22 protein-coding genes and 1 pseudogene (1 of these 23 only partly in view) are annotated in these 43651 nt (G+C 71.9%); 13 read left to right on the top strand and 10 right to left on the bottom strand.

The window, feature by feature from the left end:
• From KWI83_RS24200 to KWI83_RS24170, 7 genes and pseudogenes are all read right to left on the bottom strand, one after another.
• Window positions 1-1656 (bottom strand): type I polyketide synthase (locus KWI83_RS24200; RefSeq protein WP_374106364.1); only part of this gene is annotated, 1656 nt, incomplete at its 3' end.
• Between the two features lie 51 nt (window positions 1657-1707).
• Window positions 1708-8301, bottom strand: a pseudogene (locus KWI83_RS24195) (SDR family NAD(P)-dependent oxidoreductase); the annotation flags it as partial.
• Between the two features lie 7 nt (window positions 8302-8308).
• Entirely contained in the window at window positions 8309-19030 is a 10722-nt protein-coding gene (locus KWI83_RS24190; RefSeq protein ID WP_218516485.1) for a non-ribosomal peptide synthetase, read from the bottom strand.
• Between the two features lie 98 nt (window positions 19031-19128).
• A complete protein-coding gene (locus KWI83_RS24185) occupies window positions 19129-19824 on the bottom strand; it encodes an FMN-binding negative transcriptional regulator (RefSeq protein WP_308122151.1) in 696 nt (231 codons plus the stop codon).
• A 1-nt stretch (window position 19825) separates the two neighbouring features.
• A complete protein-coding gene (locus tag KWI83_RS24180; RefSeq protein WP_218516484.1) occupies window positions 19826-21172 on the bottom strand; it encodes a lysine N(6)-hydroxylase/L-ornithine N(5)-oxygenase family protein in 1347 nt (448 codons plus the stop codon).
• On the bottom strand, window positions 21169-21999 hold the full coding sequence (locus KWI83_RS24175) for a phenylalanine 4-monooxygenase (protein WP_218516483.1): 831 nt from the start codon (window positions 21997-21999) through the stop codon (window positions 21169-21171). Before KWI83_RS24175 ends, KWI83_RS24180 begins: the two co-directional genes overlap by 4 nt.
• A gap of 267 nt (window positions 22000-22266) precedes the next feature.
• The gene (locus tag KWI83_RS24170; RefSeq protein WP_218516482.1) at window positions 22267-22737 is read right to left on the bottom strand and encodes a hypothetical protein; all 471 of its coding nucleotides are present in this window, start codon (window positions 22735-22737) and stop codon (window positions 22267-22269) included.
• A 97-nt stretch (window positions 22738-22834) separates the two neighbouring features.
• Here KWI83_RS24170 and KWI83_RS24165 point away from each other — a divergent pair, with 97 nt between their 5' ends.
• Both KWI83_RS24165 and KWI83_RS24160 read left to right on the top strand, forming a co-directional pair.
• Window positions 22835-23080, top strand: a complete 246-nt coding sequence (locus KWI83_RS24165) for a hypothetical protein (protein ID WP_218516481.1) — start codon at window positions 22835-22837, stop codon at window positions 23078-23080.
• A gap of 322 nt (window positions 23081-23402) precedes the next feature.
• Window positions 23403-23897: a DUF6417 family protein gene (locus KWI83_RS24160; protein ID WP_218516480.1), complete on the top strand. Its 495-nt coding sequence runs from the start codon at window positions 23403-23405 to the stop codon at window positions 23895-23897.
• A 404-nt stretch (window positions 23898-24301) separates the two neighbouring features.
• Here the strand turns inward: KWI83_RS24160 and KWI83_RS40380 are convergent, their stop codons facing one another.
• Window positions 24302-24520 carry a hypothetical protein gene (locus KWI83_RS40380; protein ID WP_374106361.1) on the bottom strand — a complete coding sequence of 73 codons (219 nt, stop codon included), beginning with the start codon at window positions 24518-24520 and terminating at the stop codon, window positions 24302-24304.
• Window positions 24521-24915: 395 nt separating this feature from the next.
• Between KWI83_RS40380 and KWI83_RS24150 the strand changes: the two genes are divergently transcribed.
• From KWI83_RS24150 to KWI83_RS24115, 8 genes are all read left to right on the top strand, one after another.
• Window positions 24916-27570 (top strand): glycosyl hydrolase, encoded by a 2655-nt coding sequence (locus tag KWI83_RS24150; protein WP_218516479.1) that lies wholly within the window; start codon window positions 24916-24918, stop codon window positions 27568-27570.
• 1367 nt (window positions 27571-28937) lie between these two features.
• Window positions 28938-29363: a HEAT repeat domain-containing protein gene (locus KWI83_RS24145; protein ID WP_218516478.1), complete on the top strand. Its 426-nt coding sequence runs from the start codon at window positions 28938-28940 to the stop codon at window positions 29361-29363.
• The gene (locus KWI83_RS24140; protein WP_218516477.1) at window positions 29318-29779 is read left to right on the top strand and encodes a hypothetical protein; all 462 of its coding nucleotides are present in this window, start codon (window positions 29318-29320) and stop codon (window positions 29777-29779) included. Before KWI83_RS24145 ends, KWI83_RS24140 begins: the two co-directional genes overlap by 46 nt.
• A 392-nt stretch (window positions 29780-30171) precedes the next feature.
• Window positions 30172-30639: an exo-beta-N-acetylmuramidase NamZ domain-containing protein gene (locus tag KWI83_RS24135; protein WP_308122150.1), complete on the top strand. Its 468-nt coding sequence runs from the start codon at window positions 30172-30174 to the stop codon at window positions 30637-30639.
• Window positions 30640-30752: 113 nt separating this feature from the next.
• Window positions 30753-31733: a GNAT family N-acetyltransferase gene (locus KWI83_RS24130; protein ID WP_218516496.1), complete on the top strand. Its 981-nt coding sequence runs from the start codon at window positions 30753-30755 to the stop codon at window positions 31731-31733.
• Window positions 31730-33070, top strand: a complete 1341-nt coding sequence (locus tag KWI83_RS24125; RefSeq protein WP_218516476.1) for an ABC transporter substrate-binding protein — start codon at window positions 31730-31732, stop codon at window positions 33068-33070. Before KWI83_RS24130 ends, KWI83_RS24125 begins: the two co-directional genes overlap by 4 nt.
• Window positions 33064-34026, top strand: coding sequence for a carbohydrate ABC transporter permease (locus KWI83_RS24120; protein WP_218516475.1), 963 nt, complete (start codon window positions 33064-33066; stop codon window positions 34024-34026). The genes KWI83_RS24125 and KWI83_RS24120 overlap by 7 nt, the downstream gene beginning before the upstream one ends.
• Window positions 34023-34892 carry a carbohydrate ABC transporter permease gene (locus KWI83_RS24115; protein WP_218516474.1) on the top strand — a complete coding sequence of 290 codons (870 nt, stop codon included), beginning with the start codon at window positions 34023-34025 and terminating at the stop codon, window positions 34890-34892. The genes KWI83_RS24120 and KWI83_RS24115 overlap by 4 nt, the downstream gene beginning before the upstream one ends.
• A gap of 813 nt (window positions 34893-35705) precedes the next feature.
• On the opposite strand, the gene KWI83_RS24110 is transcribed toward KWI83_RS24115, so the two are convergent.
• Together KWI83_RS24110 and KWI83_RS24105 are read right to left on the bottom strand one after the other, a co-directional pair.
• The gene (locus KWI83_RS24110; protein ID WP_218516473.1) at window positions 35706-38507 is read right to left on the bottom strand and encodes a sugar-binding domain-containing protein; all 2802 of its coding nucleotides are present in this window, start codon (window positions 38505-38507) and stop codon (window positions 35706-35708) included.
• Window positions 38508-38830: 323 nt separating this feature from the next.
• Window positions 38831-38971 (bottom strand): hypothetical protein, encoded by a 141-nt coding sequence (locus KWI83_RS24105; protein WP_218516472.1) that lies wholly within the window; start codon window positions 38969-38971, stop codon window positions 38831-38833.
• A 435-nt stretch (window positions 38972-39406) separates the two neighbouring features.
• Between KWI83_RS24105 and KWI83_RS24100 the strand changes: the two genes are divergently transcribed.
• The 3 genes from KWI83_RS24100 to KWI83_RS24090 form a co-directional block, all read left to right on the top strand.
• A complete protein-coding gene (locus KWI83_RS24100) occupies window positions 39407-39943 on the top strand; it encodes a hypothetical protein (RefSeq protein WP_218516471.1) in 537 nt (178 codons plus the stop codon).
• Between the two features lie 854 nt (window positions 39944-40797).
• Entirely contained in the window at window positions 40798-42192 is a 1395-nt protein-coding gene (locus tag KWI83_RS24095; protein WP_308122149.1) for a cytochrome P450, read from the top strand.
• Window positions 42193-43561: 1369 nt separating this feature from the next.
• Window positions 43562-43651: the start of a hypothetical protein gene (locus tag KWI83_RS24090; protein ID WP_218516470.1), read on the top strand. The gene runs 132 nt beyond the window's last position; only the first 90 of its 222 coding nucleotides appear in the window; it begins with the start codon at window positions 43562-43564; its stop codon lies beyond the right edge, outside the window.

Below are 43651 nucleotides of genomic sequence, written 5' to 3'. Positions count from 1 at the left end.
GTCGCCCACGGCTCGCCCGCGGATCACGTCGGCCGCCTCGGCGCCCTCCGCGACGGCGGCCAGGCCGGCCAGCAGCGCGTCGCGGTCGCCGCCCAGGACGACGGCGCGGTGCTCGAAGGCCGTGCGGGTGCTGGTGAGCGCGAGGGCCACGTCGTAAGGGCCGGCATCGAGCGCGGGCGGGTGCGCGAGGAGGCGTGCAGCCTGGGCACTCAGGCCGGCCGCCGTGCGGGACGACAGCGTCCACGGGACGAGCGGCAGGGTGCGGTCCGTGGATTCCGCGGCGGGTTCGGGCCGCGGGGTTGCCTGTTCGAGGATGACGTGAGCGTTGGTGCCGGACACGCCGAAGGACGACACGCCCGCGCGGCGGGGCTGTTCGGTCCGCGGCCACGGGCGCTGCTCGGTGAGCAGTTCCACGGCGCCAGCGGTCCAGTCGACGTGCGGGGACGGCCCGTCCACGTGCAGCGTGCGCGGGAGCACGCCGTGCCGCATGGCCTGCACCATCTTGATGACACCGGCCACACCGGCGGCGGCCTGGGTGTGCCCGATGTTGGACTTCACCGAGCCCAGCCACAGCGGCTGTTCGCGCTCCTGGCCGTAGGTGGCGAGCAGCGCCCGCGCCTCGATCGGGTCGCCCAGCCGGGTGCCCGTACCGTGCGCCTCGACGGCGTCGACCTGGCCTGCGGCCAGCAGGGCGTCGGCCAGCGCCTGGCGGATCACGCGTTGCTGGGCGAGTCCGTTGGGTGCGGTGAGCCCGCTGCTGGCCCCGTCCTGGTTGATGGCGGTGCCGCGTACGACGGCCAGCACGGGGTGGCCGTTGCGGCGGGCGTCCGAGAGCCGTTCCAGGACGAGCATGCCCGCGCCCTCGGCGAAGCCGAACCCGTCCGCGGCCGCGGCGAACGCCTTGCAGCGGCCGTCGGCCGCGAGGGCCCGCTGCCGGCTGTACTCGGTGAACACGGCGGGCGTGGACAGGACGGTGGCTCCGCCGGTGAGCGCCAGCGTGCACTCGCCGGCGCGCAGGGAGCGGACGGCGAGGTGCAGGGCGACCAGGGAGGAGGAGCAGGCGGTGTCGACGGAGAGGGCGGGGCCCTCCAGGCCGAGGGTGTAGGAGACCCGGCCGGAGAGCACGCTGGGCGAGGTGCCGGTGACGACGTACCCCTCCAGTTCGGTGGCCACCGGGCCGGTGATGTCGGAGTAGTCCTCGCTGCTGAAGCCGACGAACACGCCGGTGGCGCTGCCGCGCAGGCCGGCCGGGTCGATGCCGGCCCGCTCCAGGGCCTCCCAGGAGGTCTCCAGGACCAGCCGCTGCTGCGGATCCATGGCGAGGGCCTCGCGCGGGCTGATGCCGAAGAAACCGGCGTCGAAGTCCCCGGCCGTCTCGAGGAATCCGCCCTCACGGGCGTAGGAGGTGCCGGGCCGGTCGGGGTCCGGGTCGTAGACCGAGGCCATGTCCCAGCCGCGGTCGGTGGGGAACGCCGAGACCGCGTCGGTCCCGGCGGTCACCAGCCGCCACAGGTCCTCGGGGGAGGCCACGCCGCCGGGGTAGCGGCAGGCCATGCCCACGACGGCGATCGGCTCGCGGTCGCGGGCCTCGGCCTCGCGCAGCCGGCGCCGGGCGACCTGCAGATCGCCCGTGACCTGCTTGAGGTAGTCGAGCAGTTTGGTCTCGTCAGCCATCGGTGCACCCCCGTGCGGTTCGTTCGGCGCGGGTCACGAGATGCCCCGGTCGATCAGGTCGAAGAGTTCGTCGGCGGTGACGCCGTCCAGTGCGGCCCGCTCGGGTGCGTCGCCGGTCTCCTGCGTGCCCCAGCGGGCCGCCAGCTCCCGCAGGTGCGCGGCGACGCGGGCCCGGTCGGTGCCGTCGGCCGGCAGTCCGCCGAGGGCGGTCTCCACCCGGGCGAGTTCGGCGATGATCCGGTCGGCGGCCGCCTCGTCGGACTCGGTCGGCAGCAGCGCGGCGAGCAGGTGGTCGGCGAGCGCGGCCGGGTTGGGGTGGTCGAACACGAGGGTGGTGGGCAGCCGCAGGCCGGTGGCAACGCCCAGGCGGTTGCGCAGTTCGACGGCGGTCAGCGAGTCGAACCCCAGCTCTTTGAAGCCGCGGTCGGGCGTGACCGCGTCGGTTCCGCGGTGTCCGAGGACGTCGGCTGCCTGGCCGCGGACGACGTCGAGCAGGGCGGGGGCGCGCTCCGGCACGGGCAGCGCGGTGATCCGCGCCACCAGGGCCGCCGCGTCGGACGCCGGGCGGGCGGCGGCCGGGGCGGCGAGCAGGCCGTGCAGCAGCGGCGGGGTGTGCGCGGCGGCCGGGGTGGCGAGGTTCAGGCGGGCGGTGACGGTCACCGCGTCGCCGGTGCGGGTGGCCGCGTCGAACAGGGCCAGTCCCTCGGCGGCGGCCATGGGCACGATGCGGTTCCGGCCGGCGCGGGCGACGTCGGTGGCGTCCAGGTGCCGGGTGAGGCCGGTGGCGTCGGCCCACAGGCCCCAGGCCGCGGCGGTGCCGGGCAGGCCGGCGGCGCGGCGCCGTTCGGCGAGCGCGTCGAGGAAAGCGTTGGCGGCGGCGTAGTTGGCCTGCGCGGGGGTGCCGAGGGTGGCCGCCGCGGAGGAGAACAGCACGAACGCGGACAGGCCCTGGCCCGCGGTGCGTTCGTGCAGGTGCCAGGCGGCGTCGGCCTTGGGGCGCAGCACGTCGGGCAGCCGGTCGGCGGTGAGTTCGCTCAGCACGCCGTCGTCCAGGGCGCCGGCGGTGTGCACGACCGCGGTCAGCGGGGCCTTCGCGAGCTGGTCGAGCAGGGCGTCGAGCGCGGCCGGGTCGGTGACGTCGCAGGTCTCGAAGCGGACGGTGGCGCCGGCCGCGCCGAGTTCGGCGACCAGGTCGGCGCTGCCGGGGGCGTCGGCGCCGCGGCGGCTGGCGAGGACCAGGTCGCGGGCGCCGTGTTCGGCCACCAGGTGCCGGGCGAGCATGCCGCCCAGCACGCCCGCGCCGGTGATCAGGACGGTGCCGTCGGCGTAGGGGGCGACGGTGAGCACGATCTTTCCGGTGTGCCGGGCCTGGGCCATGAACCGGAACGCGGAGCGCGCGTCGGTGAGCGGCCAGGTGCGGGTGGGCAGGCCGGTGATCTCGCCGGCCTCGGCGTGGGCGACGACCTCGGTCAGCAGGCTCTGGATCCGGTCGGGTCCGGCGTCCAGCAACAGGTCGAACGGGAGGTACTCGACGCCGGCCAGATCGGCCGGGTCTCGGCGGTCGGTCTTGCCGAGTTCCACGAACCGGCCGCCGCGCCGCAGCAGTCGGAGGGATGCGTCGACGAACTCACCGGCGAGCGAGTTCAGTACGACGTCCACCTCCGGGAAGCGGCGGGCGAAGTCGGTGTCCCGCGAGGAGGCCGTGTGCGCCTCGTCCAGGCCCAGTTCGCGCAGCACCGCGTGCTTGCCGGGGCTCGCCGTGGCGAACACCTCGGCACCGAGCAGCCGGGCCAGCTGCACGGCGGCCATGCCGACACCGCCGGCCGCCGCGTGCACCAGCACCCGCTCCCCCGGCCGGACCCGGGCGAGGTCGGCGAGGGCGTAGCGCGCGGTGGCGAAGGCGGACGGCAGGGCCGCGGCGCGGACCCAGGACCAGCCGGCGGGGACGGGCACCACGAGCCGCCGATCCACCACCGCGAGCGGGCCGAAACCGCCCGGCACCATGCCGAGGACGCGGTCGCCGACGGCGAGGCCGGTGACGTCCGGGGCGACCTCGACCACGGTGCCCGCGGCCTCGGAGCCGATCGCGTCGACGTCGTCGGGGTACATGTCGAGCGCGCACAGCACGTCACGGAAGTTCAGGCCCGCCGCGCGGACGGCGATGCGGACCTCGCCGGGGGCCAGGGGGGCGGTGGCGTCGAGGGCGGCGACGGCGTCGATGCCGTCCATGCTGCCGGGCCGTACCGCGTCGACGCGCCAGGCGTCGGCGCCGGCGGGCGGGCACAGCGCGGTCTCGGTGGCCCGGGTGAGCCGGGCGACGAGGCGTTCGCCGTCGCGGAGCGCGGTCTGCGGCTCGTCGCCGACGGACGGCACGGCGTCCAGCGAGGCGGGGGTGCCGTCGGTGTCGACCAGCAGGAACCGGTCGGGGTGCTCGGTCTGCGCGGAGCGCACCAGGCCCCACACCGCGGCGGCGGCCGGGTCGGGTACCTCGCCGGGGCGGGCGGCGACGGCGTGGCGGGTGACGACGGCGAGCCGGGCGTGGGCGAACCGCTCGTCGGCGAGCCACTCCCGCAGCAGCTCCAGCACCTGGGCAGTGGCCCGGTGGGTCGCGGCGACCACGTCGGCTTCGGTGCTGACGGGCGCGAGGACGAGGTCCACGGCGCCGGCGTCGATGCCGGTGAGGGTGCTGCTCAGGGGCGCGGTGAGGCCTGCCGGTCCGGTGCCGAGGACGGCGCAGCGGGCGGCGGCCGGTGTCTCGGTCCCGGGGGTCTGCCAGGCCACGCGGAACAGCGCGTCGCGGGTGCCGGCGGCGGCGACGGCGCGCAGCTGTCCCGTCGACGCCGGGCGCAGCCGCAGCGCGGCCAGCTCCAGGGCGGGGCGGCCCTCGCGGTCGGTCGCGGTCAGGCGCAGCGTGCCGGCGCTCTCCCGGACGGCGCGCACCCGCAGGAGACGGGCCGGGGCGGGGTGCACGGTGACGCCGGTCCAGGAGAACGGCAGCAGCAGGGGGGCGTCCGCGGGCTCGGCGGCGGGCACGGCCTGGGTGACGGCGTCGAGCAGCGCCGGGTGCACGAGGTGACCGGTGGTGTCGACGGTGTCGGGGAGTTCGACCTCGGCGTAGATCTCGGTGTCCCGGCGCCACAGGGCGCGCAGGCCGCGGAAGGCGGGCCCGTAGCCGTATCCGCGGGCGGCGAACCGGTCGTACACGTCCTCCAGCGGGACGGGCTCCGCGCCGGCCGGCGGCCATGCGCCGGCGACGGACTCGGAAGGCGCGGGCCGCGGTGCCAGGACGCCGGTGGCATGCCGGGTCCAGCCGTCGCCGGAGTGCGTGTGGACGGCGACCGTACGGCGTCCGGTCTCGTCGGCCCCGCGCACGGTGACGCGCAGGGTCAGGCCGTCGGCGGGCAAGCCGATCGGCGCGGCGAGGGTGAGTTCCTCGACCTGGGCGCAGCCGAGCCGGTGGCCGGCATGGGCCACGAGCTCCAGGACGGCGGTGCCGGGCAGCAGGGCGGCGCCCAGCACGGTGTGCTCGGTCACCCAGGGCAGCGTTTCGGGGCTGATTCGGCCGGTGAGGAGCAGGCCGCCGTTGTGGGGGAGTTCGGCCTCGGCGCCGAGCAGCGGATGCCCGCCGGAGCTGAGGCCGACGGCGGTGAGGTCGCCCGCGCCGGCGGCACCCGGGGCGAGCCAGTAGCGCTCGCGCTGGAAGGGGTAGGTGGGCAGTTCGACGGGGCGGGCGCCGACGGTGTCGAACAGGGGCCGCCAGTCGACGGGCACGCCGTGGGCGGCGGCCTCGGCCAGCGCGGTGGTGAAGCGCAGCAGGTCGCTCTCGTCGCGGCGCAGGGTGGCGGCCACGCGCAGCTCGGTGCCCTCGGCCTCGGCAGTCTGCTGCATGGCGACCGTCAGCACGGGGTGCGGGCTGATCTCCACGAAGCCGTGGTGGCCGGCGGCGAGCAGACCGCTGATCGCGTCCTGGAAGCGCACCGGCTCGCGCAGGTTGCGGTACCAGTAGCGGGCGTTCAGTTCGTGGCCGTCGATCCAGTCCGCGGTGACGGTGGAGTACAGGGGCACTTCGCCGTCCCGGGGCCTGACGCCCTTGAGGTCGGCGAGCAGCCGCCGGCGTACGGCCTCCACCTGCGGGGAGTGGGAAGCGTAGTCGGCGGCGACGCGGCCGGCCCGCAGTCCCTCGTCGTCGCAGAGGTCGAGGAGTTCCTCCAGGGCCTCGCGGTCGCCGGCGACGACCAGCGAGCGGGGGCTGTTGGCGGCGGCGATGCCGAGCCGGCCGGGCCAGCGCTCCAGCATCTTCTCGACGTCGGCGGCGGGGGCGGCGACGAAGCCCATGCCGCAGCGGCCGGGGAGGTCGGCGACGGCCTTGGCGCGCAGCGCGACGATCTTCGCCGCGTCGCCCAGGGTGAGGGCGCCGGCCACGCAGGCCGCGGCGATCTCGCCCTGGGAGTGGCCGACCACGGCCGACGGCACGACGCCGTGCGCGCGCCACAGCGCGGCCAGCGACACCATCAGCGCGAACAGCACCGGCTGTATGACGTCGACGCGGCCGAGCGGCGGGGCGCCCTCGGCGCCGCGCAGCACGTCCACGACCGACCAGTCCAGGTAGGGGGCGAGGGCGCGTTCGCACTCGGCCATGCGCGCCGCGAACACCGGGCTCTTGTCGAGGAGTTCGACGCCCATGCCGGTCCACTGGCCGCCTTGGCCGGCGAAGACGAAGACGACGCTGCCGTCGGCTCCGGCGGTGCCGCGGACCACGGCCGGGTCGGCGCCGCCGGCGGCGAGCACGTCCAGGCCGGCCAGGAGTCCGGCGCGGTCGTGGCCGACGACGGCGGCGCGGTGCTCGAATGCGGTGCGGCGGGTCGCCAGGGTGAACCCGACGTCGGCGGGGTGCAGTTCCGGGTCGGCGGTGACGAACTCGCGCAGCCGGACGGCTTGTTCGCGCAGGGCGGCCTCGTTGCGGGCGGACAGCTGCCAGGGCACGGGGACCGGGTCGGCCGGCCGGACCGTCGCATCCTCCTCGGCGACGGGTGCCTCCGCCACGATGACGTGGGCGTTGGTGCCGCTGACGCCGAACGAGGACACGCCGGCCCGGCGCGGGCGCTCGCCGCGGGGCCAGGGGCGGCGCTCGGTCAGCAGCCGTATGTCTCCGGAGACCCAGTCGACGTGCGGGGTGGGCTCGTCGACGTGCAGGGTCTTCGGGAGCAGTCCGTGCTGGAGCGCGAGCACCGTCTTGATCACTCCGCCGACGCCGGCGGCTGACTGGGTGTGGCCGAGGTTGGACTTCAAAGAGCCGAGCCACAGCGGCTGTTCGCGGTCCTGGCCGTAGGAGGCGAGCAGGGCCTGGGCCTCGATGGGGTCGCCGAGGGTGGTGCCGGTGCCGTGGCCCTCGACGGCGTCCACGTCGGCGGGGGCGAGGCCGGCGTCGGCCAGGGCCTGCCGTACGACGCGCTGCTGGGCGGCGCCGCTGGGCGCGGTGAGGCCGTTGGAGGCGCCGTCCTGGTTGATGGCGGTGCCGGGCAGCAGGGCGAGCACCGGGTGGCCGTTGCGGCGGGCGTCGGAGAGCCGCTCCAGCAGGAGCATGCCGGCGCCCTCGGACCAGCCGAGCCCGTCGGCGGCCTTGGCGTAGGAGCGGCAGCGGCCGTCCTCGGACAGGCCGCCCTGCTTGGTGAAGTCGGTGAACAGCTCGGGGGTCGGCATGACGGTCACGCCGCCGGCGAGCGCGAGGGTGCTCTCGCCGGAGCGCAGCGCGCGCGCCGCGAGGTGCAGGGCGACCAGGGAGGAGGAGCAGGCGGTGTCCACCGTGAAGGCGGGGCCCTCCAGGCCCAGGACGTAGGAGATGCGGCCGGCGACGACGCTGGCCAGGCGGCCGGTGAGGGCGTGTCCGTCGCCGCCCTCGGGGATGCCCGCGAGCAGCGAGGAGTAGGACTGCGCGTTGGCGCCGACGAAGACGCCGACGCGGCCGCCCCGCCAGGATCCGGGGGCGACGCCGGCGCGCTCCAGCGCCTCCCAGCTGGTCTCCAGCAGCAGCCGCTGCTGCGGGTCCATCAGCTGGGCCTCGCGCGGGCTGATGCCGAAGAAGGCGGCGTCGAACCCGGCGACGTCGTCGAGGAATCCGCCGTGCCGGGCGCGGCTGGCCGAGGGGCTGTCCGGGTCGGCGAGGGCGGCGAGGTCCCAGCCGCGGTCGGTGGGGAACGGGGTGATGACGTCGCGTTCCTCCAGCAGCAGCCGCCACAGGTCGTCGGGGCTGGTGACGCCGCCCGGGTAGCGGCAGGCCATGCCGACGACCGCGACCGGGTCGTCGTCGGCGCGCCGTACCGGCTCGTCGTCGTCGGCGACGAGGACGTGCCGGCCGGAGGCCGCGTCGACCAGGACGTCCGCGAGGGCGCGGGCGGTGGGGTGGTCGTAGACGGCCGTTGTGGGCAGCTTCACGCCGGTGATCCGGCTGAGCCGGAGCAGCAGTTGGACGGCGGTCAGCGAGCGCAGGCCCAGTTCGCGGATCGCCCGGTCCGGCGGTACGTCGGCGGCGGTGCCGAGGTCGAGGACCTCCGCGACCTGCGTGAGCACCAGGTCCAGGACGACGCGCCGGCGCTCGGGCTCGGGCAGACCGGCGAGCCGGTGCGTCAGAGCGGGCTCAGTCATGGGTGGTCCCCTCCAGCGGGTCCGGTGCGTGCAGTGCGGAGACGGGCAGGCCGGGGTCGGCGAGTGCGGCCTGCAGGGTCGCGGTGGTGTCGGCCAGCAGGCGGCCCACGGTGCCGCTGTCGAGTGCGGCGGCGCGGTGGACGACGTGGCCGGTGAGGCCGCCGTCGGGGTCCTCGACCAGGTGGACCTCGAGGTGCCAGCGCGCGTAGGTGTGTTCGCCGGTGTACTGCTCGACGCGGGCGCCGGGCAGGCCGAGTTCGCCCAGTTCGACGTTGACGAGCTGGAACACGACGTCGACCAACGGCTGTTCGGGGTCCAGGCCGAGGCCTTCGACGACGCGTTCCCAGGGCAGTGCCTGGTGGGCGTAGGCGTCGACGGCGGTGTCCCGGACGCGGGCCATCAGGCCGGCGAAGGACGGGTCCCCGGAGAGGTCGACGCGCAGGGGCACGAAGTTGGCGAAGAAGCCGATCAGTCCCTCGACCTCGGCACGGGTGCGGCCCGCCACCGGGGAGCCCACGGCGAGGTCGTCCGTGCCGGCCCAGCGGGCGAGCGTGACCGTGAAGGCGGCCAGCAGGGTCATGTAGAGGGTGGCGTCGTGCTCGGCGCCGACCCGTCGGGCGGCGTCGACGAGGTCGGCGGGCAGCCGCCATTCGGTCAGCACGCCGGTGTCGTCCCGGGCCGCGTCGGCCGGGACGCCGGGCAGGGCGAGGGGCCGCAAACCCTCAAGCCGGCGGCGCCAGTGGTCGAGCTGGTCCTCCAGCGCGGCGCCGGTGAGCCAGGAGCGCTGCCAGACGGCGAAGTCGCCGTACTGGACGGGCAGTTCGGGCAGGTCCACCCGACGGCCGTCACGCAAGGCGGCGTAGGCGCTGGACAGTTCCGACCAGAGCACGCCCTGGGACCAGCCATCGGTGGCGATGTGATGCACCGTCAGCAGCAGGACGTGGTCGTCCGGGGCGATCCGCAGCAGGGCGGGCCGCAGCACGGGTCCGCCGACGAGGTCGAACGGCCGGGCCGCGGCCTCGTCGGCCAGGGCGCGGGCGGCGCTCTCGTCGGGTACGTCGACCGGCTCCAGCACGATGTCCGCGGCGGGCAGGACCACCGACGCGGGCTCCTCGCCCGGCACGAACACCGTGCGCAGCGCCTCGTGCCGGCGGACGACCTCGGTCAGGGCGCGGCCGAGCAGCCCCGCGTCGAGGTCGCCGGTGATCCGTACGGCCAGCGGGATCGTCCAGACGGGGTTGTCGGGGTCGGCCTCGTGCAGCCGCCACAGCCGCAACTGGCCCAGCGACAGTGACAGGGGCTCCTGCCGGGACACCCGCACCAGGGGCGGTACGGCGGCGCGGGGCGAAGCGGCGACGACCTCGGCGAGGGCGCGCGGGGTGCGGTGCTGGAACAGCTCGCGCAGGGACACCTCGGCGTCCAGCACCTCACGGATCCGGGCGACCGTGCGGGCCGCGACCAGCGAGTGTCCGCCCAGTGCGAAGAAGTCGTCGTCGATGCCGACCCGCCCGGTCTCCAGCACCTCGGCGAACACCTCGCACAGCGACTTCTCCTCGGCGGTGCGGGGCGCGGCGAAGCCGGTGTCGAGCGTGGTGCGCAGATCGGGGGCGGGCAGCGCGGCCCGGTCGATCTTGCCGGTGGTGGTCAGCGGGAACGCGTCCAGCGGGACGAGCGTCGAGGGCACCATGTAGTCCGGTACGTGGTCGGCGAGGTGGGCGCGCAGCCGGGCGGGCAGCGCGCCGTCGGTGCCGGGGACGGGCACGAGGTAGCCGACGAGCCGCTTGACGCCGGGGGTGTCCTCGCGGGCGACGACGACGGCGCGGGTCACCTCGGGGTGGCGCAGCAGGACGGCTTCGACCTCGCCGAGTTCGATGCGGAAGCCGCGGATCTTGACCTGGTGGTCGAGCCGGCCCAGGTACTCCAGGCTGCCGTCGGGCCGCCAGCGGCCCAGGTCGCCGGTGCGGTAGAGACGCGAGCCCGGCGGGCCGAACGGGTCGGGCACGAACTTCTGCGCGGTCAGTTCCGGCTTGCCGACGTAGCCGCGGGCGAGTCCGGGGCCGGCGAAGCACAGTTCGCCCGCGACGCCCACGGGAACGGGCCGCAGCCGGTCGTCCAGGACGTAGGCGCGGGAGTTGTCGACGGGTGTGCCCAGGTGGGCGGTCGGCGGCCAGTCGGTGACGTCACCGGGCAGGGTGCAGGCGGTGACGACCTGGATCTCGGTGGAGCCGTAGTGGTTGTGCAGCCGCAGGCCGGGCCGGGCGGCGCAGAACTCGCGCAGCACGCCGTCGAGCGTGAGCGGCTCGCCCGCCTGCGAGATGTGCCGCAGCGAGGTGAGCCGGGCCCGGCCGGCGTTGGCCTCCTCGGCGAGGGCCCGGATCATCAGGTTGGGCACGAAGATCTGCTCGACGGCCCGCTCGTCCAGCCAGCGGGCGAAGCGGGCCGGGTCCCGGCGGGTCTCCTCGGTGGGGATGACCAGCGTCTCGCCGTACAGGAGCGCGGAGAGCACCTCCTGCACATGCACGTCGAAGGTGAGGGCAGTGAACTGGGCGGTGCGCGTGCCGGGCCCGCCGGGTACCGCCTTCTTCTGCCAGGCCAGCATGTTCACCACGCACCGGGCGGGCATGGCGATGCCCTTGGGTACGCCGGTGGAGCCGGAGGTGTAGACGACGTACGCGAGCGAGTCCGGACCCGGCCGCTCACTCGCCTGTGCCGGGAGTGTCTCCTGGGGCGGGGCGTCCACGAGGACGAGGGCGGTGCCCTCGGTGAAGACGCCGACGCCGGCGCGGTCGGTGACGGCGACGGTCATCCGGGCGTCGTCCATGATGAGCCGGATCCGGTCCCGGGGGTGGCTGGGGTCGATCGGCACATAGGCCGCGCCGGCCTTGAGGATGCCGATCAGACCGGCCATCTGTGCGGTGCCGCGTTCCAGGCACAGCCCGACGACGTCGTCCGGCCGTACGCCCAGGCCCCGCAGTCCGGCGGCGATCCGCTCGGCCTCCTGGTCCAGTTCGGCGTAGGTGAGGGCGTCGTCCTCGCACTCCACGGCGCGGGCGTCGGGGGTGCGGGCGACCTGCTCGGCGAACAGCTCGGCGAGCGAGGCGTCCCGGTACGGCAGGGCCGTGTCGTTCCACTGCTCCAGCAGCCGGTGCCGGTCGGTGTCGTCCAGGAGGGACAGCGCGGACAGCGGGGCGTCCGGGTCGGCGAGGGCGGCGCGCAGCAGGACGGTGAGGTGGTGCAGCATCCGGCGGACCGTCTCCGCCTCGAACAGCGCGGTGGCGTGCAGCACGGTGCCGCGCACCCGGTCACCGTCCTCGGTGAGGTGCACCTCGAGGTCGACGCGGGTGAAGGCGTGCTCCTCCAGCAGCGGTTCCAGCCGGGCGGTGCCCAGCCGGTCGCCCTTGTCCCCGGGCGCCCGCATGAGCTGGAAGACGACCTGGACCAGTGGGTTGCGGGACAGGTCCCGCTCGGGGGCCAGCGTCTCCACCAGGTGCTCGAAGGGCAGGTCCTGGTGGTCCATGGCGCCCACCACGGTCTCCCGCACCCTGCCCAGCAGTTCGCGGAAGCTCGGGTCGCCGGAGGTGTCGGTGCGCAGCACCAGCATGTTGACGAAGAAGCCGATCAGCCGCTCCACCTCGGGGCGGGTACGGCCCGCCACCGGGGTGCCGACGGCGACGTCCTCGGTGCCGGCGAACCGCGCCAGGACGACGGTGAACGCGGTCAGCAGCGTCATGTAGAGGGTGGCGCTCTCGGTGTCGCCGAACGCGCGAGCGGCCCGGACCAGGTCCTCGGGCAGCTCCCACGGCTGGGAGGCGCCCGCCGCCCCGGCGACCGCGGGCCGGGGCCGGTCCAGCGGCAGCTCCAGGGGGCGCAGGCCGGCGAGCCGGGCCCGCCAGTAGGCAAGGTCCCGCTCCAGCTCGGCGCCGGTGAGCCGACCTTGCTGCCAGACGGCGAAGTCACCGTACTGGACGGGCAGTTCGGGCAGGTCGGCGTCCTGTCCGGCCAGCTCGGCGCGGTAGGCCTCGGCCAGCTCGCCCCAGAAGACGGCGTGCGACCAGCCGTCGGTGACCGCGTGGTGGGCGGTGATCAGCAGCGCGTGGTCCTCGGGCGCGAGCCGCAGCACGCGGGCGCGCAGCAGCGGCCCTTCGGCCAGGTCGAAGGGGAGCGCTGCGTCCGCCTCGGCCAGGGCGCGCACCTCGGTCTCGTCGGCGACGTCCGTGACCGGGAGCCGGAGCGGGGCCGCGGGCCGGACGCGGGCCACCGGCTCGCCGCCGTCGGCGGCGAAGACCGTGCGCAGCACCTCGTGGCGGGCGACCACCAGGGACAGGGCGCGGCCGAGGGCGTGGACGTCGAGCGGGCCGCGGGCGCGTACGCCCATCGCCACGTTCCAGAAGCCGCTGTCCGGGGTGAGCCGGTCCAGGAACCACAGGCGCCGCTGGGAGGACGACAGCGGCAGCGCGCCGTCGCGGCGGGCCGGCCGGATCACGTCCGTGACGGCGACGGGCGCGCCGAGGGTCTCGGCGAGCCGGCGCGGGGTGCGCCGTTCGAAGACCGCCTGGAGCGGCACGTCGGGCCCGAAGCGGGCGCGGATCCGGGCGATGGCCCGGGTGGCCAGCAGCGAGTGTCCGCCGAGGGCGAAGAAGTCGTCGTCGGCGCCCACCGGGTGGACGTCCAGCACCTCGGCGAAGATGCCGCACAGCACCCGCTCCGCCTCGGTGGCGGGCGGGACGTATCCGCTCTCGGCGACCGAGCGGGTGTCGGGGGCGGGCAGGGCCCGGCGGTCGATCTTGCCGGTGGTGGACAGCGGGAACGCGTCGAGCGCCACGAACGCCGACGGCACCATGTAGTCGGGTACGGCGCCCGCGGCGTGGGCGCGCAGCGCGGGCAGCACGCCCTCGTCCACGTCCGGCTCCAGCACCACGTAGGCGACCAGGCGCTTGTCGCCCGGGGCGTCCTCGCGGACGGCGACGGTGACCTGGGAGACCGCCGGGTGGCGCAGCAGCGCGGCCTCGACCTCGCCGGGCTCCACCCGGAAGCCGCGGATCTTGACCTGGACGTCGGCGCGGCCGAGGAACTCCAGCGCGCCGCCGGGAAGCCACCGTACGACGTCGCCGGTGCGGTACATCCGCTCGCCGGGCCCGCCCCACGGGTCGGGCACGAACTTCTCGGCGGTCAGGTCGGGCCGGCCCAGGTAGCCGCGGGCCACGCGAGGCCCGGCGACGACGAGTTCGCCGCTCACGCCGAGCGGCGCGGGGCGCAGGGCGTCGTCGAGGACGTACACCCGGGTGTTGTCGATCGGCGCGCCGATGGGGACCCGGGAGCCGGCGAGCCGGAAGCCGGGTTCCATCGGAAACAGGGTGGTGAACGCGGTCGCCTCGGTCGGGCCGTAGGCGTCGACCACGGTGAGGTGCGGGTGGGCGGCCATCACCTGGGCGACGGTCTCGCCGGACACGGCCTCGCCGCCGGTGAGGACCTCGCGCAGCCCGCCGAAGCAGTCCATGCACTCCTCGGCGAGCAGGCTGAACAGGGGCGCGGGCAGGCACATGGCGGTGACGCCGTGCTCGCGGATGAGCCGGTCGAAGGTGTGCGGTTCGACATGCTCGTCGGCGGCGACGACGATCTGCTTGCCGGCCAGCAGGAACGGCCACAGTTCGTAGGTCGAGATGTCGGTGGCCAGCGGGTAGTGCAGCAGCACCCGTTCGTGGTTGCCGTTGCTCCAGCGGCGGTCGGCGGCCAGCACGACGACGTTGCGGTGGGTGACGGCCACACCCTTGGGTTCGCCGCTGGAGCCGGAGGTGTAGATGACGTACGCCGTGGTGTCGGGGTGCGGGTCGAGGCCGGGGTCGGTGTCGGGGCCGGGCCCCGGGTCGGTCACGTCGAGCACGGTCAGCCCGTCGGTGCCGGGCACCGGGCGGTCGGCGATCACGACACGCAGCCCGGAGGTGGCGATGATGCGCTCGGTGCGGCCCGGAGGGTTGCGCGGGTCGAGCGGCACATAGGCGGCGCCCGCCTTGAGCACGCCCAGGACGGCGGCGACCATGCCGGTGGAGCGTCCGGTGGCCACGCCGACCGGCTCGTCGGCACCGACGCCGTGGGCGAGCAGCAGGTGGGCGAAGCGGTTGGCGCGCCGGTCCAGTTCCGCGTAGGTGACCCGTTCGTCGCCGCAGACGAGCGCGACGGCGCCGGGGGTGCGGGCGGCCTGCTCGGCGTAGAGCCGGGGCACGGAGCCGTCGGGCAGCGCGACGGCCGTGTCGTTCCAGGCGATCAAGGTGCGGTGCCGGTCGGTGGCGTCGAGCATGGTCACCGCGGACACCTGCCGGTCGGGGTCGGCGAGGACCTCGCCGAGCACGACCGACACATGGTGCATCAGCTGGCGGACGGTGTCGGCGTCGAACAGGTCGGCCGCGTACAGGACGGTCGCGCGGACCTCGTCGCCGGACTCGATGGCGTGCACCTCGAGGTCCATCCGGGTGTACGCGTGGTCGATGTCGAACGGCTCGGCCTGGGCGCCCTGCCACCAGGGCCGCCGCGGCGCGTCGGTCAGCAGCTGGAACGCCACCTGCACCAGCGGGTTGCGGGATAGGTCGCGCTCGGGGCGCAGCCGTTCCACCAGGTGCTCGAACGGCACGTCCTGGTGCTCGACGGCGCCGACGACGGACTTTCGTACCCGGCCGAGGAGTTCGTGGAAGGTCGGGTCGCCGGACAGGTCGGTGCGGACGGCGACGACGTTGACGAAGAAGCCGATGAGCGCCTCGGTCTCGGCGCGGGTCCGGCCGGCCATCGGCGAGCCCACGGCGACGTCCTCGGTGCGGGCGTACCGGGACAGGACGAGGGTGAACGCGGCGAGGAGCACCATGTAGAGCGTGGCGCCCTCGCGGGCGGCGACGGCCCTGGCGTCCCGGATCACCTCGGCGGGCAGCTCCCAGAACAGGGTTCCGGCGCGGCCGGTGGCGACGGCGGGGCGGGCCTTGTCCAGCGGCAGTTCCAGCGGAGCGAGGCCCGCCAGCCGGTCGGTCCAGTAGCCGGCCCGGCGCTCCAGTACGTCGCCGGACAGCCAGGACCGCTGCCAGACGGCGAAGTCGCCGTACTGCACGGGCAGTTCGGGCAGGGTGGTGCCGTCGTAGGCGGCGGCGACCTCGGCCCACAGCAGGGCCTGGGACCAGCCGTCGGTCGCGATGTGGTGGACGGCGACGACGAGCACGTGGTCGTCGGGGGCGAGCCGGAGCAGCGTGGCGCGCAGCAGCGGACCGGCGGCCAGATCGAACCCGATGGACAGCTCGGCGGAGGCCGCGGCGCGTGCCGCGTCGGCGTCCGGTACGTCGATCACCCGCAGGGCGACGGGCGCGGCGGCGCCGACGACCGCGGCCGGCATGCCGTCCGCGACGGTGAAGGTGGTGCGCAGGGTCTCGTGGCGGGCGACGACCGCGGTCAGGGCGCCGGCGAGCCGCTCCTCCTCCAGCGGGCCGCGCACCCGGAGGGCGCCGCCGGAGGTGTATGAGGCGCTGCCGGGGGTGAGCTGGTCCAGGAACCACATGCGCTGCTGGGCGTAGGACAGCGGCAGCGGCCGGCCGCGGTCGGCCGGCTCCAGAGGCGGCGCCGGGTCGGCGGGGCTCGCGGTGCCGGTGACGACGGCGGCCAGGGTCCGCGGGGTGCGGTGCTCGAACACCTCGCGCAGCGGTATCTCGGTGCCGAGGACGCGGGTGGCACGGGCGACGAGACGGGTGGCGAGCAGTGAGTGTCCGCCGCGGGCGAAGAAGTCGTCCTCGGCGCCGACGGCGTCGACGTCGAGCAGTTCGGCGAAGATGCGGCACAGGGCGCGCTCGGCGTCGGTGCGGGGCGTGGCCGTGCCGGCGTCCGCGGTCTGTGCCGGGGCGGGCAGCGCGGCGCGGTCGACCTTGCCGGTGGTGGTCAGCGGCAGCGCGTCGGCGAGGACGAACGCCGAGGGCACCAGGTAGTCGGGCAGGGCGGCCGCCGCGTGGGCGCGCAGGGCCGCGGTGTCGGTGGTGTGGCCGGCGCGCGGGACGACGTGGGCGACGAGCCGCTTGCCGGCCGGGCCGTCGCCGCGCACCACGACGGCGGCGCGGGCGACGGCGGGGTGGGCGGCCAGCACGGCCTCGACCTCGCCGGGCTCCACCCGCAGGCCGCGCAGCTTGGCCTGGTCGTCGGCCCGGCCGAGGAACTCCAGGACGCCGTCGGGGTGACGGCGCACCACGTCGCCGGTGCGGTACATGCGGCTGCCCGCCGGTCCGAACGGGTCGGGCAGGAAGCGTTCGGCGGTGGCCGCCGGCCGGCCCGCGTAGCCGCGGGCGAGGCGCGGGCCGCCGACGTACAGCTCGCCGGGCACGCCGAACGGGACGGGCCGCAGCCGGTCGTCGAGGACGTAGGCGCGGGTGTTGTCCAGGGGGCTGCCGATGGGCACCCGGCCGCCGGGGGCCGGGTCGGCCGGCGCGATGGGGTGCAGGGTGGCGAAGGTGGTGGTCTCGGTGGGGCCGTAGCCGTTGACGACCGTCAGCTCCGGGTGGGCCGCGCGGACGCGGGCCACGGTCGCGGGGGACACGGTGTCGCCGCCGACGACGAGTTCGCGGACGCCGGCCAGGCAGGTGACGTCCTCCTCGGCCACGAGGTCGAACAGGCCGGAGGTCAGCCACAGCGCGGTGACGCCCTGTTCGGCGACGACGCCGGCGAGGGCGCGCGGGCCGAGGGCGCCGGGCGGGGCGACGACGACGCGGCGGCCGGACAGCAGCGGGGACCACAGTTCGTAGGTGGAGGCGTCGAACGCCTGCGGGGAGTGCAGCAGGACCCGGTCGTGGGCGCCGCCCGACCAGCGCCGGTGGAGGGCGAGGCCGGCCACGGCGCGATGGGTGGTGGCGACGGCCTTGGGGGTGCCGGTGGAACCGGAGGTGGACATCACGTACGCCAGGCCGTCGGGGCGGACGGTGACCGGCGGGGCGGTGTCGGGGACGGTGTCCGGGACGTCGCGCAGGTCCACGGCGGGCAGGTGCTCGGTGCCGGCGGGGGCGGGGCCGCCGTCGGTGAGCAGGAGCGCGGCGCCGGTGTCGGCGAGGACGGCGCGGGTCCGGGCGGCTGGGTTGCGGACGTCGAGCGGCAGGTAGGCACCGCCCGCCTTGAGCACCGCGAGCACGGCGACGACCAGGTGCGCGGAGCGTTCGGCCGCCAGCGCGACGACGCGCTCGGGGCCGACGCCGTGACCGGCCAGGACGTGGGCGAGCCGGTTGGCCGCGCGGTCCAGCCGGGCGTAGGTGAGGTGCTCGGCGCCGTCGGCCACGGCGACGGCGTCCGGGGTGCGGGCGGCCTGTGCGGCGAAGAGTTCGGGCAGCGAGGCCTCGGGGAGCGGCACGTCGGTGCCCCGCGCGGCCTTCTGAAGCGCGGCGTCCTCGCCGGTGTCGGTCATCGGCAGCCGGGACAGCGGCGTGTCCGGCTCGGCGCACGCGGCGCGCAGCAGCGCGGTCAGGTGGCGGGCCAGCCGCTCGACGGTCTCCCGGTCGAACAGGGCGCGGCTGTAGTTGATCAGTCCGCCGACGCTGCCGTCGGTGTCCTCGCCGAGGTAGACCTCGAGGTCCATACGGGTGAACGCGCGGTCGCCTGCGAAGGGTTCGGCGGTGGTCCCGGGGAAGGGGGCCGGGCGGGCGGCGGGCCGGGGCACGTACTGGAAGACGACCTGGGCCAGCGGGTTGCGGGACAGATCGCGCTCCGGGACCAGCCGCTCCACCAGGTACTCGAACGGCACGTCCTGGTGCGCCAGCTCGTCCACCGAGGCGGCGCGGACACGCTCGACCAGCTCCGCGAAGGTGGGATCGCCGCCGAGGTCGGTGCGGGTGACGACGGTGTTGACGAAGAACCCGATCAGCGGCTCGACCTCGGCCACGGGCCGGCCGGCGACCGGCTGGGCGACGGCGACGTCCTCGGTGCGCGCGTGCCGGCCGAGGACCGCGCTGAACGCGGCCAGCAGGGTCATGTGCAGGGTCGCGCCCTGCCGTGCGGCCACGGTCCGGGCGGCGGCGACGGCGTCGGCCGGCAGCCTCCATGTGACGACGCCGCCCTCGGCGGAGGCCACCGCGGGGCGGGGCCGGTCGAGCGGCAGTTCCAGTGGGGGCAGCCCGGCCAGGCGGTCACGCCAGAAGGCCAGCCGCTGTTCCAGTACGGCGGGCGAGAGCGTACGGCGCTGCCAGGTGGCGAAGTCGGCGTACTGCACGGGCAGTTCGGGCAGGGCGGGCCGGCGGCCCTCGGCCAGGGCCGCGTAGGCCGTGGTCAGTTCGGTCCACAGCAGGCCGTGCGACCAGCCGTCGGTGGCGATGTGGTGGACCGTCAGCAGCAGGACGTGGTCGTCGGCGGCGAGCCGGAGCAGGCGGGCGCGCAGCAGGGGGCCCTTGGTGAGGTCGAAGGGGCGCGCGGCCTCCTCGCCGGCCAGCCGCTCGGCGTCGGCCTCGTCGGCGGCGTCGGTCACGGGTACGGGCACCGGCCGCGGCGGCAGGACGACGGCACCGGGGACGCCCTCCTGGTCGGCGAAGACGGTGCGCAGGGTCTCGTGGCGGGCCACGACGGCGCTCAGCGCCCGGGCCAGCAGGCCGGCGTCCAGCGGGCCGCGGACGCGCACCGCCGTGCCGAAGTTGTAGAAGGCGCTGTCCGGCATGAGCCGGTCGAGGAACCACAGCCGCTGCTGGGCGAACGACAGTTCCAGCGGCTGGTCGCGGGGCACACGGGTGATGCCCGCCGGTGTCGTACCCTTTCTCGCCGTGCGCTCCCGGAGCCGATTCAGTGCCGAGTCCAGTCCCGGCCGTCGCGAACTCCCCTGCGTCATCCGGCTGTCTCCCGCTCCTCGTCGGCGTCGGTGAGTCCGTGGGCGCGCATCATGATCGCCAGTGCGCGGTGGGTGCCGGACTCGCTGGTCTCGAACTGCTTGGCCACGCGCCGCCGCATCGGCACGGGCTTCTCCTGGCTGAGCTTGAACATCGTCTGCACGGTCTCGACCCGCAGGGTGAACGCGCCGACTCCGGGCGCGATCTGCCGGAAGTAGTCGAGGGAGGACTCCTGCTCCCAGCCGCGCCCGAAACGGGCCTCCAGCCGGCGGGCAGTGTCGGAGACGATGTCCAGCACGTCGGCGGGTTCGGCGGTGGGTTCCACCGTGCCGGTCACGTGTACGGCGGTGAAGTTCCAGGTGGGGGCCGCGGGCGTGACGTCGTAGACCGTCGGCGAGACATAGCCGTGCGGGCCCTGGAAGACGATGAGCGCCCGGTCGCCGGAGCGCATCCGGCGCCACTGCGGGTTCTCGATGTTCATGTGCCCGATCAGGGTGGAGCCGGCCAGGGGTACGGTGCCCGCAGCGACGGCCTCGGCGTCGGCACCGTCGGTTCCGTGCCGGAACAGCACCGGCGCATGGGTGGCCACGGGGACGCCCTCGTGCGAAGTGACGACCACCGCCAGTGGATTGTGTTGCAGAAACGCCAGGACGACGCCGTCGCGGTCCTCGCGGTACAGCGGACCCTCGTACACGTCAGCCCCTGTTCCCCGCTGTTGCCTTGCTCCCAGCGGCACGGTCCGGGTCGCACCGCCTGCCGATGACCGACTGGGCGATCTCGCCCGCGCGCACCGCCACCATGGACAGCAGCGTGGAGGCGATGCCGTGGGTCGCCTCGGTGGCGCCCTGGACGTAGATGCCGCACCGGAAGTCCGCGTTGGTACTCAGCCGGTAGTCACGGCCGATGAGCAACTGCCCTGCCGCGTCGCGGCGGAGGGCGTCCGCGACGCCGCCGAGTAGTTCCGCCGGGTCGGCGGACTGGTATCCGGTGGCGAGCACGACCAGGTCGGCGTCGAGGTCGGTGATCTCGCCCGTGGGGAGGAACTCCACGTGTACCGCGGCGGTGTCTGCGCGCTGTTCGACGGACACCAGGCGTGAGGCGTTCATCAGCCGCAGACGCGGTGTGCCGGTCACCTTCTGCTCGTACTGGCGGCGGTAGAGGCCGTGCAGGACGTCCGCGTCGACGACGGCGTAGTTGGTGCCGCCGTGATAGCGGAGGATGGCCTGCTTGACCTCGGGCGGGGCGAAGTAGAAGTCGTCCACGGCGGCCGGGTCGAAGACGCGGTTGGCGAAGGGGCTGGAATCGGCGACGCTGTAGCCGTAGCGGGCGAATACCGCGCACACCTCGGCCTGCGGGTAGCGCTCCATGAGGTGTCCGGCGACCTCGGCCGCGCTCTGGCCGGCGCCGACCACGACGACTCGCCGGGGCGGCCGTTCGTCGAAGGCGGGCACCCTGTGCAGCAACTGGGAGCTGTGCCAAACGCGTTCGCCGGTTTCGACGCCCTCGGGCAGCCGTGGGCGCAGGCCCGAGGCGATGACGAGGTTTCTGGTCCGCGCGACCACCCGGTCGCCGGCCAGCACATCGAGGGCGACGACCTCGCCGGCCTCCGCCACCGGTCGCACTCCGGTGGCCTCCACTCCATACTCGACCAGGTGCCGCAGCCGGTCGGCGGCCCACTGCAGATAGTCGTGATACTCGACCCGCGAGGGCAGCAGTGTGTGCTGGTTGATGAAGTCGACCAGGCGGCCCTTCTCCTGCAGATAGGAAAGGAAGCCGAAATCGCTGGTCGGGTTCCGCATGGTGGCGATGTCCTTGAGAAAGGACACCTGGAGCGAGGAGCCCTCGATGAGCATCCCGCGATGCCAGCCGAATTCCTCTTGCTTTTCCAGGAACAGGGCCTGCCCAGCGGCTCTTGATTCGTGGAGCGCCACCGCCAACGCGAGATTCGCTGCACCGAATCCGATTCCAGTTACGTCGAGCACTCGCGCTTTCGAACTCTGACCGTTCTCTCCGGTATGTGTTCGCCCCGCGAGCCGGCTCATATATCAACCGCCAGGATCTTTTCAATGGATGCGTCGTCGCAAGACGCCCAGAATTCCCCCGCCACATCCTCGAGATGAGCAAGGGAACGTGCGCTGTAAAGAGTGGTTTGGTACTGGGTGATGTCGTAGTCGACCTGGACCATGTCGGCCATGTCCAGCGGGCGCACCTCGGCGGAGCGGAAGTGTTCGAGCTCGCCGTAGGAGGAGACGATGCTCGCGCCGTAGGCCCGCGGCCCGTCGGAGCTGTCGAGCAGGCCGCACTCAAGCGTGAACCAGAAGGTCTTGGCAACGAACTGGACAGCGACCTCGGACTCCACCCTGCGCACGGCCTCGCCGGCAACGCGGTACAAGTCGGCGAACCGGTCGTCGGCCAGAGCACTGCCGTGCCCGATGACCTCGTGCAGGATGTCCGGTTCAGTCGAGTAGAAGGGCGTCACGCCGTCGCGGAGGTACTGGGTGGAGTGAAAGTACCCGTCGGCCAGAGAGCCGCAGAACAGCGCGAAGGGGACCACGCCGGACGCGGGCCGGAGGCGGAATCCGGTCAGCCGGTCGAGCCGGTCGGACACCTCCTGCAACTGCGGGACGCCGTCGCCGCCCACCCCGAGCCGCTCCACCGCCTCAAGGAACTCCGGCGCCGCCAGGTACCGGTGCCGATCCGCGAGTCGCCCGGAAACGAGGCGCCACAGGGCGTGCTCGGCGTCCGTGTAGTCGACCTCTGGAATGGGCTCGCCGAGTACATAGGCGGCAGCGCGCGCGGCGATTTCGTCACGCCGTTGCCGATACGCAGACGATGCGGCTAAGTCCGGCGCATCCGAGCCGAAATTCACGATATTCCCCCTGCTCCATCGGCGGAAGGCAGCAGGTGCAGTCCAAAAATTAGTCTGGTCAGGACTCCCCGTATCAGCCTTCCCCCGTCCAGCCGATCTATTGGGACCCTACACGCCACCCACGGCACTCGCAAGAATTTTCTACCCGCCCACTATGGTCCTTTTGAGTAGACTCACCCGAAAATGATCAACTTTGTAGCCCTACCGCTCAAGAAAAAGGGCACACCCCTCACGAGAAGGCCGCAGGACCGATTGATTACGCTGCCTTTATATCGGCCGATATTGCGCCGGAACTTTTGAGTTGCCTACCTGATCGTGCAGCGAACGTGCTGGCATGGAATTAGCTGCGGACGATGTGGGGGGGGACGCGTCGGCGCGCATGACCAGGCAGTCCACCAGCCCGGTCATCAGCACCGCCGCTGTCTCTGAGACGTGCGGCGGCAACGCCTCGGCTCCGGTCAGGTGCCGCAGCTGGGCCGCGTACCGGTAGCGAATCCTCTGCCCCGCCTGTCCCCCGGGATCGGCCTGCACGCGTCCCGAGCTGGCCGCGCCGCGCACTTCAAGCTGCGGGAAACGTCCGTGGTGGCCGCCGGCAACCCGCGCCAACCGCACCGCCGGGCCGGCATCGCCTTCCAGGACGTAGCCCGTCCCGGCACGAATCCCCACCAGGACCGCGCCCTCGATGAACGTCTCCAGGAGCAGACCCGGCGCCCTCAGCCCGAGCTCCTCAAGGATCAACAGGGCCGACCACGAACTCGACCGCGGCCCATCCGTCACCGACCCAACCCGGATCCGAACGCGGCTGAGCACTACGCTCCACGACCGCGACATTGCCATGGACGCCATCCTCGACGCGCTGCGATCCGACGACCCCGACCTGCCCGACGTCGACGAGAAGATACGCCGCTTCATCGCCCTGGCGCGGGAGGTCCCACCGCGCTGCGGAAGTCGTGATCCTCGAAGGACCGGCTGCCAGAGAACGCTGACAAGGGAGATTGCTGATGAACGAGAACGCATCCTGTACCAAGCGGTCAAGGACTTCCGCCTCGCGGCCCGCAACGTCATCGGCAACAGGAACTGACTCAGCAAACCCTGACCGGCATGACCACCGGAAAGCCTGAGGCACTGGATGGCCTGGGACGTTCGACAGGCGGAAGGCATGTCCAACAACTTCGGCTGTTGGCTGGAGCCGGCCGCAGTAGCGGGTGGGCTGCACTACCGTGGCCGTCACAGCCGGTACGGCCGCGACCTGGTGGAACGGTGTCGAGAGGCAGGGGCGGATGGGGCGCAGCAAGGGCCAGTACGCACTCTTGGAGGCGCTCCGCACAGCGCACCGAGCCTCCTCTCATGGGTGGGTCACCGAATCGCCTGGGCTGAGCCGCGACAGCGTCGAGCGTCTCGTCATGGCCGGTCTGGCCGAGTGGGCCGACCCTGTTCAGCGCGCCGAGCTGTCCGCGTACGCCGGAAGGCCCGTCGCGTGGGCAGCGCGCCCTAGCGGTGAAGGCCACGACGTCCTGCTGTACGCAGAAGCCCGCGCCCGCCCCACACCACAGCCACCGCCCGAACCAGAGCCCGGGCCCGACCAGAGGGAAGTCGCGCTCCTGCCCTCCGAGATGACGATGGTGCGCCTCTACCTCTCGCTCGCTGACCGCCTTGAGCGTCCCCCGGCCGCGGGGCTCGACGAGGCGGTGCGCACGGCCCGCTTCCGGAAGGAAGCCAATCGATGGCTCCTTCATGTGACCGACGAGCAGACAGCCTCGATCGCGTACGCCTTCTATCTGGAGGGGCAGTGGGGCCACGTCACCGCGGCCAACCGCTTCGGCCGCACCTATGGCATCATCCACCGCCCGCGGGCAGGCACAGCCAGCTCAGCCGAACCGACAGCAGCAGGCCAGTAGATACCCGATCCCCTCCAGGACGAACGAAAACGACGCAGGTGGCCGGTGTCTGCCTGCCCCGTGTCAGTGGCTGCCGCCATGCTCTGTCGTGGAGGTGGGCTTCGGATGCCGTTGACGGCGTTGCACGCGACGCATGGGGCGCTTGACGCGACGCTGTTGGACCTCGGCTGCGGCGTCGAGTGGACGAGCGTGCATCGTGTACGGCCCCGGGCACCGCTCCGGTGTCCGGCCTGCGCCGAGCCTATGCACGCCAAGGTCTCGCCGCGCGGGCTGCGGTTCTTCGCGCACGATCAGCTCAACCCGAGTTGGCCAGCCACGTCAGAGGGGCGGGATGGCTGTGGACGTTCACGTATTTCCCCGGGGCTGAGTTCACGTGATTCCCCAGCCCCGGGCGCCGATGGCGTCTACTTGGCCGACGGCTTGGCGGGCTTGTCGGTGGGGTTCTTGGGGCGCTTGTTCGGACGGTAGCTGGGGCCGTTCATGATGACCTGGTGGCTGGTGTTGATGAGCCGGTCGAGGAGGGACTCGGCGACGACGGGGTTGGGGTCCGACCGGTCTTGGCGAAGCGGAAACGGAGTCCAGGTAGGCGCGCAGGCGCTGCTGGCTCGGATGCGCGTTGGCATCCCAGCTCTCCAGGACGGGCGGCTTCGACAGCCTGACAGGGGGAACCGCGGGTGGTGAGAACAGTGTGAGCACGCCGCCAGTGTCCCCTGGCATGGCAGCCCTCATGGCCGGAACCGAACAGACCCGGGGCTCCTCTCGGACGCCTTGTTACTCAGCAGACGACCCGGCCGTACTCGGCCAACCACCGGTCGATCCGTTCTTGAGTTCGGAGTGGGGTGGCCCGTTGGGGCTCGGAAAGCCACTCGGGCTCGTTGCCCGGCTGTCCGGCGCTGCGCCGCTGAAGATTCTTTTACACACTGATTGCCATTTTCAGCTCCCCTACAACTGCTCTTTGATCAAAGCTGTTTCACAGCAAGTGTCATGTGCATCACGCGCTTCTTAGGGGAGGCACTTCATGGCAGTCAGCGGTCGGCGAGCGAGACGCATATGGGCGGTACTCGCCACCTCCGCCGCACTGGGCCTGACGGTCACTCAGGCCCAGGCGGCACCCGGCGGCGACGATCCGTTCGGCGTCCGTGTCCTGGACGAACGGGCCCACCTGCATGAACAGCAGGGGGGCCTGTCGCTTTCGGCGGAGGAGGAACCAGGGGAAGAGGAACCGGGAGACGGCGGCGAGGAGAACGAGCACATCGCCGCGCGGGCCGAGGAGTACGCCCAGGCCCGCACCGCGCCGGGCGGCATCGTGGCGCCGGGCGCGTTCGGGGCGGCGTACGGCGAAATGCTGAACCTGCCCAGCACCAAGGGCGGTTGGCGCAACAACACCCGGCTGCCGTACGACGCCGACGACCCCCGCTACCGGGACATCAACTCCAACTCCAGCGGCGGCGCGGGCAAGGTGACCGGCCGGGTGACCGGCATGGCGGCCGACGACCGCGGCAATGTGTACGCGGGCTCGGCCAACGGCGGTGTGTTCCGGTCGCGGACCGGCGGCGGCCACTGGACGAACATCTCCGACGAGCTGCCCGCCCTGTCCACCGGCGATCTCCAGCTCGATCCGCGCGGCCGCCTCTGGTACGCCACCGGAGAGGCCAACACCAGCGCGACCGCCTTCCTCGGCACCGGCGTCTACGTCCTGAAGGACCCGCGCCACGGCAAGTTCAGCCGGCGCGACCGGGTCGGCGGCGACGAGCTGGAGTCGACGTCCATCAACGCGCTGCGGTTCGGCGGCGACAAGGTGTGGGCGGCGACCACGCGGGGCGTGTGGAGCCACAGCACCAAGACGCTCAAGGGCCCCTGGAAGCTGGAGTTCGCGCCCAACCCGGACTATCTGCCGGGCGGCCCGAAGGACGACGACGAGAGTGCCGCGTACAAGAACATCGCGAGCGACATCGCCATCGACCCCAAGGACCCGAACAAGGTCGTTCTCGCCATCGGCTGGCGCAGCGGCGACACCTACAACGGCTTCTACACCAAGGGCCGTGACGGTTGGCAGCGGCTGACCGACCTCGGTGAGCTGCCGACCAACGCGGAGGACGTCGGCAACGTCAGCTTCGCGCGCAGCGCGGACGGGTCGCGGTACTACGCCATCGACCAGTCGCCGCAGCAGATGGCGACCAACCCGGACAGCGGCCTCGCGGGCATCTACGTCTCCAAGTCCGGCTCACCGACCGGCAAGTGGACGAAGATCGCCGACTACAAGCAGCTGCGCGACTCCGGCTCGGCGCTCACCGGCGACGGCTACCAGCCCGGCATCCAGGCCTGGTACAACCAGTTCCTCACCGTCGACCCGAAGAACCCCGACCATGTGTACGCCGGTCTGGAGGAGGTCTTCGAGACCAAGGACGGCGGCAAGACCTGGACCGTCCCCGGCCCGTACTGGAACTTCGGCTTCGACTGCTGGTCCATCGACCCGGCCAAGCCGTCCGGCGACTGCCCGCAGACCACGCACCCCGACCAGCACGCGGTGGCGATCGGCAGCTACTACGGCAAGCCGTACGTCCTCGTCGGCAACGACGGCGGCGTCTACCGGCGCCCGGTCGACGGCAGCGCGAACGCCGACGGTCACGCCACCGACTGGACGTCCCTGAACGACGGCACGATGGACGCCCTGCAGTACTACTCGGTGGGCGTCGGCACCGACCCGGACAGGCGCGGCATCGCGATCACCGGCGGCCTGCAGGACAACGGCCAGTCCATGCTGCGGCCCGGCGACCGCGTGATGGGCTCCAACTTCGGCGGCGACGGCGGCGACACGCTCACCGACCCGGACAACGGGTGCAACATCGCCGAGGAGTACGTGTACCTCTCGGTGTCCGTCACGCAGAACTGCGCGGTGAACGACGGAAGCTGGATCGACGACCCGTCGAAGGCCACGTCGTACTCGGTCGCGCCGCCCGACAGCGAGACGGCCGAGGCGCGGTTCATCGCGCCGCTGAGCGCCGACATCAAGGACAAGAACACCTGGGTCGCGGGCGGCCGCCACATCTGGATCAACACCAAGGGCTACGGGATCCGCAGCGGCAGCGAGTGGTTCAAGGCCTTCGACCTGGGCGAGGGCCGCGCCGCCACGGCGGTCGCGTCCTCCGGCGGGAAGGTGTACGCGGCCTGGTGCGGCCCCTGCAACAACCAGGGCTTCGCCCGGGGCGTCGCGGTCGGCAACGCCGACGGCACCGGCTGGCACGAGCTGAACCTGCCGGTGGACAGCACGGTCCCCAACCGCTACCTGTCCGGTCTCGCCGTCGACCCTGCGAACGCCGACCACGTCCTGCTCGCCGTCAACGGCTTCTCCCGCAAGTGGACGGAGGGCCCCGGCGCGGGCGTCGGCCACCTCTTCGAGACCAAGGACGGCGGCACGACCTGGACGGACATCTCCGGCAACCTGCCGGACGTGCCCGCCAACTCGGTGGTCCTGCTGAAGAACGGCACGATCGCCCTGGGCACGGACCTCGGCGTACTGGTCCGCACGCCGAAGTCGTCCGGCTGGAAGGTGGCCGGCACCAACCTGCCGACCACCGCCGTGCTCCAGCTCAAGACCGGTCCGGACGGGCGCCTGTACGCGGCCACGCACGGACGCGGGATCTGGTCCATCGATGTGCGGCGCCTGCGGTGATCCTCCGGCGTACGGCGGCCGCGGTGACGTGAGCCGGAGCAGCACGACCTGACGTGCGGAGGCGCGGAGAGGGGGCCTGCGGTCAGATGGACCAACCAGATGACCGTTCGGCCTCCTCCCGCGCCTTTCGACGCGTGGCCGTGCGCTCCGCGCACTTAGGGTCGTAGGAATGAGTGATATGCCCCCGACGTTCGCCATGTCCGTCACCGTCACCATCGCGGGCCTGAGCCGTCCGCCGCTCCACCGCCGTCGTCGCCGACACCATCACCCTCCCTGCCGGCTACCGGGGCACCAGCCAGGTCCTCTACCCAAAGGCGAACATCTCGAAGGACTGGAAGGGCGATGTCGGCGGCGACGCAGGGACGTCGATCAGCGCCGATGTGGAATTCACCGAGGGGCCCGGTGTGACGACCTACCGGTACCTCACGCAGAACGCGCTCACCGGCGAACGGCTGTCCCCCCATCTCCCGCTGAGGGGAGTCCAGTTCCGTCTTCCGTGACGTCATCGCGTATGCGCAGTCGACCCCGGACGGCGACCTCGGCGTCAGCGTCGACGACACCACCTCCAAGGCAGCCGTAGGCACTCCGGCCGAGCCGTGGCACTCCCGCTGGTGGGAATCCCCGTGCTTGGGGAGATGCTCGACGATCTGGTCAAGCCAGAGGACTCGCCCGACCACACCTGCACCACCTGGTGGGACACCGGACGGTGGTCGATCCTCGTTCCAGACGGTGCTTCAACGACCCTCGCCGCTCTGCCTGCGGAGGAGCAGCACCGACTCTTCAGCGAATGGGGCCCCTGACGGGCCTGTACGCCCGGAACCGGGGCCTGGAGCGCATGTACTTCTACGCATCATGGGGCAACGGCAAGATCCCCCTGTTCCTGCAGGCCGAGGGCCCGTCGCCCACCAGGGCCGGCCTGTTCGTCGCCCGCCTCCAGCAGTGGCTGGCGCGCGCAGAGGTCCGCTCCTGCGGCCACGGCGTTCAGATGTCCCTGCCTGACAACGTCTGGCAGTGCGAATTCCTCATCCCTGATGAACACGGCAACCTCCGCACGGCCCGCATCCGCTGGACCCACTCAGGCACAGCCGACACCGATCCGGTACAGCTGACTGAGCGTCCGGAATCGACAGTTGGTAGACCGGTTCGTCTTCACCGTTGTCGGCTGCGGGCTCCGCTTCGGGACGAGGGAGGGCGCGTCGGCTGGACGGTGTCCTCGGCGGGACGCCATCGCCGCTGGCGCGGACCGAGTGGGCCAGTGCCTCGGCGAGTTCGAGGTGGCCGCTCCGCTGCCCGCACTCCGGCACTCTGGTGACCAGCGCGAGCCCGTCAACGATCAAGAACTGCAACTCCGAGGAGGCACAGAACGGATGAGCTGGTGGAAGAAGATCCGTTCGGTCATCTCCGGCGGCCAGACCCAGGCCGGGTACTGGTGCGAAGCGTGCCGGAGGCAGGTGCCCAACCCGACGACGAAGGCGCCGCCGCCTGGAATTGAGTTCCCGTTCTACATCAGGGACAGCGCGGGTATTCAGGAGCGAACCATCAGCGAAGCCTGTGACGACTGCTGGCAGCGTCATCGGCAGATCGCGCCGGAAGGCGAAGCACAGTACCGCAGGAATCACCCGGTGGAGGCGGTGTGCGCGGCGCTGCGGCATCCAGACCTCTCCGTCCAGGAGAACGCGTCCCGCATCCTGTCACGGCTGCGGGACCCCCGGTCTGTAGGCCCGCTGATCAAGGCGATCCAGAAGAAATGCGCCATGTCCATGTGGAGCGGGCATATCTCGCCGACAACTTGATGCGCACACTCGCCGATATCGGCGGCGCCGAGGCTGAGCAGTATCTGGTGAGACTGCTGCACACGCCAACTACCTGGCAGCCCATCCCTCGCCATGACTTCTATCCCTTGGTGCCGGCCACTGACTGGGTGATCCCTGCACTGTGCTCTCTTGGCGATACGGTCATGTTGCGCGCCCTGTTCGACCTGCTGGCGGAGCACCAGCCCGTCCACCTCAGGCGCAATGCGGCGGAGGAGCTCAGCCGTCTTGCGCACAGCATCGGAGCCTCATGGTCGCTCCCCGGGCCGGGGCGGTTCGAAGTCACCGAAGCGGGGCGGAACATGTTCGTCCTGGAGCTCCGCTCGGTCCTGGACGATGAGGACCATTCAGTCCGAGTAAACGTCGCCAGAGCCTTGCAGAACGTTTGTGAGCAGTAGCCGTTGCTTACGTGGAGCAGCCCAGTTCGACGAGACCGGCGGGTGGCGTCTGGACAACTCGCCTCGCCCGCCGCCGCGAACTGCTCCGACCCCCGCGCGTCACGAGGTGCCGGATCAGCTTGTCTCGGGCGTTGAGGGTTTCGGTGGACCGGCCGGACAGGCAAGGTGCGGGCGGAGGTTCCGAAACCCCCGGCGGACGCGGGCCGGGGCGAGCCGTGCGGGCTCGGTCGGCCTCGCCCCGCCGCACCTTGTCGCCGGGCGCCCCAACGCGCTTCGCCTCGCCGCGCTGCCCGGCCGCCGCGGCAGGATCCGGGCCGGCATCGGCACGACCCGTTGGTGATTAATTGCGTAACTACAGGACATACCAGTAGATTTCCTGCCGCCGCTTCGAGATGTCACTGGCAGACAGGCACAGGATGAGCACGGACAACCGCGTCGCGGTGACGACCGGGATCGCACGACTGCACGCCCGGCCCGGACCCGCCCGGCCCGGCCGAGTGGGGCTGGTGACCAGCCACACCGGCGTTCTGCCCGACCTGCGCCCGGCCGCACCCGCGCTGCTTGAGGCCGACGCGCCGCCGGTCGCCCGGTCCGGGCCCGAGCACGGGCTGCACGGCAGCGGTCAGGGCGGCGAGAACGAGGCCGCGCATGCGGATCCCGCCACCGGTCCGCCGGTCGGCGACACGTACCGGTTGAGCGGCGAGCACGTCGACAGCCGTTCATCGACAGGGGTGTCGGCGCCCTGGTGTGCGGCCTGGGGGACATCGGGGCCAGGTTCTGCACCTGCGCGTGGGCGCCGCCCTGCCCCCCGACCGAGCAGCCGGGCGCGGAGGCGCGTCATCGCCTCACGCCCCTCATGAACCGAAGGCTGGTCGCCGTGGCGCAGCGCATCGCCGCCAGAGCGCAGCAACCCTCTGCAGGCGGCGCTCTGGCGCCGTCCCTTTACCGGTGTATGGAAGGAACAACCCCGCCAATGACCGATCGCACAACGACATCCCGGGACGGCATCCGCGGCTTCCGTGCGGGCGACGGACCGCAGGTGGTTCAGGTGTGGCGGCGCAGTGCGCCGACCGACCCCGTCACTGCGGACCGCTTCCGCTCCCTGGTGCTGCTCGACCCCAACTTCGATCCGCAAGGTCTTCGGGTCGCCGTCGAGGCCGGCCGTGTCGTCGGTGCGGCCTACGCGGTGCGCCGTCTGACGCCGATGACCGGCACCGACCTGGAGCCGGAGCAGGGCTGGATCCCGTTCTTCTTCGTCGACCCGGCCGCCCGCAGGCGCGGCCTCGGCCGCCGGCTGCTGACCGACGCCCTCGACTGGCTGCACGGCCACGGCCGCACCCGGGTGGACTTCTCCTCGTACACCCCCAACTACGTCCTGCCCGGCCTGGACGCCGAGACCTACCCGGAAGCGGCCCTGCTCCTTCAGTCCCTGGGCTTTCGCACACTGTACGAGGCGGAGGCGATGGACCGTGGCCTGGTGGGCTATCGCTTCCCCAAGGACGTCGCGCGCCGCATGGATGAACTGACGGCGCAGGGCTACCGGTTCGCCACCCCCTCCGACGACGACCTGGTGGATCTGTTCGCGCTCGCCCAGAACCACTTCGGTCCGGACTGGGCGTGCACGATCCGGGCGTGTCTGGCCGCGGGCACGCCGCTCGACCGGATCGTCGTCGTCCGGGACCCCTCGCACCGCATGGCCGGCTGGGCGATGCACGGCGCGTTCGACGCGGTGGACGAGCGGTTCGGCCCGATCGGCGTGCTTCCGCAGATGCGCGGCACCGGGCTCGGCGAGGTCCTGCTGCACCTGGTCCTGGAGAGGATGCGGGCGCGCCGCGCGCACAGCGCGTGGTTCCTGTGGACCGGCGCGCAGTCCCCGGCAGGCCACCTGTACCGCAAGACCGGCTTCACCACGACCCGCGTGTTCCGCGTGATGCGCCGTGAGGCCGCTCTATGACGCCGGCACGCCGCACCAGCGGCCTGAGCCGCCGTCACTTCGCGCTCGCGCTCCCCTCGGCACTGCTCGCCTCCGGATGCTCCGCACCGCACCAGGGCACCGGGCGGCCCGGGGACCCGATCGTCCTCACCCTGCTCTCCCACTACGCCAGCGGGGTCCTCAAGCAGGCCCTGCAGGGCCCCGTCGACGAGTGGAACGCGACCCACGACCGCATCAAGGTGCAGACCAAGGCCGTCGAGTTCACGGACCTGCTGACCACGTTCATGGTCCGGCAGGCCGCGGGCCTGGGCGCCGACATCCTCCACCCGTACTGCCTGTGGAACGGCCAGCTCGTCAAGGCAGGCGTCCTTGGGCCCGCTCCCTCCGAGCACGCCGAGGAGATCACACGCGGCTACAGCCAAGCCGCGGTCGACGCCGCCTCGGTGGGCGGCCAGGTCTACGGCTACCCCACCGAGGTACAGACCTACGCCCTCTACTACAACAAGCGGCTGCTGCGCGAAGCCGACATCGACGGCCCCCCGCGCACCTGGCAGGAACTGGAGCAGACCGCCTACCGCACCGCCCGGCGCGACCGTTACGGCAACACACTGGTCCAGGGCTTCGGACTGTCGACCGCCGACGACTCCACCACGGTCGGCCAGACACTCGCCCTGCTCCACGCCGCCGGCGGAATGTTCCTCGCCAAGGACGGCCAGAGCACCGCCATCGAATCGGCGGCCGGACGGGCCGTGTTCGAGCTGGAGCACCGCCTCGTCGCCAGCGGTGCGAGCGCCCCCGGTGTCAACGTCTACAAGGCGTTCAGGTCCGGGCAGGTGGCCATGGTGGTCAGCGCCGGCTGGTGGACCGGGAGCCTGAAGACCCTGATGGGCAAGGACTACCGCGACGTCGGCGTCGCGCCGCTGCCCCTGCCCGAGGCGGACGGCAAGCGCGCCACGCTCTGCACCGGCTTCATGCTCGGGGTCAACGCGGCCAGCAAGCACCCGCGCGCCGCCTGGGAGTTCCTGCGCTGGCTCAACACCGAGAAAGTGAACGTCAAGAGCGCGAAGGTGGGCGGGAAAGCGACCCGGATGAGCTCCCTGCAGGTGTCGGCCGGCTCCCTGACCGGCCGCGCCGACGACATGCGCACGCTGCTGGGCGCGCACAGCGATACAAACCTGCGCCCCTTCCTGGACGCGCTGGCGTACGCGGTCCCGGAGCCGAACGCGCCCGGCGCACAGCAGGCCAAATCGCTGCTGCGCAAGACCATCGAGGCGCTGTGGACCGGTCAGCAGTCGGTCGACCAGGCACTGCGCACCACCCGCCGTCAGATCGACCGAGAGGTGTCGCGCTCATGGTGAACGCGCTGACGACGGCGACGACCGAGCGGGCGGCGCCCCGCACGCGCTCCGCCGGGGCGGGCGTCGACGGCCGCGCCCGGACCCGGCGCCGCCAGGCCGTCGTCGCCTATCTCTTCCTTGCGCCGACGTTGCTGTTCTTCGCCGTCTTTTTGATCCTGCCGCTCGGTTTCGCGGTGCTGCTGTCGATGTCCCGCTGGGCCGGGTTCGACCTCGGCGACATCCGACCGGTCGGCACGGACAACGTCACGGGCCTCTTCGCGGACGGATCGACGTTCCTGGCGCCGGTCCTCACCAACACGCTGCTGTTCGCCCTGGGCACCACGGTCCTCGCGCTCGCAGGCTCCGTCGTCGTCGCCGCCTGCATCGACAACCTGAGGTTCCAGGGGCTGTGGCGCACCCTGTACTTCCTGCCGATCGTGACGACCGTCGTCGCCGTCGGCAACGTGTGGAAGTACATGTACGAGCCGGGTGGCCTCGTCAACGGCGTCCTCAACGCCCTCGGACTCGGCTCGGTGTCCTTCCTCCACGACCCGGACACCGCACTGCCCTCGGTCGTGGTCGTCCATGCCTGGGCCTCGGTCGGCTCTGCGATCCTCGTCCTGACCGCCGGGCTGAAGTCCATTCCCGAGTCGTACTACGAGGCCGCAGCGCTGGACGGCGCCGGGCCGGTCACCGTCCTGTGGAAGATCACACTTCCGCTGCTGCGGCCGTCCCTGCTGCTCGTGTGCATCACCCAGCTCATCAGCGGCCTGCAGTCCTTCGCGCTGATCATCGTGATGACCAAGGGCGGGCCGGGCGACGCGACCAACGTGGCCGCCCTGGAGATGTACCGGCAGGCCTTCTCGTACGGCCACTGGGGCCCCGCGAGCGCCGCCGCCCTCGTGCTGTTCGTGGTGGTCCTCCTGGTCACCCTGGTGCAGTTGTGGATCTTCCGGCGCAAGGGGGAGGACGCATGATCCGCCGCCGTTTCCCGTGGTTGTCGTATCTGGTGGTGGCGACCGGCGCCGTGCTCACGGTGGTGCCGTTCCTCGACATGGTGATGACGTCGTTCAAGGGGGCCGGTGAGGCCGGCACGCTGCCGTACCGGTTCCTGCCCGAGGCGTTCGACCTGTCGAACTACCGGGCGGCGATCGACCAGCTCGACCTGCCGGTGCTCTTCCGCAACAGCGTCATCGCAACCGCCGTGATCACCGGATCGGTACTGCTGACGTCGTCGCTCGCCGGCTACGCGCTCGCCAAACTCCGCTTCCCCGGCCGGAACCTCATCTTCCGACTCGTGCTGTCGACGATGATGTTCCCCCCGTTCCTCTTCTTCATCCCGCACTTCCTGATCCTGGTGCACTGGCCGCTGGCGGGCGGCAACGACCTGTTCGGGCGCGGGGGCGCGGGCCTGACCGTCAGCATCGCGGCGCTCGCCATGCCGTTCCTCGTCAACGGCTTCGGCATCTTCCTGATGCGCCAGTTCATGGTCTCGATCCCGGACGAGGTCCTGGAGGCCGCACGTATCGACGGTGCCGGCGAGTTCGCCGTGTGGTGGCGGATCGTCGTGCCGCAGACCACACCGGTCGTGCTGACGCTCGGTCTGCTGACCTTCGTCCACGCGTGGAACGAGTACATCTGGGCGCTGCTCATCTCCACCGCCAACCCGGACGTGATGACCCTGCCCGTCGGCATCCAGCTCCTGCAGGACTACGTGGACCCCACCCGCACGATGCCGATCGTCATGGCCGGTCTCGTCCTGAGCATCCTGCCGGTCCTCATCGCCTTCCTGCTGCTGCAGAAGTACTACATCCGCGGCATGATGCTCAGCGGCCTCAAGTGAGAGGCTTCGGCACGCGCCCGACATGGGTCAGGGTGGGAGAAGCCGTAGGCGGCACAGACGAAGGTGACGTGGTGGTGCCCGCCTTGCCAGGTGCGGCCTTCGAAGTGGGCACGTCCCGCGGCCTGCTTCATCTCGCGGTAGTCGTGCTCGATCCGCCGGCGCAGTTCCGCCGGCCTGACGAGGGCGGTCAGCGCGGTGTCCTCGGGCAGGTTCAGGAACCACAACCGCGTCGGCTCGCGCTCTCTCGCAGGCGATATCCGCCAGCAGTCGGCACACGGGCAGTTTCCGGCCCGCCGACGGCGTTGCGGATCCCGCGCCCGGCGGGTCGGATCCGCAACGCCACGAAGCATGAGTACATGCGCTTGAAGCCGCTGCGATTCGGTGCCGGGCCGCAGGCCCTCGCGCCGTTGCACCGGCCCGGCCGCATGCCTGCCCACCTTGATGACCGGTGACTTGACGCTCTGGACCGGCTCGGGACACTTCGCTGCAGGGCGGGGTGAGGGGGACGGCCTTGCCCGGTTGGGCGGTGACAGCGGTGCAGACGCCGACCACGTAGTGCAGCGTTCATCCTGCGAGCGCAGGCCCGGGAGCCCGGCCACCAAAGGGGCGCCAAGCCGGCGGAGGTGACCATGTCGCCCGGGTCCTGCCGACGAAGCACACGGCCTTAGGGGTCCTTGCACTCGCCGACGACGTCCACGCCCTCGCCGACCAGCCCGCACCGGCGCGGGGAAGGCGCGGTGCACACACCGGCAGATCACGTCGATGCGCCTTGGCCAACTGGCATGAGGACCTACGATGTGTGGTGCCGCATCGTCAGCTGGACGGGACGGTGACGGCCCGGGCGTTCCATCCAGAGACACGTACGCGTGGGGTGCGCTCCGGATCGACTGTCCGATGGGACGCCACCAAGGTTGCCGATTCGCCCGGCCACAGGCTGATCTGATTGTCGTTCCAGTGGATGGGCAGCGTGGGAGTCTTCCCGTCCGCGGACACCACGTCGACGTCGGTGAGCAGAGCGGGCGCCTTCGTGGTGCCCGGGTGGCGGAGGGTCACGGTCGTCGTCGACGTGCCGGGCCTGGTTACCGTCGTTGTGGCCGTCACGTCCAAGGTGACCTGCGGCATCGAGTTCAGTCCCGTCAGGTCGGCGTAGGAGGTGGTGGGGGTGTGGTACCAGTCGGTGTGAGCGTAATCGAGGACGTCGTCGCGGGTGGAGAGCCAGTAGACGTTGCGGCTCACTTCCCGGCCGGTGGTGTCGGTGAGCAACAGCCGGGCCAGGTACGTCCTTGCCAGACCGGGGACCGTGGCCGGGACGGTCAGCGAGGTGGTGGTCACGCCGCGGGCTTCGACGTCGACACCGGTCACCGTGCGGTCGTACATCTTGGTCCCGTCGGTGTTGAAGAGCGTGACCCGGGCCTTCAGTCCCGAGGCGGCGGTTGAGCGGTTGTTGACGATGCTCACCGTACGGTTGTCGTAGCCGTACTGGATGTGGAGGGGTTCGTTGGCCTTCTTCGCGCCGAAGTAGGCCCCGTTCTGGTCCAGATAGCGGTCGATGAGCTGCCAGTGCAGGGACGTCCAGCCACTGTTGAGCATCCAGTGGATGACGCCGGTCGCGGGGGCGGTGGTGTCCTTGGCGTTGCGGGAGTACGCCTCGAACTGCGCCCGGACGTTCTCGTACTGGGCGAGCTGGGCCTTGCGCACGTAGTCGCCGAGGTCGGTCGGGGGTCCGTAGCGGCCGGCGAGCGCGGCGTTGTACAGCTTGAGTGTCGAGAATGTGGGTGAGGGGGAGCGGTGGTACTGGGGAGCGGAGGGTCGCTTCCAGAGGGTCTCCAGCTCGGTCGGGGTCAGCATCCGCCGCAGGGTGTCGAGGGTGGGGATGCTCACTCCGGCGCTGGTCTCGGAGTTGAAGCCGGTGGCTCCTCCCTCGCGCTTGTCGTACCAGTAGCCGGGCGGCACCCAGTCGTAGGGGCCGGTCATCCGCATCCCGGAGCGGCCGGTGACGGGTGACGGCTTCCCGGAGGCGGAAGGGATCACGGGCACGTTCCAGTCGGCCGCCCGCAGCGCTTTGAGGTATCCCGACTCGATCTCGGCGTTGGGCGCCGCGTCGCTGCCGATCAGGAACGAGATCACGCTGGGGTGGTGGCGCAGCCGGGCCGCCTCGGCGGCCATCGACGCTCTCGCGACTGCGTGGTCGGCGGCGTCCCACTTCTCCCCGGACTCCCCGCGGTTGACCTCCCCTTCCCACTTGTTGCAGCACTCCCAGCCGGGCAGCGTGAGGATTCCGTACCGGTCCGCGAGGTCGAAGAACTCGTCGGGCTCCAGGTGGCCCTCCAGGCGCAGCAGGTTCAGGCCCAGGTCACGGACGTACCGCATGCGGTCCTCGGCGTAGACGGGGTCCCAGCGCAGGAACGCGTCGGGGGACCAGCCCGCGCCCTTGATCAGCAGCGGACGGCCGTTGATCCGGTACTGGCGCGCACCGTCGGCATTGATCGGCGCCTGCACGTCGCGGATACCGAAGGCGGTGTGTGCGGTGTCGGAGGTGACTCCGTCGACCGTCACGGCCAGGTCGAGGTCGTACAGGGGCTGCCCGCCCATCCCGGCGGGCCACCATACGCGTGGCGAAGGCACATGGAGCCCGGGGTGGTCGGCCGGGGCGAAGACCACGGTCCGGCTCTCCCCGGGCGCCAGCGTCACCCGCCGGCTGAGGGCTGCGGGCCCGGCCGTGCCGGACAGCAGCGCCGTGACGGTGTCGGGTGAGTCGTTGCGCAGGCGGGCCTTGACGGTCAGGTCGGCAAAGGCCAGCGACGGCACGGCCAGGTCGGTGACGACGTGGGCGTCACGCAGGACCACCGGGCCGCTGCGGCGGACGACGACGTCGCGGACGATGCCCATGTTCCCGTCCGGTGGCGGCTGCAGCCAGTCGAGCCAGCCCACGGTGAGGTGCTTGCGCGGGTCGTTGGGCTGGACCCGGAAGGCGACCGTGTTGGTGCCCGGCCTGATCAGAGCAGTGATGTCCAGCTCGTGCCGGGTGTAGGTCCCGGCGACCGTGCTCGCCGCCGCGATCCGACGGCCGTTGACGAAGACGTCGGCGGCGGAGGTCACCCCGCTGAAGTCGAGATACGTACGGCCTACCCGCCTGTCGTCGACCGAGAAGTCGGACCGGTACCACCACGGGACCGTGAAGTCGGCGGCGGGGATCAGCTTCTGGTTGGTGGAGTGGAACGGGTCGGGGTGGACACCGGCCGCCAGCAGGGCGGCGAGGACGGTGGAACGAGGGCCGGCCTTGTACCACCCCGTCGTCGGATAGCCGGGGCTGGACACCTCGGCCGCCGGATCCGTCACCCGGGCAGTCGACTGGATCATGAACCCGGCCAGCGCCATGCCGGAGTCACCGCCGCCGGTCACCACGGCGGCAGCCGGCGGACCACCGATCGCCGCCTGGCCCGTAAAGCCGCCCGGGGCGAGGGCAGGGACCAGGAAGACGAACAGGCCGAGGAGGGCGCAGACGACAAACCGGCCGGGTACCCGGGCCCGGCGGCGTGGCCGGCCACGGGCCGGGATGGACGGGAACGGGTACCCAGGGCGGCACGGCGACACCCTGCCCAGGAGTTGAGGCATGCACTCAGCATGGTGCCGAAGCCTCGACAGCCGACGCTCCACGTGCCGAGCGTCGCCCGATCGCAGCAACCGGGCAGCGCGGGCAGGAGTAATTCCGAGGTGCTTCAGGTGTTGCGCGCAACCCGGATGACGGCAGTGTTCGACGGGCGACGCTGGGGCCGCTCCCGGGGCCGGGATTGTCCCCCTGTGGCGGGAGTGTGGGCCCCTGACCAAGCCCTACCAGCCATTCGTTGCCCGGGCGGCTCGCCTCCTCCCAGGACATCAGCCCCTGCACGCCGTCGACAGAGGGCGCCGCTTCCGCCGGGTCCAGTACGGCTTCCCCTTCACTTGTTCGCGGAGCGCTTCGGCTCCTCGCGTTCGGCGGTGGTCAGCCGGTCGTCCCGGTCACCGGCGTCGGCCTCGGCCTGCCGGACCCACTGCCGCAGGGCTCGGCCGGGTCGCTGCCCCAGGTCACCTCGTCGCACAGGGCCAGGACGTCTGCGAGTAGTTCGAGTAGTTCGAACTCGTCATGGCCTCGCGTCGGGACAGCAGCCGTCGGCCGCTCTCGTCGATTGCAGACGCAGTGGTGGTGGGTCTCGCCTGCCTCGATGCCGACCCAGATCGCGGCCAGGTAGTGCCTCCGTGCGGTGTGCTGCTGGTGGGCCTCCCACGGACGACAGCCACATGCGGCAGAAGCTTGAAAGCCACACCCGACGCCCCTGGCCGGGTGAACCATACGAAGGGGCTCGCCCGATCCCTTGGAAGAACGTAGGGACGTTTGCCCTGGCGCAGGGCACCCTCGACCGATCCGAATACGGCCGCACAAAGGGCCTTTCAGGGGATTCGTCAGACCTGCGCATCATCGGCGGGCTACTGTACGGCCACGCCGCGCTACCCACGGCCAGCCAAGGAGGAATCCTGTGTCATCGCCCTGCGACCCCCAGCACGCCCCCGCCGGCGATGTAGGCGCAGCGCTCATGATGATCGACTCTCGGCTCAAAGCCATCTACGACAACAAGACCGAGACCGACGCCGAACAACAGGCGCTGACCGACCAGTTCGCCGCCTCCTTGGGCCCCGGCGGGGTCGATGACATGCTGGACGGCGCGTGCACGCTGATCTACATGTTCATGCAGTGGCTACGGATGGCCTACGAGGACCACGGCAAGGACGTCATCGAGTGCGTGGTGCCCAATCTCGTGGCCACGCTGCGCATGATGCCCAAGAGCGTCCGTCCCGAGGCCATCCCCACCATGGCCGGTCTGCTCGTCGCTGCCGGCACCGGCCTGAGCCCCAGCCTGTGGCGCAAGCAGTACGGATACTGGACCAAGGACGAGCTCAATCCCCTGGAAGCCACCGTCTTCCTCCTCGCCGAGCACATCAACCGACTCACCGACGACCGCGACTTCGCCACCCGCATGATCACCGAAGCCCTGTCCAGAGCGGACGAAGGCTGACCCGTGACCTCCCTGGGTGGTGAACCTTCCCTACGTTGTCGACCGGCAAAGGGCGGGCCCTTCGTACGGTTCTTCACCCCAGGGCGTCGGATGTGGCTTTCAACCTTCAGTGGCACGGAACAGCGGGGCCAGCCTTCACGGGCGCACGCCCGATGCGTGCGGCCTTCGGCCCCCGGTCGCATACAAGAGCGATCAAGGTAGCTCATGGCTCTGGCGGCGTCCCGCCGGCCAGCTGTGGAGAGCCCGGGTGAACCGATGCGCAGCCCCGGTAGGCCGAGCCCCAGTCAACCCCGGCTGAACCCACGCCGGTAGCCGACGAGTTGACCGCACTGCTGAAGGGTTTCCGACACCAGGAGCAGAGCCTGCCAGCCACGGGCCGGGAGATTCTCGCTGTCCTGCTCAGCGCGGAGAAGATCACCCATGCCACGGGATCGAACCGCCCCGTTAACGGCTCTCCTTCACGGCGCACCGCCGGAAGACGCCCCCCTCCACGGACGCAGCGAGAGCCCGTCGTCTCGCCCGACTGGCCTCATTGCGTACAACGCGGCTCAAGCACCCCACAACGCGCAGACCAAGCGGACGTATTCCTCGGCCCTACACCTACGGGGAGACCGCGCGGGGCGTACAGGGGAGCCGGCAGACCGTGCACTACATCGTCGAAAAGTGACGCCTCGGCTCCTTCCCCAAGGTGGCCTCCGCGAGCAGCGCCCCGAAGCCGGACAACGACTGAGAACAGGCAGCTTGTGCGCGGCAGCGGTCGCATGTGACGCACTGATCACTCCGGGACCGCATTCCACGACGTGCTCATGGGCATGCATCGGCCGCAGCCCCCACCTACGAGGAGTGCCAAGGCCGTGACAGCATCGACTGCCGTACCTGCCCCCGCACCTGCCGCGCCCGGCGGCCTGCCGCTGATCGGACACGCGCACCGACTCGCCCGCGATCCACTGCCCTTCATCACATCACTGCGCCGGCACGGCAGCGTCGTGCGCATACGGATCGGGCCGACGCCCGCATACGTGGTCACCGACCCCGCACTGACCCGCCGGGTCCTGGTCACTGACGCAGCTCACTTCGCCAAGGGCGGCAAAATCATCGACGCCCTACGGGTGTTCTTCGGCGACGGTCTGGCAACCGTCGCCGACGGCGACACACACCTGCGCAACCGGCGCCTGATGCAGCCAATGTTCAACAAGGCCCACATCGCCACCCGCGGCACCGCCATGATCGAGCGAGTGCGGGCCATGGTCGGCGCATGGTCCGAAGGCGAACACCGCGACGTGTACGCCGACATGAACGACATCACCCTCGCCGCCTTCCTCACCGCCCTGTTCGGCACAGACCTGCCAGAGCACCTGCAAACCGAGTTCACCGCCCTCATGCCCGCCATCATGAAGGGGACCATCCGTCAGACCGTTCTCCCCTCGTGGATCAACAATCTGCCTCTGCCCGCCAACCGTGCGCACGCCGAACGCGTCGCACAGCTGCGCGCTCTCATCGACCAGGCCATCGACCACCACCAGAACGCCCAGCCGAGCCCCGCCGCCACAGCCACCACGGCTGATCCCGCAGGATGCCCTCATGCCGCCCAGGCGCAACAGGCCGGTCTGTTCGCCACCCTGCTGACCGCAGAGGACCCCTTGACGCGTCAGCAGCTGCAAGACGAGGCCATCACCCTGCTGACCGGGGCCATCGAGACCACCGGCACCACCCTGGCGTGGACGCTGTACGAGATCACCCGGCACCCTGACGTCGAACAGCGCCTGCGCGCCGAACTCGCCGCCGTGTGCGGCGAGCGGCCACTGGACTACGAGGACCTCGACCGCCTCCCGTACGCCCGCCAGGTCCTGCAGGAAGCCGTCCGCAAGTACGGGCCCGCGTGGATGGTGACAAGGACAGCCACCCGCGACATCACTCTCGGCAGCCACCACATCCCCCAGGGCGCCGACGTCGTCTGGAGCCCCTACCTGCACCAGCACGATCCGGCCCACTTCCCCGACCCGGACACCTTCAACCCGGACCGCTGGACACCCGAACGGGCCACAGCGACCCGGGGCTCCTTCCTCGCCTTCGGCGACGGCCGCCGCAAGTGCATCGGGGAGAACTTCGCCTGGAGCGAGCTCCAGATCATTCTGGCGACCATCCTTCAGCTCTGGCCGGCCTTCCGTCTCACCTCCCGCCCGCCGCGGCCCCAAGCCGTCGTCACGGTCAAGCCCGACGTGATGACCATGGCGTACTACCAGCGTTGACTGGACCACGCCCGTAACTCGGCACCGCCGCAGCCGCAGAGAACCGACCGGCCCTCCGGGGGCGCGTGCACAGCGGCCCCAGAACGTCTCCGCTCAGGGGCCGCCCCTGCCCGTGATCGGCGGCTACCCAACCCCGCCGGGCAGGCAGGCAGACCGGCCGACAACACGTCAAGTCTGACGAGCGGATGTCTGGTCATCCGCCGTCGCGGCCGAGTCCGGGGCCGCACGGTTGCCCTGTCTGACCCCGCCGCGAGCCCCAGCCGCAGGATCTTGAGCCGTGGTCTATCGCGGCTGCGGCGAAGACCCGGCCCTGGCGCGGCGGAAGGCGCGGTGTCAGCCACTGGCCTGCTGTGATTCCGGAGACGCGGGGTGACCCCTCGGCCATTCACGCGGTCGATCAGCAACCGGTGTCGCCGACAGGCTTCTCCCGCTCGTCCTCGCGAAGGTGGCAGTCAGCCGGCGCCGGCCTGGCTGTGACATCGTTCCTTGGCCCCGGCATGTTGGCGTCCGCCAGCCCGAGTTGACGGGTCGCACGGGCGCATTGAGGGACGGTGACCGGGGGTGACCCCACCCGGCTCTCGCAGTGAGACGGTTCCTGTGGTCTCCGGCAGGGGCAGTGCCGTCGATGTCTTTGTCCAAGCAGGAATTGTCTGACCGGACCCGGCGGGACACCTGGCAGCAGCAGATGTCGATCCGGGCTCTGTCGCGGAAGTACGGCGTTCACCGTCGGCTCGTGCGCGAGGCACTGGCTTCGCCGGTGCCCGCCCGCGGCGGCCGGTACGGACCTCGCAGCGGATCGAGCCCTACAAGCAGGCGGTCGATGCCTGGCTGCGGGCTGACCTCGATGCGCCGCGCGCAAGCAGCGGCACACCGAGTGGCGGATCGTCGGACGGATCGAGGAGGAGTGCGGCGAGGCGATCCCGTATCCGATGGTGCGCAACTTCGTCGCCGCGAGGCGCAAGGAGATCGCGGCCCAGGTCGTGCCCGGCCGAGGCGTTCATGACCCGTCACAGCGCGCTCGGCGCCGACGTTCTTCGAAGGACACGCGCACCCGCTGTCCACGCTGGGAGGTATGTCAGCGCATACCCCGTTCGCCGGCTCTCCACAGAGGTGACCCACGAAGGCAGCACGCGCGGCCTGGCGCGGGCTGGAGCCGGTACACGGGACGATCTACTTCGTCCCCGAGGCGAGGCGACGGTACGCAGAGCTGGGTCCCGCAGCGCCGCGTTCGGCCGAGCATCCATCGAGCTGGCTGGTCATCTCTGGCCCGCCGGGCCGCCGAGGCGGCCTGCGACCATGGGCAGGGCCGCGGCGCTCTTCGCCGCGCATGCCGCGTTGCCAGGGCGAGCCGCGCCTGGCCCGAGGAGGAGTGGGCCGGCGCCCAGGAGCGGCTGCGCGAGCGGGTCTCCTGGACGGCGAGTCCCTCAGCACGGGCGGCGCCATTCTGCGGCGGCACATC

Source organism: Streptomyces sp. TRM70350 (assembly GCF_019219825.1).
In the GTDB taxonomy this organism is placed as follows: Bacteria; Actinomycetota; Actinomycetes; order Streptomycetales; family Streptomycetaceae; genus Streptomyces.
Note: the sequence above shows the minus strand (reverse complement) of the source record. Positions and strands in the feature narration are given on the sequence as shown.

Coding starts and splice junctions, on each gene's coding strand:
- KWI83_RS24160 (WP_218516480.1), top strand. CDS start 23,403: ATGGCCGGTCTGGCCGAGTGGGCCGACCCTGTTCAGCGCGCCGAGCTG.
- KWI83_RS24145 (WP_218516478.1), top strand. CDS start 28,938: ATGAGCTGGTGGAAGAAGATCCGTTCGGTCATCTCCGGCGGCCAGACC.
- KWI83_RS24130 (WP_218516496.1), top strand. CDS start 30,753: ATGACCGATCGCACAACGACATCCCGGGACGGCATCCGCGGCTTCCGT.
- KWI83_RS24140 (WP_218516477.1), top strand. CDS start 29,318: ATGCGCCATGTCCATGTGGAGCGGGCATATCTCGCCGACAACTTGATG.
- KWI83_RS40380 (WP_374106361.1), bottom strand. CDS start 24,520: ATGCCAACGCGCATCCGAGCCAGCAGCGCCTGCGCGCCTACCTGGACT.
- KWI83_RS24110 (WP_218516473.1), bottom strand. CDS start 38,507: ATGCCTCAACTCCTGGGCAGGGTGTCGCCGTGCCGCCCTGGGTACCCG.
- KWI83_RS24135 (WP_308122150.1), top strand. CDS start 30,172: ATGTCACTGGCAGACAGGCACAGGATGAGCACGGACAACCGCGTCGCG.
- KWI83_RS24125 (WP_218516476.1), top strand. CDS start 31,730: ATGACGCCGGCACGCCGCACCAGCGGCCTGAGCCGCCGTCACTTCGCG.
- KWI83_RS24150 (WP_218516479.1), top strand. CDS start 24,916: ATGGCAGTCAGCGGTCGGCGAGCGAGACGCATATGGGCGGTACTCGCC.
- KWI83_RS24120 (WP_218516475.1), top strand. CDS start 33,064: ATGGTGAACGCGCTGACGACGGCGACGACCGAGCGGGCGGCGCCCCGC.
- KWI83_RS24165 (WP_218516481.1), top strand. CDS start 22,835: ATGGACGCCATCCTCGACGCGCTGCGATCCGACGACCCCGACCTGCCC.
- KWI83_RS24115 (WP_218516474.1), top strand. CDS start 34,023: ATGATCCGCCGCCGTTTCCCGTGGTTGTCGTATCTGGTGGTGGCGACC.
- KWI83_RS24180 (WP_218516484.1), bottom strand. CDS start 21,172: ATGAGCCGGCTCGCGGGGCGAACACATACCGGAGAGAACGGTCAGAGT.